This is a genomic window from Blastococcus jejuensis (genome assembly GCF_039534705.1).
In the GTDB taxonomy this organism is placed as follows: Bacteria; Actinomycetota; Actinomycetes; order Mycobacteriales; family Geodermatophilaceae; genus Blastococcus_B; species Blastococcus_B jejuensis.
The window spans coordinates 1-57229 of the sequence record NZ_BAAAVV010000017.1 but is presented as its reverse complement, the minus strand read 5'-3'; the positions used below and the strand labels follow the sequence as shown (position 1 = coordinate 57229).

The 57229-nt window shown below is 74.2% G+C and carries 53 protein-coding genes, 1 tRNA gene and 2 pseudogenes (1 of these 56 cut by a window edge); 43 read left to right on the top strand and 13 right to left on the bottom strand.

Annotated features, from left to right (window positions below; translation table 11 throughout):
* The 4 genes and pseudogenes from ABD644_RS21225 to ABD644_RS22770 form a co-directional block, all read left to right on the top strand.
* A protein-coding gene (locus tag ABD644_RS21225) for a type II secretion system F family protein (protein WP_344691069.1) crosses the window boundary here: on the top strand, positions 1-100 show its final stretch. The gene continues 632 nt to the left of window position 1, outside the view; the window shows 100 of its 732 coding nt (coding positions 633-732); its start codon lies off the left edge, out of view; the stop codon is at positions 98-100.
* Between the two features lie 123 nt (positions 101-223).
* Complete coding sequence (locus tag ABD644_RS21220) at positions 224-484, top strand: DUF4244 domain-containing protein (protein ID WP_344691067.1); 261 nt, start codon at positions 224-226, stop codon at positions 482-484.
* Between the two features lie 28 nt (positions 485-512).
* Complete coding sequence (locus ABD644_RS21215) at positions 513-854, top strand: TadE family type IV pilus minor pilin (RefSeq protein WP_344691065.1); 342 nt, start codon at positions 513-515, stop codon at positions 852-854.
* Positions 851-1189, top strand: a pseudogene (locus tag ABD644_RS22770) (Rv3654c family TadE-like protein); the annotation flags it as partial. The gene ABD644_RS21215 and the pseudogene ABD644_RS22770, both read left to right, overlap by 4 nt.
* Positions 1190-1216: 27 nt before the next feature.
* Here ABD644_RS22770 and ABD644_RS21210 read toward each other — a convergent pair.
* Positions 1217-3769, bottom strand: coding sequence for a DEAD/DEAH box helicase (locus ABD644_RS21210; RefSeq protein ID WP_344691063.1), 2553 nt, complete (start codon positions 3767-3769; stop codon positions 1217-1219).
* A 221-nt stretch (positions 3770-3990) separates the two neighbouring features.
* Between ABD644_RS21210 and ABD644_RS21205 the strand changes: the two genes are divergently transcribed.
* The 5 genes from ABD644_RS21205 to ABD644_RS21185 all read left to right on the top strand — a co-directional run bounded on the left by ABD644_RS21205 (position 3991) and on the right by ABD644_RS21185 (position 12106).
* Positions 3991-6252, top strand: coding sequence for a sodium-translocating pyrophosphatase (locus tag ABD644_RS21205; RefSeq protein WP_344691061.1), 2262 nt, complete (start codon positions 3991-3993; stop codon positions 6250-6252).
* A gap of 170 nt (positions 6253-6422) precedes the next feature.
* Complete coding sequence (locus tag ABD644_RS21200) at positions 6423-6746, top strand: hypothetical protein (RefSeq protein ID WP_344691059.1); 324 nt, start codon at positions 6423-6425, stop codon at positions 6744-6746.
* Complete coding sequence (locus ABD644_RS21195) at positions 6743-8212, top strand: alpha/beta hydrolase (protein WP_344691057.1); 1470 nt, start codon at positions 6743-6745, stop codon at positions 8210-8212. Before ABD644_RS21200 ends, ABD644_RS21195 begins: the two co-directional genes overlap by 4 nt.
* Positions 8213-8484: 272 nt before the next feature.
* Positions 8485-11325: a type I DNA topoisomerase gene (topA, locus tag ABD644_RS21190; RefSeq protein ID WP_344691055.1), complete on the top strand. Its 2841-nt coding sequence runs from the start codon at positions 8485-8487 to the stop codon at positions 11323-11325.
* Between the two features lie 10 nt (positions 11326-11335).
* Positions 11336-12106: a class I SAM-dependent methyltransferase gene (locus ABD644_RS21185; RefSeq protein ID WP_344691053.1), complete on the top strand. Its 771-nt coding sequence runs from the start codon at positions 11336-11338 to the stop codon at positions 12104-12106.
* 3 nt (positions 12107-12109) lie between these two features.
* Here the strand turns inward: ABD644_RS21185 and ABD644_RS21180 are convergent, their stop codons facing one another.
* Positions 12110-12934, bottom strand: coding sequence for a trans-aconitate 2-methyltransferase (locus ABD644_RS21180; protein ID WP_344691051.1), 825 nt, complete (start codon positions 12932-12934; stop codon positions 12110-12112).
* Between the two features lie 358 nt (positions 12935-13292).
* On the opposite strand from ABD644_RS21180, the gene tmk reads away from it, so the two are divergent.
* The 3 genes from tmk to ABD644_RS21165 all read left to right on the top strand — a co-directional run bounded on the left by tmk (position 13293) and on the right by ABD644_RS21165 (position 16745).
* Entirely contained in the window at positions 13293-15425 is a 2133-nt protein-coding gene (gene tmk / locus ABD644_RS21175; RefSeq protein ID WP_344691049.1) for a dTMP kinase, read from the top strand.
* Complete coding sequence (locus tag ABD644_RS21170) at positions 15422-16615, top strand: DNA polymerase III subunit delta' (protein ID WP_344691047.1); 1194 nt, start codon at positions 15422-15424, stop codon at positions 16613-16615. Before tmk ends, ABD644_RS21170 begins: the two co-directional genes overlap by 4 nt.
* A 57-nt stretch (positions 16616-16672) precedes the next feature.
* A tRNA-Thr gene (locus tag ABD644_RS21165) sits at positions 16673-16745 on the top strand.
* Positions 16746-16804: 59 nt separating this feature from the next.
* Here the strand turns inward: ABD644_RS21165 and ABD644_RS21160 are convergent.
* Positions 16805-17200: a hypothetical protein gene (locus ABD644_RS21160; RefSeq protein ID WP_344691045.1), complete on the bottom strand. Its 396-nt coding sequence runs from the start codon at positions 17198-17200 to the stop codon at positions 16805-16807.
* A 244-nt stretch (positions 17201-17444) separates the two neighbouring features.
* On the opposite strand from ABD644_RS21160, the gene ABD644_RS21155 reads away from it, so the two are divergent.
* Positions 17445-19082 carry a peptide ABC transporter substrate-binding protein gene (locus tag ABD644_RS21155; protein WP_344691044.1) on the top strand — a complete coding sequence of 546 codons (1638 nt, stop codon included), beginning with the start codon at positions 17445-17447 and terminating at the stop codon, positions 19080-19082.
* 120 nt (positions 19083-19202) lie between these two features.
* Entirely contained in the window at positions 19203-19955 is a 753-nt protein-coding gene (locus tag ABD644_RS21150) for an SAM-dependent methyltransferase (RefSeq protein WP_344691043.1), read from the top strand.
* Between the two features lie 64 nt (positions 19956-20019).
* Here ABD644_RS21150 and ABD644_RS21145 read toward each other — a convergent pair whose 3' ends face one another.
* The gene (locus tag ABD644_RS21145) at positions 20020-20514 is read right to left on the bottom strand and encodes an inorganic diphosphatase (protein WP_344691042.1); all 495 of its coding nucleotides are present in this window, start codon (positions 20512-20514) and stop codon (positions 20020-20022) included.
* Positions 20515-20573: 59 nt separating this feature from the next.
* Between ABD644_RS21145 and dacB the strand changes: the two genes are divergently transcribed.
* From dacB to ABD644_RS21095, 10 genes are all read left to right on the top strand, one after another.
* On the top strand, positions 20574-21998 hold the full coding sequence (gene dacB, locus ABD644_RS21140) for a D-alanyl-D-alanine carboxypeptidase/D-alanyl-D-alanine endopeptidase (RefSeq protein ID WP_344691041.1): 1425 nt from the start codon (positions 20574-20576) through the stop codon (positions 21996-21998).
* Positions 21999-22085: 87 nt separating this feature from the next.
* Entirely contained in the window at positions 22086-23168 is a 1083-nt protein-coding gene (locus tag ABD644_RS21135; protein WP_344691040.1) for a zinc-dependent metalloprotease, read from the top strand.
* Positions 23169-23184: 16 nt separating this feature from the next.
* Positions 23185-24186, top strand: coding sequence for a tRNA lysidine(34) synthetase TilS (gene tilS / locus ABD644_RS21130; protein WP_344691039.1), 1002 nt, complete (start codon positions 23185-23187; stop codon positions 24184-24186).
* Complete coding sequence (hpt, locus tag ABD644_RS21125) at positions 24183-24767, top strand: hypoxanthine phosphoribosyltransferase (RefSeq protein WP_344691038.1); 585 nt, start codon at positions 24183-24185, stop codon at positions 24765-24767. Before tilS ends, hpt begins: the two co-directional genes overlap by 4 nt.
* A gap of 399 nt (positions 24768-25166) precedes the next feature.
* Positions 25167-27155, top strand: a complete 1989-nt coding sequence (gene ftsH, locus ABD644_RS21120) for an ATP-dependent zinc metalloprotease FtsH (protein ID WP_344691037.1) — start codon at positions 25167-25169, stop codon at positions 27153-27155.
* Positions 27152-27769 carry a GTP cyclohydrolase I FolE gene (gene folE / locus ABD644_RS21115; RefSeq protein ID WP_344691036.1) on the top strand — a complete coding sequence of 206 codons (618 nt, stop codon included), beginning with the start codon at positions 27152-27154 and terminating at the stop codon, positions 27767-27769. The genes ftsH and folE overlap by 4 nt, the downstream gene beginning before the upstream one ends.
* Complete coding sequence (gene folP, locus ABD644_RS21110) at positions 27766-28617, top strand: dihydropteroate synthase (RefSeq protein WP_344691035.1); 852 nt, start codon at positions 27766-27768, stop codon at positions 28615-28617. The genes folE and folP overlap by 4 nt, the downstream gene beginning before the upstream one ends.
* A complete protein-coding gene (folB, locus tag ABD644_RS21105) occupies positions 28610-28984 on the top strand; it encodes a dihydroneopterin aldolase (RefSeq protein ID WP_344691034.1) in 375 nt (124 codons plus the stop codon). The genes folP and folB overlap by 8 nt, the downstream gene beginning before the upstream one ends.
* Before the next feature lie 61 nt (positions 28985-29045).
* Complete coding sequence (folK, locus tag ABD644_RS21100; RefSeq protein ID WP_344691033.1) at positions 29046-29573, top strand: 2-amino-4-hydroxy-6-hydroxymethyldihydropteridine diphosphokinase; 528 nt, start codon at positions 29046-29048, stop codon at positions 29571-29573.
* Positions 29570-30088, top strand: a complete 519-nt coding sequence (locus ABD644_RS21095) for a DUF3180 domain-containing protein (RefSeq protein WP_344691032.1) — start codon at positions 29570-29572, stop codon at positions 30086-30088. The genes folK and ABD644_RS21095 overlap by 4 nt, the downstream gene beginning before the upstream one ends.
* A 135-nt stretch (positions 30089-30223) precedes the next feature.
* Here ABD644_RS21095 and ABD644_RS21090 read toward each other — a convergent pair whose 3' ends face one another.
* Entirely contained in the window at positions 30224-31423 is a 1200-nt protein-coding gene (locus tag ABD644_RS21090) for an ABC transporter ATP-binding protein (protein ID WP_344691031.1), read from the bottom strand.
* A 29-nt stretch (positions 31424-31452) separates the two neighbouring features.
* Between ABD644_RS21090 and ABD644_RS21085 the strand changes: the two genes are divergently transcribed.
* The 3 genes from ABD644_RS21085 (at position 31453) to ABD644_RS21075 (ending at position 34030) form a co-directional block, all read left to right on the top strand.
* Positions 31453-32154 (top strand): ABC transporter permease, encoded by a 702-nt coding sequence (locus tag ABD644_RS21085; RefSeq protein ID WP_344691030.1) that lies wholly within the window; start codon positions 31453-31455, stop codon positions 32152-32154.
* Positions 32151-32882 carry an ABC transporter permease gene (locus ABD644_RS21080; RefSeq protein ID WP_344691029.1) on the top strand — a complete coding sequence of 244 codons (732 nt, stop codon included), beginning with the start codon at positions 32151-32153 and terminating at the stop codon, positions 32880-32882. The genes ABD644_RS21085 and ABD644_RS21080 overlap by 4 nt, the downstream gene beginning before the upstream one ends.
* 146 nt (positions 32883-33028) lie before the next feature.
* Positions 33029-34030, top strand: a complete 1002-nt coding sequence (locus tag ABD644_RS21075) for a glycine betaine ABC transporter substrate-binding protein (protein WP_344691028.1) — start codon at positions 33029-33031, stop codon at positions 34028-34030.
* A gap of 22 nt (positions 34031-34052) precedes the next feature.
* Here the strand turns inward: ABD644_RS21075 and ABD644_RS21070 are convergent, their stop codons facing one another.
* Positions 34053-34658, bottom strand: coding sequence for a DUF1684 domain-containing protein (locus ABD644_RS21070; protein ID WP_344691027.1), 606 nt, complete (start codon positions 34656-34658; stop codon positions 34053-34055).
* A 91-nt stretch (positions 34659-34749) separates the two neighbouring features.
* On the opposite strand from ABD644_RS21070, the gene ABD644_RS21065 reads away from it, so the two are divergent.
* Positions 34750-36432, top strand: coding sequence for a DUF6779 domain-containing protein (locus tag ABD644_RS21065; protein ID WP_344691026.1), 1683 nt, complete (start codon positions 34750-34752; stop codon positions 36430-36432).
* Between the two features lie 21 nt (positions 36433-36453).
* Here ABD644_RS21065 and ABD644_RS21060 read toward each other — a convergent pair whose 3' ends face one another.
* Entirely contained in the window at positions 36454-37194 is a 741-nt protein-coding gene (locus ABD644_RS21060; protein ID WP_344691025.1) for an SDR family oxidoreductase, read from the bottom strand.
* 369 nt (positions 37195-37563) lie between these two features.
* On the opposite strand from ABD644_RS21060, the gene ABD644_RS21055 reads away from it, so the two are divergent.
* The 7 genes from ABD644_RS21055 (at position 37564) to ABD644_RS21025 (ending at position 45613) form a co-directional block, all read left to right on the top strand.
* Positions 37564-38451: a Rossmann-like and DUF2520 domain-containing protein gene (locus tag ABD644_RS21055; protein ID WP_425547490.1), complete on the top strand. Its 888-nt coding sequence runs from the start codon at positions 37564-37566 to the stop codon at positions 38449-38451.
* Between the two features lie 5 nt (positions 38452-38456).
* Complete coding sequence (gene panC, locus ABD644_RS21050; protein ID WP_344691023.1) at positions 38457-39305, top strand: pantoate--beta-alanine ligase; 849 nt, start codon at positions 38457-38459, stop codon at positions 39303-39305.
* 8 nt (positions 39306-39313) lie between these two features.
* A complete protein-coding gene (gene panD / locus ABD644_RS21045; RefSeq protein ID WP_425547489.1) occupies positions 39314-39727 on the top strand; it encodes an aspartate 1-decarboxylase in 414 nt (137 codons plus the stop codon).
* A gap of 37 nt (positions 39728-39764) precedes the next feature.
* Positions 39765-40601, top strand: coding sequence for a type III pantothenate kinase (locus ABD644_RS21040; protein WP_344691021.1), 837 nt, complete (start codon positions 39765-39767; stop codon positions 40599-40601).
* An 11-nt stretch (positions 40602-40612) separates the two neighbouring features.
* Positions 40613-42124 (top strand): lysine--tRNA ligase, encoded by a 1512-nt coding sequence (gene lysS / locus ABD644_RS21035; protein WP_344691020.1) that lies wholly within the window; start codon positions 40613-40615, stop codon positions 42122-42124.
* A gap of 154 nt (positions 42125-42278) precedes the next feature.
* Complete coding sequence (locus ABD644_RS21030) at positions 42279-42623, top strand: histone-like nucleoid-structuring protein Lsr2 (RefSeq protein ID WP_344691019.1); 345 nt, start codon at positions 42279-42281, stop codon at positions 42621-42623.
* A gap of 443 nt (positions 42624-43066) precedes the next feature.
* Positions 43067-45613 (top strand): ATP-dependent Clp protease ATP-binding subunit, encoded by a 2547-nt coding sequence (locus tag ABD644_RS21025; RefSeq protein ID WP_344691018.1) that lies wholly within the window; start codon positions 43067-43069, stop codon positions 45611-45613.
* A 178-nt stretch (positions 45614-45791) separates the two neighbouring features.
* On the opposite strand, the gene ABD644_RS21020 is transcribed toward ABD644_RS21025, so the two are convergent.
* Positions 45792-46706: an HhH-GPD family protein gene (locus tag ABD644_RS21020; RefSeq protein ID WP_344691017.1), complete on the bottom strand. Its 915-nt coding sequence runs from the start codon at positions 46704-46706 to the stop codon at positions 45792-45794.
* A 77-nt stretch (positions 46707-46783) separates the two neighbouring features.
* Between ABD644_RS21020 and ABD644_RS21015 the strand changes: the two genes are divergently transcribed.
* Positions 46784-47467 carry a MucR family transcriptional regulator gene (locus ABD644_RS21015; RefSeq protein ID WP_344691016.1) on the top strand — a complete coding sequence of 228 codons (684 nt, stop codon included), beginning with the start codon at positions 46784-46786 and terminating at the stop codon, positions 47465-47467.
* 4 nt (positions 47468-47471) lie between these two features.
* Here ABD644_RS21015 and ABD644_RS21010 read toward each other — a convergent pair whose 3' ends face one another.
* The 4 genes from ABD644_RS21010 to ABD644_RS20995 form a co-directional block, all read right to left on the bottom strand.
* Positions 47472-47915 (bottom strand): hypothetical protein, encoded by a 444-nt coding sequence (locus tag ABD644_RS21010; RefSeq protein WP_344691015.1) that lies wholly within the window; start codon positions 47913-47915, stop codon positions 47472-47474.
* 83 nt (positions 47916-47998) lie between these two features.
* Positions 47999-49084: a DNA integrity scanning diadenylate cyclase DisA gene (disA, locus tag ABD644_RS21005; RefSeq protein WP_344691014.1), complete on the bottom strand. Its 1086-nt coding sequence runs from the start codon at positions 49082-49084 to the stop codon at positions 47999-48001.
* Between the two features lie 129 nt (positions 49085-49213).
* Entirely contained in the window at positions 49214-50581 is a 1368-nt protein-coding gene (gene radA / locus ABD644_RS21000) for a DNA repair protein RadA (protein ID WP_344691013.1), read from the bottom strand.
* Positions 50582-50674: 93 nt separating this feature from the next.
* Positions 50675-51235: a copper chaperone PCu(A)C gene (locus ABD644_RS20995; protein ID WP_344691012.1), complete on the bottom strand. Its 561-nt coding sequence runs from the start codon at positions 51233-51235 to the stop codon at positions 50675-50677.
* Positions 51236-51442: 207 nt separating this feature from the next.
* Between ABD644_RS20995 and ABD644_RS20990 the strand changes: the two genes are divergently transcribed.
* Together ABD644_RS20990 and ABD644_RS20985 are read left to right on the top strand one after the other, a co-directional pair.
* Positions 51443-52033 carry an RNA polymerase sigma factor gene (locus tag ABD644_RS20990; RefSeq protein WP_344691011.1) on the top strand — a complete coding sequence of 197 codons (591 nt, stop codon included), beginning with the start codon at positions 51443-51445 and terminating at the stop codon, positions 52031-52033.
* Positions 52034-52043: 10 nt separating this feature from the next.
* The gene (locus tag ABD644_RS20985) at positions 52044-52910 is read left to right on the top strand and encodes a hypothetical protein (protein WP_344691010.1); all 867 of its coding nucleotides are present in this window, start codon (positions 52044-52046) and stop codon (positions 52908-52910) included.
* Positions 52911-52934: 24 nt separating this feature from the next.
* On the opposite strand, the gene ABD644_RS20980 is transcribed toward ABD644_RS20985, so the two are convergent.
* Positions 52935-53789, bottom strand: coding sequence for a UbiA family prenyltransferase (locus tag ABD644_RS20980; RefSeq protein ID WP_344691009.1), 855 nt, complete (start codon positions 53787-53789; stop codon positions 52935-52937).
* Positions 53790-53911: 122 nt separating this feature from the next.
* Between ABD644_RS20980 and ABD644_RS20975 the strand changes: the two genes are divergently transcribed.
* From ABD644_RS20975 to ABD644_RS20955, 5 genes and pseudogenes are all read left to right on the top strand, one after another.
* Entirely contained in the window at positions 53912-54394 is a 483-nt protein-coding gene (locus tag ABD644_RS20975; RefSeq protein ID WP_344691008.1) for a CarD family transcriptional regulator, read from the top strand.
* Positions 54395-54429: 35 nt separating this feature from the next.
* The gene (gene ispD / locus ABD644_RS20970; protein WP_344691007.1) at positions 54430-55104 is read left to right on the top strand and encodes a 2-C-methyl-D-erythritol 4-phosphate cytidylyltransferase; all 675 of its coding nucleotides are present in this window, start codon (positions 54430-54432) and stop codon (positions 55102-55104) included.
* Positions 55101-55598: a 2-C-methyl-D-erythritol 2,4-cyclodiphosphate synthase gene (ispF, locus tag ABD644_RS20965; protein WP_344691006.1), complete on the top strand. Its 498-nt coding sequence runs from the start codon at positions 55101-55103 to the stop codon at positions 55596-55598. Before ispD ends, ispF begins: the two co-directional genes overlap by 4 nt.
* 42 nt (positions 55599-55640) lie before the next feature.
* Complete coding sequence (cysS, locus tag ABD644_RS20960) at positions 55641-57041, top strand: cysteine--tRNA ligase (protein ID WP_344691005.1); 1401 nt, start codon at positions 55641-55643, stop codon at positions 57039-57041.
* Positions 57023-57229 (top strand): annotated as a pseudogene (locus ABD644_RS20955) (23S rRNA (guanosine(2251)-2'-O)-methyltransferase RlmB); the annotation flags it as partial. The gene cysS and the pseudogene ABD644_RS20955, both read left to right, overlap by 19 nt.

Sequence of the window (57229 nt, the reverse complement as noted above, 5' to 3'; positions counted from 1 at the left end):
CTGGATCCTGGCGCCGCTCGGACTGTGCTTCCTGCCGGCGTTCGTCTGCCTCGGCGTCGTCCCGCTGGTGCTCGGCGTCGCGGCGGGCGTCTTCGGCTGACGGCGGCTGTCCACAGCTCACTCGGCCCTCCACAGATCCTCGTCCCGCCTGGGCCGGCGTCGCCGTCGGCGCGAGGGTCGTGATGCGGCCCGGGCTCCCGGGCCCCCGACAGGAGGAGGTCCGATGACCGGGAAGTCCGAGGAAGCGGCAGAGGACGCGGCGGGTGCCGGCGAGCCACGAACGCGGCGGAGCGGCGGTGCGCTCGCCCGGCGGTGGGCGCTGGTCCGGGCGACGGCGGAGGCCGGCATGAGCACCGCCGAGTACGCGGTCGGCACCGTGGCGGCCTGCGCCTTCGCCGCCGTGCTCTACCGGGTGGTGAGCGGGGAGTCGATCGTCACCGGGCTCACCGACCTGGTCGAGTCCGCGCTCGCCACCCTCTCCTGACGCCGTGCGCCCCCGGGGGGAGGACGGCATGGTGACCGCGGAGACGGCGGTGGTCCTGCCGGTGCTGCTGCTGGTGCTGGCCGGCGCCGTGGCGGCCGTGACCGTGGTCGGTGCGCAACTCCGCTGCGTGGACGCCGCCCGGGAGGGGGCGCGGGCAGCCGCGCGCGGTGATGACGCCGCCGCCGTCGCGCGGATCGTGCAGCAGGCGGCGCCGGACGGCGCGGACGTCAGGTCCGTCCGCACCGGGGAGGACGTCCGGGTGGCCGTGACCGTACAGGTCGCCCCGCTCGGGCCGGTGCCGCTGCAGGTCGAGGTCTCCGCCGAGGCGGTCGCGCGTCTCGAGCCCGGCGTCGCCGACGGCCCCGGATGAGCGGGCGGCCGTCGGGGGAACGTGGGTCGGCCACGGTGTGGGTGCTGGCCCTGAGCGCGGTGCTGGGCGTCATCGGCGTCGCGACGGTGCTCGTGGGTGCGGCGATGGTCGCCCGGGCCGCCGAGGCGGCCGCCGCCGACCTCGCAGTCCTCGCGGCGGCCGGCCGGGCCGTCGTCGGCGACCCGGCGGCGTGCGACTCGGCGGCCGAGGTGGCAGCGGCGAACTCGGCGACGGTCACGGCCTGCCGGGCCGGCGCCGACGCCGTCGTCGAGATCTCGGTCAGCGTCCCCGTGGACCTCGGGCCGCTCGGTGTCCGCACGGCGACCGCCCGCGCCCGCGCCGGGCCCGTTCCCCCGGGAGGGTCAGCGGAGGTCGGTGCCGTGCCTGCCCGCGGAGGAGTGCCGGGCGGCGGCCCGGCGGGTCGCGACCGGGTCGGCGGCCGGGCCGCCGCTGGGCTCGTCGGTGGACGCGTCGTCCTCGTCGTCGCCCCAGGTCGAGGGCCCCTCGGCGGCGGCGAGTTCGTCGAGGACCACGTCGAGCACCCGTACGGCCCCGGCCTTGTCGAGGGGGTCGTTGCCGTTGCCGCACTTGGGCGACTGCACGCACGACGGGCAGCCGTTCTCGCACTCGCAGCTCGCCACGGTGGCCCGGGTGGCCTGCAGCCACCGCCGCAGCACGGCGAAGCCGCGTTCGCTGAAACCGGCCCCGCCCGGGTGCCCGTCGTAGACGAAGATCGAGGCCGCCCCGGTGTCGGGGTGCAGGGCTGTCGAGAGCCCGCCCAGATCCCAGCGGTCGCAGGTCGCCAGCAGCGGGAGGATGCCGATGGCGGCGTGCTCGGCAGCGTGCAGCGAACCGGGCAGCTGCACCTCGTCGACCTCGGCGCGCTCCACCGCCCGGTCGTCGACGGTGACCCAGACCGCGCGGGTCCGCAGCTGCCGCGGAGGCAGGTCCAGCGGGAACTCGGCGAGCACCTCGCCGGTCCCCAGCCGCCGCCGCTGGTAGGCGACGACCTGGTTGGTCACGTCGACCACACCGGTGTGCGCGGTGACGGTCCCCAGGGTGCGCGTCCGGTCGGTGGACACGATGCCGAGGTCGGTCACGTCACGGGCGACCGTCGTCCACTCCGGGCTCTCGGCGTGCACGACCGCACAGGCGTCGTCGATGTCGAACTCGTCGACGACGAACGTGTCACCGCGGTGCACGTAGAGCGCCCCGTCGTGGACGGTCGAGTGCGCGGCGTCGGCGTCGACGGTGCCGAGCAGCCGGCCGGTGCCGGCCTCGATGATCGCCACCGGCTCGCCGCCGCTGCCGCGGATGTCGACGTCGGGGCGGCCCCGCCCGGCCCAGTACCAGCCGGCCGGCCGGCGCCGGAGCTGACCGGCGGCCACCAGCTCGTCGAGCTGCGCCGCGGCGACCGGGCCGCCGAAGTCGTCGAGGTCCTCCGGCCGGAGCGGCAGTTCGGCGGCGGCGCAGCACAGCTGCGGCCCGAGCACGTACGGGTTGGCCGGGTCGGTGACGGTCGCCTCCACCGGCCGGCCGAACACCGCGCGCGGATGGTGGGCGAGGTAGTGGTCCAGCGGGTCGTCGCGGGCCACGAAGACGACCAGCGACTCCTTCTGCGCCCGTCCGGCCCGGCCGGCCTGCTGCCACAGCGACGCGAGCGTCCCCGGGTACCCGGCGAGGACCACGGCGTCGAGCCCGGCGATGTCGATGCCCAGCTCGAGGGCGTTCGTGGTCGCCACGCCCAGCAGGTCCCCCGACGAGAGGGCCCGCTCCAGCTCGCGTCGTTCCTCGGGCAGGTAGCCACCCCGGTAGGAGTCGACGCGGCGCACGAGGTCGTCCCGGCCGCGGTCGTGCAGCAGCCGGCGGGTCTGGTCGGCCACCGACTCCGCGCTGCGCCGCGACCGGACGAACGCCAGCGTCCGGGCGCCACGCTGCACCAGGTCGGCCAGCAGCGTCGCGGCGTCCGCGGCCGCCGAGCGGCGCAGCGGGGCGCCGTGCTCGCCGGTCCGCTCGGTCAGCGGGGGCTCCCACAGCGCGAACGTGGCACCCGGGCGGGGGGAGCCGTCGTCGGTCACGGACTCGACCGGTGCGCCCACCAGCCGGGTGGCGGCCGCGGCCGGGTCGGCGACGGTCGCCGACGCCAGCACGAAGACGGGCTCGGCGCCGTACCGGCGGCAGATCCGGCGCAGCCTCCGCAGCACGTGGCCCACGTGCGAGCCGAACACCCCCCGGTAGGCGTGGCACTCGTCGATCACGACGTAGGCGACGCGGCGCAGCGTGCTCGACCACTTCTGGTGCGCGGGCAGGATGCCGCGGTGGAGCATGTCGGGGTTGGTGACGATCCAGCGCGAGTGCCGGCGCACCCAGTCCCGCTCCTCGCCGGGGGTGTCGCCGTCGTAGGCCGCCGGGCGCACCGACGGGTCGGCGAGCGCGGCGACCGCGGCGAGCTGGTCGCGGGCCAGGGCCTTGGTCGGGGCCAGGTAGAGGACGCAGGCGCGGGGATCGGCGGCCAGGCGGGTCAGCGCCGGCAGCTGGTAGGCCAGTGACTTGCCCGACGCCGTCCCAGTGGCGACCACGACGTGCCGACCGTCCCACGCCAGCTGGGCGGCGTCGACCTGGTGCTGCCACGGCGCGGTGACATCGCGCTCGGCGAGCCGGCGCACCAGGTCGGGGTCGGCCCACTGCGGCCAGGGCCTGGTCCGGCTCTCGCGCACCGGCACGTGGTGGACGTGGGTGACCGGCTGTTCGTCCTCGTCGGTGCCGGCGAGGACGGCGGCCAGGAGCTCGGCGCCGGGAGGGGCGCCTGCGGCGTCCCCGGCACGGTCACCGGCGGGGGCTCCGGTGAGCTCTCCCCCGGGGAAGGGGCCCGCCCCGGCGGTAGCGGCCGGGCGGACCGGGTGGAGCGACGTCACCACCCCACTGTCACACCCGCGAGCCCTTCCGCACAGGTGTACGAGGGACCGTTCTTCGCACACCCGGTGGAACACAGCGTCCCGAGAGCTGCACAGCTTGTGATCTCACTTACACTGCGCGCGTTCCGGTCCGCGTGGTTCCTGCACGGGCGGGGACGGAACCTCCGCCGACCCGGGGAGCACCGACGCATCCCGGCGGCCGTCGACGCTTGGAGGAATACATGCCCGACAGTTCGCTGTCCGGCGGGGACGTGACGCTGGTCGTCGTCGTCCTCGCCATCGCGCTGGCCGCCCTCGGGTTCGCCGCCTACCTGGTCAAGGCCGTCCTGGCCGCCGATCAGGGGACGACGAAGATGCGCGAGATCGCGCAGGCGGTGCAGGAGGGCGCGGCGGCCTATCTGAGACGGCAGTTCCGCACCCTCGGCGTCTTCGCCGTCATCGTGTTCATCCTGCTGCTCCTGCTGCCGGTGCACGACGGCGGCTGGGGCACGCGGCTCGGCCGGGCGATCTTCTTCCTCGTCGGCGCCGCGTTCTCGGCCGCGGTCGGGTTCATCGGCATGACGCTGGCCACCCGCGGCAACGTCCGCGTCGCGCAGGCGGCTCGCGCCGGCGGCTACCGCCCGGCCTTCCGCATCGCGTACCGCACCGGCGGCGTCGTCGGCATGATCACCGTCGGCCTCGGGCTCTTCGGGGCGGCCCTCGTGCTGCTGCTGTTCGACGAGACCGCGCCGATCGTCCTCGAGGGCTTCGGCTTCGGTGGCGCGCTGCTGGCCATGTTCATGCGCGTCGGCGGTGGCATCTTCACCAAGGCCGCTGACGTCGGCGCCGACCTGGTCGGCAAGGTCGAGGCGGGCATCCCCGAGGACGACCCGCGCAACGCCGCGACGATCGCCGACAACGTGGGCGACAACGTCGGCGACTGCGCCGGCATGGCCGCCGACCTCTTCGAGTCCTACGCCGTCACCCTCGTGGCCGCGCTGATCCTCGGCCAGGTCTTCTTCGGCGCCGTCGGCATGGTCTTCCCCCTGCTGATCGCCGCGATCGGCGTCATCGCCTCGCTCGTCGGCATCCTCGCCAGCAACCCCGGCAAGAACGACTCCAGCGGCCTGGCGCCCATCAACCGGGGCTTCTTCACCTCGGCGGCGGTCTCCCTGGTCCTCGTGGCCGCCGCGGCCTTCACCTACCTGCCCAGCGTGGGCGAGGTCGACAACCTGTCGGTCAGCCCGCAGGTGCTCGGCTTCGTGTCGGTCCTCGTGGGTGTCGTCCTGGCCGCGGCCATCCAGCAGCTGACCGGCTACTTCACCGAGACCAGCCGCAAGCCGGTCAAGGACGTCGGCCGCAGCTCGCTGACCGGCCCGGCGACGGTGATCCTCTCCGGCATGTCGCTGGGCCTCGAGTCGGCCGTCTACGCGGCTCTGCTCATCGGCGGCGCGGTCTACGGGGCCTTCCTCATCGGTGGCGGCGCGGCGCTCTACGCCGTCGCTCTCGCCGGCTGCGGTCTGCTCACCACCGCCGGCGTCATCGTCTCGATGGACACCTTCGGCCCGGTCAGCGACAACGCCCAGGGCATCGCCGAGATGTCCGGCGACCTCGACGACGAGGCCGCCCGGGTGCTCACCGACCTCGACGCCGTCGGCAACACGACGAAGGCCATCACCAAGGGCATCGCGATCGCCACGGCGGTGCTCGCGGCCACCGCGCTCTTCGGCTCCTACAACGCGCAGATCGGCGTGGCGCTCGAGGATGCCGGCGACACGCTCGGGGACGCCTTCAGCCTGGTGAACCCGAACAACATCGTCGGCGCGCTGATCGGCGCCGCGGTCGTGTTCTTCTTCTCGGGGCTGGCGATCAGCGCCGTCTCGCGGGCCGCCGGCCGGGTGGTCTTCGAGGTGCGGGAGCAGTTCCGCACCAAGCCCGGGATCATGGACTACACCGAGCGGCCGGACTACAGCAAGGTCGTCGACATCTGCACCAAGGACTCGCTGCGCGAGCTGGCCACCCCGGGTCTGCTCGCCGTCCTGGCGCCGGTCGCGGTCGGGTTCGGGCTCGGCTTCGGGCCGCTGGCCGCCTACCTGGTGGGCGCGATCGCCGCCGGCACGCTCATGGCCGTCTTCCTCGCCAACTCCGGTGGCGCCTGGGACAACGCGAAGAAGATGGTCGAGGACGGCGCCTACGGCGGCAAGGGCAGCGAGGCGCACGCGGCGACCGTCATCGGTGACACCGTCGGTGACCCGTTCAAGGACACCGCCGGGCCCGCGATCAACCCGCTGATCAAGGTGATGAACCTGGTCGCGCTGCTGATCGCGCCGGCAGTCGTCGGGCTCACCGTCGGGGACGACTCGAACACGACCATCCGGGTGGCCATCGCGCTCGCGGCCGTCGTGATCATCGTCGTTTCCGTGCTCGTCTCCAAGCGCCGCTCCGTCGTGGTCGGCGGCACGGCCACCGACTCGTCCGGGGCGCTCACCGCCAGCGCTCCCTGAGTTCGTCGGCACACCGGGGATCCTCCGGCCGGGCAACCCGGTCGGAGGGTCCCCGGTCGCATGTGTGGACGGGGCCCGCCGTTGTGGACGACGGCCGGCAGGACGTCAGCTCGCCGACCTAGCGTCCGCGCCCTCGGTCCGCTCCGGACCGGGACGACGCGGGAGCGCTCATGTCCTCGACCATCACCGCCCGGCTCGATCTGCTGGACGCGCTGGCACGCGAGCTGGCCGGCCTGGCCGACGAGCTGGCCGACGACGCCGACCGTTGCGCCCGGGCGGCCGGTGCCCTGTCGGCCGGGCTGGGCCGCGACGAGGGGCTCACCGCCGGCGCTGCGGCCCGGGCCTGGGCGACCCTCGCCCGCGCCCTGTCCGACGGCACCCGCTCGGTGGCCGCTGCCCTGGCTGCCGCGGTCGCCGCCTACCGCCTCGCGGAACAGGACCGCGCGGAGCAGCTCCGGCCCGGCGGTCGCGGGTTCAGGGCGGTGCCCGCGTGACGTCCCCGGCATCGCTCGATCGCCTGCGGGTCGTCGCCGCCTGGGACCCCGTGCTCGTCCGCGGTGCCCGGGGCGTCCTGGCCGCCGTCGCCGAGCGGCTGCCCGCCTGGCGTGCCCGCCTGGACGTGCTGGGCCGGGAGCTGGTCGCGGGCGACAGCTGGGCCGGGCCGGCCGCCGAGGCCCTCGCCGGCACCGTCGAGGAGCTGTCCGGGCTGGCCGCTGCCGTCCAGGGGGCGTTCGACCGGTCGCAGGACGGGTGGGACGCGCTCGCCGCCGCCACCGAGGCCGCCCAGGGGCTCGCCGCCCGGGCGCTCGCCGTCGCCTGGCCGACGACGGAGGCGGCGGCACTCGCACCGCCCGGCCTGTTCCCCGAGCCGGTGGCCGAGCAGGCCCTCGCCCGGGCCGCCGCGGCCGGGGCCGCCGCGCGAGCAGCCGGCGAGGCGCTGACCGGCCTGACAGCGCTGTCCCCCCGCTCGGCCCCCCGGCTCCCCGAGCTCCTCGCCCGGGCCGAGGTGCTCCTCTTCCCGCCCGTCGTCCCCGTCGGGCGTCCCGCCGGTGACGTCGCGGAGTGGTGGGCGGGGCTGCCCGCTGCCGCACAGCGGTCGCTCGTCGAGACGGCGCCCGGGCAGCTCGGCTCGCTCGACGGCGTCCCCGCCTGGGCCCGCGACCGGGCGAACCGCCTGCTGCTGGACCGGGCCCTCGACGACCCGGGTCTGCCCGAGGACGCCGGGCGCACCGGCCGGGTCGTGGCGGCGCGGATCGCGGCGGAGGAGGCGGCCGGGCGCACCGTCCAGCTGCACCTGCTCGATCTGGACGGCGACCGCGTGGTGCTGGCCCTCGGCGACCTCGACTCCGCCGACGCCGTCGCCGTCCTGGTCCCCGGCGCGGGCACCACCCCCGCCGACGACCTCGACGCCCGGGTCGGCGACGCGCGCGACCTCGCCACCGCCTCGGCCGCCGCCGCACCCGCGGCGGCGGTCGCCGTCGTCGTCTGGCTCGGATACCGGACGCCCTCGACGCTGCCCGCGGTCATCACGCGGGGTGCCGCAGAGCGGGGCGGGGCCGCTCTGGCGGCGGCGCTCGACGGGCTGGCCGCCGCGCGCACGGCCACCGGTTCCCCGGGGCCGCGCACCACCGTGGTCGCCCACAGCTACGGCACCGTGGTCGTCGACGAGGCCGCCGACCGCCCGGGCCGGCTGGCCGCGGACGCCGTCGTGCTCCTGGGCAGTCCGGGCATGGAGGAGGACGCCGACGCGCTGGAGGCCACCGAGGTCTTCGACGCCGGTTCCGCCGGCGACCCGGTCTCCTGGTCGGGCTGGTTCGGGCTGCCCCCCGGTTTCCCGCCGTACGGGTCCACCGGGCTGCCGGCCGCCTCGTGGACCGGGCACTCGGGCTACTTCGACCCCGGCGGGCCGACGCTGCACGCACTGGGGGAGGTGGTGGCCGGTGTCCGCGAGCCCGGCTGACCCCTCCGTGGGACACCTCTTTCCTCCCGGGGAACACCCCCGCACCCTCGACGTTGGTTCCGGTGACGGCACGCCCACGACGGGTCGCGCTCGGTCGCTTTCCGTCGCCGTGGCTTACCGTGGCCCGCCAAAGGGGCGTTCCGCGGCGGCGCCACCGTCCCGGGGCACCCGGAGACGGCGGGGCGCACAGATCAGCCGCGCCGTCCGAGCGCACCGTCCGACCGCAAGGCCAGCCGCACCCGCAGTACCGCAGCACCACCGACAGGAGCACCGTGCCCACGAAGACCACGCAGCCCGAGAACACCGACGCGACCGCCGGCGGCAGCAAGCCGCCCGCCCGTCGGCGGTCCGGGGCGCCCGGGGGCAAGCCGCTGGTGATCGTGGAGTCCCCGACCAAGGCCAACAAGATCGCCGGGTACCTGGGCAGCGGCTACGTGGTGGAGGCCAGCGTCGGGCACATCCGCGACCTGCCGCGCAACGCCGCCGACGTGCCGGCCGAGCACAAGGGCGCCGCGTGGGCCCGCCTCGGCGTCGACGTCGACAACTCCTTCGAGCCGCTCTACGTCGTGAGCCCCGACCGCAAGCAGCAGGTGAACCGGCTCAAGCAGCTGGTGAAGGACGCCAGCGAGGTCTACCTCGCCACAGATGAGGACCGCGAGGGCGAGGCCATCGCCTGGCACCTGGTGGACACCCTCAAGCCCCGGGTGCCCGTGCGCCGGATGGTCTTCCACGAGATCACGCCCGAGGCGATCGCCCGCGCCGTCGCCAACCCGCGCGAGCTCGACACGGCCCTGGTCGACGCGCAGGAGACCCGCCGCATCCTCGACCGTCTCTACGGCTACGAGGTCAGCCCGGTGCTCTGGAAGAAGGTGCTGCCGAAGCTCTCGGCCGGCCGCGTCCAGTCCGTGGCCACGCGGATCGTCGTCGAGCGCGAGCGGGAGCGGATGGCCTTCCACGCCGCCGACTACTGGTCCCTGGAGGGCACCTTCGCCGTCCCGCGCCCCGCTGCCGCCACCGACGCCGGGGAGCCGACGACGGTCAAGGCCAAGCTGGTCAGCGTCGACGACAGCCGGGTGGCCACCGGCCGCGACTTCGACCCGGCCACCGGGCGGGTCAGCGGCGACGTCGTCCACCTCGACGAGGCCGGCGCCCGCGGCCTGGCCGCGCGTCTCGAGGGTCGCCAGGTCAGCGTCAGCCGGGTCGACGAGAAGCCCTACCGCCGCCGCCCGTACGCGCCGTTCACCACCTCCACGCTGCAGATGGAGGCCGGCCGCAAGATGGGCTGGTCGTCGGCGCAGACGATGCGGGTGGCGCAGCGGCTGTACGAGAACGGCCACATCACCTACATGCGTACCGACTCCACGAACCTGTCCGACGAGGCGATCAACGCCGCGCGGCAGCAGGCCCGGGAGCTCTACGGCGACGCCTACGTCCCGGCCGAGGCGCGCCGGTACAAGACCAAGAACAAGGGCGCGCAGGAGGCGCACGAGGCGATCCGGCCCGCCGGTGACAGCTTCCGGACCCCGGGCCAGCTGGCGTCCCAGCTCGCCCGCGACGAGTTCCGGCTCTACGAGCTGGTCTGGCAGCGGACGGTCGCCTCGCAGATGGCCGACGCGGTGGGGCAGACCGTGAGCATCCGGCTCGCCGGCCGCACCTCGATCGACGAGTCCGTCGAGTTCACCGCCAGCGGCCGGACGATCACCTTCCCGGGCTTCCTCAAGGCCTACGTCGAGTCCCGCGACGAGGGTGCCTCGACCGGCGACGACGACCAGGGCAGCGACGACGCCGAGCGCCGGCTGCCGCGCCTGGAGCGCGGCCAGCAGCTCGACACCCAGTCGCTCGAGGCCAAGGGCCACACCACGACCCCGCCGGCCCGCTACACCGAGCCGAGCCTGGTCGCCCGCCTCGAGGAGCTCCGCATCGGCCGCCCGTCGACCTATGCGTCGATCATGCAGACGATCCAGGACCGCGGGTACGTCTGGAAGAAGGGCAACGCCCTCGTCCCGTCCTTCATCGCCTTCGCCGTGGTGAACCTGCTCGAGCAGCACTTCGCCCAGCTGGTCGACTACGACTTCACGGCCTCGCTGGAGGAGGAGCTCGACGAGATCGCCGAGGGCAACCTGCAGCGCGTCGACTGGCTCACCGAGTTCTACTTCGGCGGCGAGGGGCGGCACAGCGGTGGCATCGCCGAATCCGGCGGGCTCAAGCAGATCGTCGGCCAGCGGCTCGAGGAGATCGACGCCCGGGGTGTGAACTCCATCCCGCTGCGCGGCACCGGCCCGAACGGCGAGCCTGTCGTCGCCCGCGTCGGCCGCTACGGCCCGTACCTGCAGGCCGGCGGCGACGACGGTGCGCGGGTGAGCATCCCCGAGGACCTCCCGCCCGACGAGCTGACCAGCGGGAAGATCGCCGAGCTGCTGGAGGCGCCGTCGGGTGACCGCGAGCTGGGCAGCGACCCGGAGTCCGGGCTGCCCGTCGTGGTCAAGGCCGGGCGGTACGGCCCGTACGTGACCATGGTCGTACCGGAGGACAGCAAGGAGTCGCCGCGGACGGCGAGCCTGTTCGCGTCCATGTCGCCGGAGACCGTGACGCTCGAGGACGCGCTCAAGCTGCTGACGCTGCCGCGCACCGTCGGGAACGCGCCCGACGGCGAGGAGATCCAGGCGCTCAACGGCCGCTACGGGCCCTACATCAAGAAGGGCACCGACTCCCGCTCGCTGTCCAGCGAGGACGAGCTGTTCAGCGTCACCCTCGAACAGGCGCTGGCGATCTTCGCCCAGCCCAAGCAGCGGGGACGCCGGGCCGCGGCCGCGCCGCTGAAGGAGCTCGGCGCGGACCCGGTGACCGAGGGCCAGGTCACGGTCCGCGAGGGCCGGTTCGGGCCCTACGTCACCGACGGCGAGACCAACGCGAGCCTGCGCAAGGGTGACGACGTCGAGTCGATCACCCTGGAGCGGGCGGCCGAGCTGCTGGCCGACCGCCGGGCCCGGGGGCCGGCGACGAAGAAGAAGACCGCGAAGAAGACGACTGCCAAGAAGACGACTGCGAAGAAGACGACCGCGAAGAAGACGGCTGCCACGAAGGCCGCCGCGCCGGTCACCTCCGGCACCTGACGCGACGGTCGTGGGTGCCGGGGGCCGGTCGGCGGCCTGGGAGGAGCGCGCTCGGTCGTTCGGTGCGGCCGCGGCGCAGTACGCCGTGCTGCGGCCGACCTACCCGGCCGACGCCGTCGCTGCCGCCGTCGAGGGGGGAGTGCCCGGCCCGCGCCGGGTGCTCGACCTCGGCGCCGGCACCGGCCTGCTCACCGGGGTCCTCGTGGCCGCCGGGCACGAGGTGGTGGCCGTCGACCCGGCACCAGAGATGCTCGCCCAGCTGGCCGACCGCTTCCCCGGTGTGACGACGGCGGTCGGCTCCGCCGAGACGATCCCGGTGCCGGACGCCGCCGTCGACGTGGTGGTCGCCGGCCAGGCCGCGCACTGGTTCGACCCGGTTCCGGCCGCGACCGAGATGCGGCGGGTCCTGCGGCCCGGCGGCACGGTCGCCCTGGTGTGGAACCAGCGCGACGTCCGCGAACCCTGGGTCGCCGTCCTCGACGACCTGCTCACCGCCGAGAACAGCGAACGCCCCGACGACCGGCAGGTGGTCGCGGCCTTCGCGGCCGCGCTCGACGCGGACGTGACGGTCGCCGAGTCGCGCATCGTGCAGCGGTCCACGCCCGAGGAGTTCGTGGCCAGCTTCGAGACCCGCAGCTTCGTGATCACGATGGCCGAACAGCAGCGCGCGGAGTTCCTCGGGCAGTTGCGCGCCCTGGTCGCCACGCACCCCGGCACCCGCGGCCGGGATGTGGTCGAGCTGCCCTACGTGACGTTCGCCTACCGGCTCACCCCGCGCTGAGACTCAGGCCGGGCGGGAACCGACCGCGAAGACCCGGCGGAACGGCAGCACGGTCGTGCCGTCCGGCCGCGGGGGATAGGCGGTGCGCAGCGCCGCGGCGTACTCCGCGGTGAACGCCTCGGCGTCGTCGTCGGCGAGCCGCGCCAGCACCGGGCGCAGCACCGTGCTGCGCACCCAGGTCAGCACGGGGTCCTCGCCGCGCAGGACGTGCAGGTACGTCGTCTCCCAGACGTCGGGCGCCAGTCCCGCGGCGGCCAGCACGTCGAGGTAGCCGGCCGGCTCCAGGACGGCGTCCGGCCGCGGTCCGCTGTCGGCGAGCTCGTCGGCCCAGCGGGGCGAGCGGCAGAGGTCGGCCAGCAGGGCGTGCGTCGGGGCGCGGAAGTTGCCCGGCACCTGCACGGCGAGCCACCCGCCGGGGGTGAGCCACCCCGCCCACCGGTCGAGCAGCGTCTCGTGGCCCGGCAGCCAGTGGAGCACCGCGTTGCTGACGACGACGTCGACCCGGCCGGGCGGCTGCCACTCCTGCACGTCGCCGGCGGCGAAGTCCAGGCGGCCGGGCACCGGCACCGCCTTCGCCAGCATCTCGGGGGAGGAGTCCACCCCGGTGACGTGCGCCCCGGGCCACCGGTCGGCGAGCGCACCGGTCATCGTCCCCTCGCCGCACCCCATGTCCACGACCTCGCGAGGCGACTCGGCACGGACCCGGCCGAGGAGGTCGACGAAGGGCCGCGACCGCTCACCGGAGAAGCGCGTGTAGACGGCGGGATCCCAGGCCGCGGTCGGAGCCCGCGGCGGCCTGCGGTCCAGCGATTCCCGGGCGTCCGTCACGGAGTCCGACCCTAGCCAGGCACCGTCCCCCGAGGCCGGACGGGACAGCACGGCTCGCTCGACCGGGGGGAAACCTCCCGGAATCGTCACAGGCGCCCGGTACCGTGAGGCCGCCGGGGCCGGCTCAGCCCCGGTTCCCCGAACCCCGGGAGCTCCGATTCCGCCCGACCCGACGCCCCCGGCGCCGCCGCCCGACGACGCGGGCGACGCGCAGCCGGTCGAGCGTGCCGCGCCGCCGGCAGACGGCCTGCCGTCGGCCGGTACGCCGGGGTCCGGCGACGCTCCTGCCCCCGGCAACGAGCCGGCCGGGCTGACCGCCGCCGCCGACGACGACGCCGAGGCACAGCCGGTCGACGGCATGGGCGGGGTGGGCCTGGTCGCCAAGCTGCGGGCGGTGCTGCGCGTCAAGGACTTCCGCAAGCTGTGGCTGTCCATGTCGCTGTCGAGCTTCGGCGACTGGCTGGGCCTGCTGGCGATCACGGCCACCGCGACCTCGCTGGTGGAGGGCTTCGCTGCCGCGAACTTCGCGCTCGGCGGCGTCCTGCTGTTCCGGCTGCTCCCGGCGATCGTCCTGGGCCCGCTGGCCGGTGCGTTCGCCGACCGGTTCGACCGGCGCAAGACCATGGTGATCACCGACATCATCCGGTTCGCGCTGTTCGCCTCGATCCCGCTGGTCGACAACCTGATCTGGCTGTTCGTCGCCCAGTTCCTCATCGAGGCGTTCAGCCTGTTCTGGATACCGGCCAAGGACGCCGCCGTCCCCAACATGCTCCGCAAGGACCAGCTGGAGCCGGCCAACCAGCTCTCCCTCGTCACCACGTACGGGCTCACCCCGGTGCTGGCCGCGATCGTGTTCGCGGTGCTGACCAGCATGGGCAGCGAGCTGATGCGGCTGATCCCGGGCGTCGACGAGGTCGACCTGGCGCTGTTCCTCAACGCGCTCACCTTCCTGGTCGCCGCGTTCGTCATCTGGAACCTGCCGTCGATCAGCGGCCGCCGGGCGGCCGGGGCGATCAAGGCGCAGGAGAGCTTCTTCGGCTCGCTCAAGAAGGGGTTCTCCTTCGCCGGCCACACACCGCTGGTGCGCGGCCTGGTCGTGGGCATCACGGGCGCCTTCGCCGCGGCGGGCGTGATCATCGCGACCGGCCAGGCCTACGCCAGCGCCCTCGGCGGTGGCGACGCGGCCTACGGACTGCTCTTCGGCGCGGTGTTCATCGGGCTCGGGCTGGGCATCGCGATCGGTCCGAGCGTGGCGCGCGACCTCGCGCGCGAGCGCATCTTCGGTGTCGCCATCGTCGGCGCCGGCGGAATGGTCCTGCTCATGTCGCTGACCTTCACGCTGTGGATCGCGCTCCTGCTGGTCGTCTTCATGGGCTTCTTCGCGGGCATCGCCTACCTGGCCGGGTTCACCCTGCTCGGCACCGAGGTCGAGGACGAGATCCGCGGTCGCACCTTCGCGATCGTGCAGTCCCTCGTCCGCGCGGCGCTGATCCTGTCGCTGGCGGTCGTGCCCTTCGGCGTGGGCCTGATCGGCCGGCACGAGCTCGACCTCGGCGTCGTCGCCGTCCCGGTCACCGGCGAGCGGGTCATGCTCCTGGTCGCCGGGCTCATGGCCCTCGGGGTCGGCGTGCTGGCCTACCGGCAGATGGACGACGGCCGGCCGGTACCGCTGCTGGCCGACGTCGTCACCGCGCTGCGCCGCGACACCACCGCCCGTCGCCGCCTGGCCGGAGGGGGCGTGCTCATCGCGTTCGAGGGCGGCGAGGGCGCCGGCAAGTCGACGCAGGTCCGGCGCCTGCAGGAGTGGCTGACCAGCGAGGGCCTGGTCTCCCGGGCGACCTTCGAGCCCGGGGCCACCCCGTCCGGCGCGGGCATCCGGTCGATCGTCCTCGACCGTGCGCACACCGGGATCGCCTCCCGGTCGGAGGCGCTGCTGTACGCCGCCGACCGCGCCCAGCACGTCCACGACGTGCTGCGCCCGGCGCTCGACGCCGGCGAGGTGGTCATCACCGACCGGTTCGTCGACAGCTCGCTGGCCTACCAGGGGGCCGGTCGCACGATCCCGCTCGACGACGTCCGGATGCTCTCCCGGTGGGCCACCGAGGGGCTCGAGCCCGACCTCACCGTGCTGCTCGACCTGCCCCCGGAGGAGGGCCTCTCCCGCGCCCGCGGCCGCGCGGTGGCCGACCGGCTGGAGTCCGAGTCGCTGGAGTTCCACCAGCGGGTGCGCCAGACGTTCCGCGCGCTGGCCGAGGCCGCTCCCGACCGCTACCTGGTGCTCGACGCCCGGCAGACGCCCGAGGAGATCGCTGCGGCGATCCGGGTGCGGGTGGCCGAGCTCCTCTCCGGGCTCCCGCTGCAGACCCTCCCGCAGCCGTCGGCGGCGGGCGCCCGGCCGGCGTCGCCCGACGGGCACGCGGGGCACGACGGCGCACACGGGCGACACCACCCGCACGCCCAGACCGGCGCGACGCCGCAGCTGCACCCGTGAGCGCCCCCGCCGCGGTGTCCGCGGGCGTCTGGTCCCGGGTGGTCGGCCAGTCGGTCGTGGTCGAGGAACTCCAGGCCGCCGTCACCGATCCCTCGGCGATGACGCACGCGTGGCTGTTCACCGGGCCGCCCGGCTCCGGGCGATCGGTGGCCGCCCGCGCGTTCGCCGCCGCGCTGCAGTGCCCCGACGGCGGCCGGCACGCCGACGTGACCGCCTGCCACTCGTGCCGGACGGTCCTCGCCGGTACCCACGCCGACGTGCACGTCGTCGTCCCCGACGGGTTGTCGATCGGCGCCGAGGAGGCCCGCGAGCTGGTGCGGGTCGCCGGCCGGGCGCCGTCCCAGGGGCGCTGGCAGGTGATCCTCGTCGAGGACGCCGACCGCATGACCGAGACCGCCTCCAACGCGGTGCTCAAGATGATCGAGGAACCTCCGCCGCGCACCGTCGTGATGCTGTGCGCGCCGAGCCTGCACCCCGACGACGTCCCGGTGACCATCCGCTCCCGCTGCCGGGTCGTCGGCCTGCGCACGCCACCGGTGGACGCGGTCGCCGAGGTGCTGGTGCAGCGCGACGGCGTCGACCCGGCGCTGGCCGCCTGGTCGGCCGCGGCCAGCGGCGGTCACGTGGGCCGGGCCCGGCGGCTCGCCCGCGACGAGGACGCGCGGCTGGCCCGCAAGGCGGTGCTCGACATCCCGCTGTCGCTGGTCTCGCTGGCCGCCTGCCTCGACGCCGCCGACGACCTCGTCGGCGCCGCCAAGGAGGAGGCCGACGTGGCCACCTCCGCCCTCGACGGGGCCGAGACCGAGGCGGTCAAGAACAGTCTCGGCGTGGGCGCCCGCGGGCCGGGTGTCGCGGCGGCCAGCCGGGGCGCCGGCGTGCTCAAGGAGCTGGAGCGCAAGCAGAAGTCGCGGGCGACGCGGCTGGGACGTGACTCGCTGGACCGGGCGCTGGTCGACCTCGCCGGTCTCTACCGCGACGCGCTGGTGCTGGCCGCCGCGCCGGGCGGGGAGGTCGCGCTCATGCATCCCGACCGCCGTGCCGACGCCGAGGAGCTGGCCCGGCGGATCGGTCCCGAAGGCGCGGTGCGGCGGATCGACGCGATCCTGCGGTGCCGCCAGGCGCTGGAGCAGAACGTGAAGCCGCAGATCGCCCTGGAGGCGCTCACGGTGGCGCTGCGACTGCCGAGCTGAAGCCCCGGCCCTGCGCTGGACGCTGCCGGCGGTGTCGTACGCTGTTCCGGCACGAACGCCGCCTTAGCTCAGTCGGTAGAGCATCTCACTCGTAATGAGAAGGTCGTCGGTTCGATTCCGACAGGCGGCTCGCGTTCGGCCAGGGGCTTCGTCCGACAGGGACGGGGCCCCTGTGTCGTCCTCGGCCGGTCACAGGGGAGCGCTGTCCGGGCATCCCTCACCGCTGTGCAGGTAGGTGACCTCGTCCCGCGCCGGTGGGTGGTAGGGCCCGTCCGTAGGCCCCTCCACCGCGCCCACCTGGACGCCGTCGACGTAAATCTGGATGTCGCCCACCGGCACCTCGGCGGTGAGGGCGAAGCCGGCGGACACCGATCCGGTCGCCACCACCGTGGACCCCTGCCGGAACTCCACGTGGAGGAACCCGGTGTCGTTGTCGCCCGGGGATCCTTGGCAGTAGGCCACGTTCTGCACGCGTGGCTCCTCCGGCGATCCGCATCCGGCCAGGGCGGCCAGGCAGAGCGGGAGCGCGGCGAGCGCCGCCCCGCGCGCGGAACGGTGGAACAGACCCTGGCCACGCGCCGTCATGGTGATCACCTCGGCGCGCAGCGTAGGGGCGCAGGCACGCGACCGCGTGGGTGTCACCCGTCCGAGCGGGCCGTGTCGCCGTCCGGGCGGCGGAAACGGTCGATCGTGATCCAGATCTCCCTTCAGGGAGAACGGACGCGCGCCGACTGTCCTCAGTGGAGAACGGTGAGTACGGCCGCGACCGCGTCCGCGCCGCTCCACGTCCGCGACCCTCCGATCGAGGGCTCGGGAAGGCACGACGCACATGACACGCACCACGCGCCACTCGCGCCTGGCCCTCGCAGCGCTCGCCGGCACCGTCCTGCTCGGCGCCTGCGGCACGCCAGGAAGCGGTGACGACAACGCGCCCGAGTCGGTCAGCATCGCCATCGGCGAGCCGGCCGCCCCCCTCGTCCCGGGCAACACCGTGGAGGAGTACGGCAGCCAGATCCTCGAATCGCTCTGGACCGGCCTGGTCGAGTACGACGCCGACGGCGAGGTCAGCTACACCGGGGTGGCCGACAGCATCGAGTCCGAGGACAGCGTCACCTGGACCGTCGCGCTCCAGGACGGGTGGACCTTCCACGACGGGACGCCGGTGACCGCCGCGTCGTTCGTCGACGCCTGGAACTACACCGCCTACAGCCCGAACGCCCAGGCCGGCTCCTACTTCTTCGCCAACATCGAGGGCTACGGCGATCTGCAGGCCCCGACGGACGACAACGGCGAGCCGACCGGCGAGCCCGCCGCGACGGAGCTGACCGGTCTGCGCGTCGTCGACGACCTGACCTTCACCGTCACCCTGAGCGCGCCCTTCGCGCAGTTCCCGGTGACCGTCGGCTACAACCCCTTCTTCCCCCTGCCGGAATCGTTCTTCGACGACCCGGAGGCGTTCGGCAGCCGCCCGATCGGCAACGGTCCCTTCCGGGCCGCGGGCGACTACGTCCCGGGTTCGGGCATCACGCTCGTGGCCGCCGACGGGTTCGCCGGTGCGCAGGCCCCGGCGGTCGAGGAGCTGGAGTACCGCGTGTACGCCGACCCCAAGACCGCCTACACCGACGCGCTGGCCGGCAACCTGGACATCCTGCCCCGGGTCCCCGCCGAGATGAGCGAGGTCGCGCAGCAGGAGTTCGAGGGCCGCTACGAGGAGACGGCGGCCTCCGGTTTCACGTTCCTCGGCCTGCCCCTGTACGAGGAGCGCTACGCCGACCCCCGGGTGCGCCAGGCCCTGTCCATGGCCATCGACCGCGACGCGATCGCCGAGCACATCTTCGCCGGGACGCGGGAGGCCGCGGACTCCGTCGTGCCGCCGGTCGTCGGCGGTCACCGGGACGGCGCCTGCGGCTACTGCGCCCTCGACGTCGACCGGGCCAACGACCTCCTCGACGAGGCGGGCTTCGACCGGACGCAGCCGATCGAGCTGTGGTTCAACGCCGGTGGCGGCAACGAGGCCTGGGTCGAGGCGCTGGGCAACCAGCTGCGGACCAACCTCGGTGTCGAGTACGTCCTGCGCGGCGACCTCGCCCCGGCGGAGTACGGGCCCCTGCTGTTCACCCAGGGCATGACCGGCCCCTTCCGCATGGGCTGGTCGATGGACTACCCGAGCCCGCACAACTTCCTGGAGCCGCTGTACTCGACCCAGGCGCAGCCGCCCGCGGGCGCGAACACGACCTTCTACAGCAACCCGGAGTTCGACGCGCTCGTCGCGCAGGGCAACGAGGCTGCGAGCAGCGAGGAGGCGATCTCCTTCTACAACCAGGCGGAGGACGTCCTGCTCGAGGACATGCCGATCATCCCGCTGTTCTTCGACGTCACCCAGTCGGTCCACTCCGGCGACGTCGACGACGTGGTGGTCGACCTGTTCGGCCGGGTGGACACCACCGCGGTGACCCTCGCGGGCTGATCCCCGCTGCATGCGACGGCGGCCCCCACCTCACCCGAGGTGGGGGCCGTCGCCGCGTCGTCCCCGGGCTGCCGCGGCAATTCACGTGCCCCGGACCGTCCCGACCAGCACGATGCCCCGGTGGACCGAGCTCAGGCCAGCGCGATCGCGCACCGTTGGCACCCCATCGCCGCCCCCGTCACCGACGACAACCTCCGGCTGCTGATCCAGCGCCTGGGCCTGCCCCCCGACGGCCGGATCCTCGACCTCGGCTGCGGCTTCGGCGAGTGGCTGTTCGCCGCGCTCGAGGCCGCGCCCGGCACCACCGCCGTCGGTGTCGACACCTCCGGGCCGGCGCTGCAGGAGGCCCGCGCCAGGGCGGCCGCCCGGAACCTCGCCGACCGCGCCACCTTCGAGCAGGCCGACGCGTCGGGCTGGAGCGGGGAGGGCTTCGACGCCGTCCTGTGCATCGGGGCGACCCATGCCTTCGGCGGGCTGGCCGCGACGCTCGCCGCCGTCCGCGCGCACCTGCACCCGGGCGGGCGGGTGCTGCTCGGCGAGGGGTACTGGGAGGCGCCGCCGAGCGAGGCGGCCCTCCGGGAGCTCGGCGCCGAGCCGGGGGAGCTGCCCGACATCGCCGGCCTGGTGGCGGAGGCGCAGGAGTCCGGCTTCGAGGCGGGCTACGCCCACCTGAGCACGGCGGCGGAGTGGGACGAGTACGAGTGGTGCTGGACCGGTGCGCTCACCGAGTGGGCGTTGACCGAGGCGCCGGCGGAGGACCGGGTGGCCGCGCTGGAGCTGGCCCGCGAGCACCGGCGGCAGTACCTCGCGGGGTACCGCGGCGAGCTGGGCTTCGCCACCGTGGTGCTGCACGACGCCGCCGGGGGCCACTGAACGCGACGGCGGCACGTCCCGCATGGGACATGCCGCCGTCGGTCGCTCGCGGGAAGCCGCGGCCTCAGTGGTGCGCGGGCTCGTCCTTGGCGCGCTCGATCGAGGCGAGGATCTCCGCCTCGGCGGCCGCGCGGTCGACCCACTCGGCGCCCTCGACCGACTTGCCCGGCTCGAGGTCCTTGTAGGTCTCGAAGAAGTGCTGGATCTCCAGCCGGTCGAACTCCGAGACGTCGGTGATGTCCTGGAAGTGAGCCATGCGGGGGTCGGTGGCCGGAACGGTGAGGACCTTGTCGTCCCCGCCCTTCTCGTCGGTCATCCGGAACATGCCGATGGCCCGGCACGTGATCAGGCAGCCCGGGAACGTCGGCTCCTCGAGCAGGACCAGGGCGTCGAGCGGGTCGCCGTCCATGCCCAGGGTGTTCTCGATGTAGCCGTAGTCCGCCGGGTAGCGGGTGGAGGTGAACAGCATCCGGTCCAAGCGGATGCGTCCGGTGGCATGGTCCAGCTCGTACTTGTTTCGCTGGCCCTTCGGGATTTCTACCGTCACGTCGAACTGCACGCGCCTAGTCTGGCGCACGGTGACCCCGCGCGTTCCGCGGAGGTCACCTTTTGTGGGGGGTGGGCACCATCGCGTCGAGTGGCTCGACGGTCATCACGGCGAACTACGGGCGGTTCCGGCGGCGCATCGCGATGGGCATCGTCGCGCTCGTCCTGCTGGTCGTCGGCGGGATCGTCGGTGTCAACCGGCTCCTCGACGACGCTCCGGCCGCCCCTGACGACGTCGTCGCCGTCCCCGAGGCGCAGCTGCCCGACCTCGGCGACGCCGTGCCGGTGCTCGCCTCGCTGTCCTCCGACGCGCCCGCGCCCGACCCCGCGGCCCTCTCCGAGCAGCTGACCCCGCTGCTGGAGGTGCCCGGGCTGGGCACCGGCGTCTCGGCCGAGGTCGTCGACGTCGCGACCGGTGACGTGCTGCTCGACGCCGACGCCGCCGACCCCGCGACGCCCGCCTCGACCGCGAAGCTGCTCACCGCCGCCGCCGTGCTCGTGACCCTCGATCCCGCCGAGCGCTTCGAGACGACGGTCGTCGCCGGCAGCACCCCCGGCGAGGTCGTGCTCGTCGGCGGCGGGGATCTCACGCTCTCGCGCACCGCGCCCTCGCAGACCTACCCGGGCGCGCCGACGGTCGACGACCTCGCCGCCCAGGTGGTCGCCGCGATGCCGGCCGGGACGCCGGTGACGCGGGTCGTCGTCGACAGCTCGCTGTTCAGCGGCCCCCTCACCGCCAGCGGATGGGGGCCGGCCGACGCCCCGTCCAGCTACGCGGCGCCGGTGACCGCCACGGCGGTCGACGGTGCCCGCGTGGCCCCGGGCTCCACCGCCCGCAGCGGCCAGCCGGGGCTCGATGCCGGGTCCGCGCTCGCCGACGCGCTCGGCGTCCCCGGCGCCACCGTCGTCCTCGGGCAGGCGCCGGCCGGCGCCGAGGTGCTGGGCAGCGTGCTGTCGGCGCCGGTCGCGCGGCAGGTCGAGCAGGCCCTGTCGATGTCGGACAACATGCTCGCCGAGGCGCTGGCCCGGCACGTCGCCATCGCCCGCGGGCTCCCGGCCACCTTCGACGGGGGCGCGCAGGCGGTCATCGACGCCGTCGCCGAGGCCGGCGTCGACACCTCCGGGGTCACCCTCGCCGACGGCAGCGGCCTCTCCCGCGAGGACCGGATCCCCGCCGGGGTGCTGACCGCGGTCGTCCAGGGCGCGGCCGACGGCAGCCTCGGGGGTGCCTCGCTCATGCTCTCCGGGCTCCCGGTGGCCGGCTACGACGGCACGCTCGCCGACCGGGGCGACGACGACCCGGCGACGGCGCCCGGCGCCATCCGCGCCAAGACCGGCACCCTGCTGGGGGTGCACGCCCTCGCCGGCACCGTCGTGACGACCGACGGGCGGCTGCTCGCCTTCGCCGTCGTGGCCGACGGCTCCTCGGACGAGGCCGCCGCCGAGAACGCCCTCGACGACTTCGCCTCCGAGCTGGCTGCCTGCGGCTGCAGGTGACGTGCTGGAACGGCCCCGTCCCGGGTCCCGCCCTGAGCTCGCGAAGGGTGGGGAGGACGGGGTCCTCTTTCCGCGTACGGTGAGGCGATGAGCAGTGCCACCTCGATGGTCGACTGGGACCTCGCCGGACGAACCGCCCGGCGGCTGATGAGTTCCGGCCCGCGGACGACGCGGGAGGACGCCGCCGCCGTCGTCCGGCACCTGCACGAGGCGGCCGCCACGGCCATCGCGCACGTCGAGAAGCTCACCGGCATGACCGCCGCCCCGGGCGGGCCGCTGCCGGAGGTCGCGGTCGTCGACCGGCCCGGCTGGGTGGACGCGAACGCCAGCGGCATGGCGGCGCTGCTCGACCCGCTGGTGAGCAAGCTCGCCGAGAAGCAGGAGACCCGCCCGGGCCCGCTGGCCACGGCCATCGGCTCGCGGGCGACCGGTGTGCAGGCCGGCGGCATCCTCGCGTTCCTGTCCTCGCGGGTCCTGGGCCAGTACGAGGTCTTCGGCACCGGCGGCCGGCTGCTCCTGGTCGCGCCCAACATCGTCGCCACCGAGGAGAAGCTGGGCGTCGACCCGACCGACTTCCGGCTCTGGGTCTGCCTGCACGAGGTCACCCACCAGCTCCAGTTCACCGCCGTGCCGTGGCTGCGGGGGCACCTCGAGAGCGAGATCGCCGAGTTCGTGGCGGCCACCGACCTCTCCGCCGACGTGCTGCGCGAGCGGCTGCAGGACCTGCTGCGCAGCCTCGGTGAGGCGATCCGCGGTGACGACGGCGAGTCCGAGGGGCTCATGGCGCTGATCCGCGACCCGCGCCAGCGCGCCGTCCTCGACCGCGTCACCGCCGTGATGAGCCTGGTCGAGGGGCACGCCGAGTACGTGATGGACGGCGTCGGGCCCGACGTCGTCCCGACGGTGACGACGCTGCGCAAGCGGTTCGCCCAGCGCCGCAAGGGCCGCGGTCCGCTCGACCGCGTGCTGCGCCGGCTGCTGGGGCTCGAGCAGAAGATGAAGCAGTACGCCGACGGGCGGCGCTTCGTCGGCGGCGTCGTCGACCTCGTCGGCATGGAGGGCTTCAACCGGGTCTGGGAGTCGCCGCAGAACCTGCCGCGGATCGAGGAGCTGACCCAGCCGGAGCTGTGGGTGCACCGGGTGCACGGCCGCCCGGCCATCCCTGCCTGACCGACCACCCGATCCGATGGTCGGCCCGCACCCGGCGGTGGCGCAGGTGCGCAGCGCGGTCCGGCCCGCGCTGACCGCCTCCGAGCGGCCGGTGCTCGTGGCCTGCAGCGGGGGAGCGGACTCCCTCGCCCTGGCCGCCGCCGTCGCCTTCGAGGCGCCGCGGGCCGGCGTCCCGGCCGGCGCGGTCACCGTCGATCACGGCCTGCAGCCGGGGTCCGCCGAGCGGGCCGAGGCGACGGCCGGGCTGCTGCGGCGGATCGGGCTGGACCCGGTCGTCGTCGTCCGGGCGGACGTCGGGACCGCGGGTGGGCCCGAGGGCGCGGCCCGGGCCGCCCGCTACGCCGCGCTGGCCGGCGCCGCCCAGGGGGCGCGGGTCGCGCTCGGCCACACCCTCGACGACCAGGCCGAGAGCGTGCTGCTGGGCCTGGGTCGGGGGTCGGGTCCGCGGTCGGTGGCCGGCATGGTCGAGCAGCGGACCGTGGACGGCGTCACCTGGTGGCGGCCGCTGCTGGGCGTCCGGCGGGCCACCACCCGGGCCGCCTGCGCGGCGCTCGAGCTGCCGGTCTGGGACGACCCCTGGAACGCCGACCCGAGCTACACCCGAGCGCGGCTGCGCGGCGAGGTCCTGCCGCTGCTGGAGGACGTGCTCGGCGGCGGCGTCGCCGCGGCCCTCGCGCGCACCGCCGCGCTGCTGCGGGAAGACCTCGACGCCCTCGACGCAATGGCCGATGCCGAGCTCGCTCGTCACGACCGGGCCCTGCCGGCAGCCGAGCTGGCCGCGTTGCCCGACGCGCTGCGCCGGCGGGTGCTGCGCGGCTGGCTGCGGTCGGGCGGCGTGCCCGACGTCCAGGCCGTCCACCTGCACGCCGTCGATGCGCTGCTCGTGCGATGGCACGGGCAGGGCCGGGTGGACCTACCCGGCGGCGTCGGCGTCGTCCGGGCGTCTGGCAGGCTGGTGCTGCAGCCCCCTGACGCGCCCGTCGCGCCACCCCCCGACTCCGAGGAGCTTCACCCGTGAGCGAGCTGGCCAGCACCACCGGAGCGCTCGGCAACGACCACGGCTACGGCCCCGACATCGACCACGTGCTGCTCTCCGAGGAGCAGATCCAGGCGAAGATCGACGAGCTCGCCGCCCAGATCTCCCGCGACTACGCCGGCAAGGAGGTCCTGCTCGTCGGCGTCCTCAAGGGCGCGGTGCTGTTCATGAGCGACTTCGCGCGGGCGCTGCAGCTGCCCACCCAGATGGAGTTCATGGCCGTCTCGTCCTACGGCTCGGCCACCAGCTCGTCGGGTGTCGTGCGCATCCTCAAGGACCTCGACCGGGACATCACCGGCAAGCACGTGCTCGTGCTCGAGGACATCATCGACTCCGGCCTGACCCTGTCGTGGCTGCTGAAGAACCTCGGCAGCCGCTCGCCGGCCTCGCTCGAGGTCTGCGCTCTGCTGCGCAAGCCCGACGCGGTCAAGGTCGAGGTCCCGGTGAAGTACGTCGGCTTCGACATCCCCAACGAGTTCGTCATCGGCTACGGCCTGGACTTCGCCGAGCGGTACCGCGACCTGCCCTACATCGCGACGCTCAAGCCCGAGGTGTACCAGTAACTCTGTCGTCCTCCGGACGACGACCGCGGCCAATTGCCGTCCCCCACTTGCGTGGAGCCCTTTCGTCGCACCGCCCGGGGAGCCTCCGGCCCCGCCGCGCGGCACGACCCTCGCGGGGCGCCTCGCCTCCCATAGCGGCTGCATGCCGTCCCCGGCCGCGCAGGGCGCTCCCTGCCGCGACTCGGGGACCCTTCGGGCCCCGCTCGCCGCGACAGAGCGTTCCCACCCAGCGGGGTGTCGTCGGCTTCGCGCCCGGGGATTCCACAGGTTGCCCGGTGTACCGTCGATTCCCACGACGCTGCACGGCGCCTGGGTCCTCGCCCTGGTCGCAGGCGGCGTCCCCGGACGATCAGGAGGGTCGACGGGCAGGCCGGCCCAGCCGGCGCCCGGCATCGGTGTATGGAACGTAAGAAGATCTTCCGCTCCGTGTGGTTCTGGGTCGTGCTCGTCGTCCTGCTGGCCCTGACGTTCTCCTCGTTCTTCCGCGGCGGCGGCGAGTACACGGAGGTGTCGACCTCCACCGCGCTCGCCCAGCTCGACGAGGGCAACGTCGTCTCGGCGACGATCAACGACAAGGAACAGACCCTCGACCTCGACCTGCGCGACGCGGTCGACGGGAGCTCGAAGGTCACGACGTTCTACCCGCTCGGCGCCGCCGACGACATCTACGACCGGGTCTCGGGCGCCGGTGACGCCACGGGCGTCGACTTCGACACCAACGTCACCCAGGAGAGCCTGTTCGTCAGCCTCCTGGTCAGCTTCGTGCCTTTCCTGCTGCTCCTCCTGCTGCTGTTCTGGCTGTTCAACTCCATGCAGGGCGGCGGCCGGGGCGTCATGCAGTTCGGCAAGTCCAAGGCCAAGCTCGTCAGCAAGGACACCCCGAAGACGACGTTCGCCGACGTCGCCGGCGCCGACGAGGCGATCGAGGAACTGCACGAGATCAAGGACTTCCTGCAGAACCCGGTCAAGTTCCAGGCGGTGGGCGCGAAGATCCCCAAGGGCGTGCTGCTGTTCGGCCCGCCCGGAACCGGCAAGACCCTGCTCGCCCGCGCCGTCGCCGGCGAGGCCGGGGTGCCGTTCTTCTCGATCTCGGGGTCGGACTTCGTCGAGATGTTCGTCGGTGTCGGCGCCAGCCGGGTCCGCGACCTGTTCGAGCAGGCCAAGCAGAACGCCCCGGCGATCATCTTCGTCGACGAGATCGACGCCGTCGGCCGGCACCGCGGCGCCGGCATGGGCGGCGGGCACGACGAGCGCGAGCAGACCCTCAACCAGATGCTGGTCGAGATGGACGGCTTCGACGTCAAGGGCGGCGTCATCATGATCGCCGCCACCAACCGGCCCGACATCCTCGACCCGGCGCTGCTGCGCCCGGGCCGCTTCGACCGGCAGATCGCCGTCGACCGGCCCGACCTCGAGGGCCGCAAGGCGATCCTGGCCGTGCACGCCAAGGGCAAGCCGCTCGCGCCCGACGTCGACCTCGCCACCGTGGCCCGCCGGACGCCGGGCTTCACCGGTGCCGACCTCGCCAACGTGCTCAACGAGGCCGCCCTGCTCACCGCGCGCAACAACCGCTCGCTGGTCGACGACGCCACCCTCGAGGAGGCGATCGACCGGGTCATCGCCGGCCCCGAGCGCAAGACCCGCGCGATGAGCGAGAAGGAGAAGAAGGTCACCGCCTACCACGAGGGCGGGCACGCCCTGGTGGCGCACGCGCTGCCCAACCTGGACCCGGTGCACAAGGTCACGATCCTGCCGCGCGGTCGCTCGCTGGGGCACACGCTGGTCCTCCCGACCGAGGACAAGTACACCCAGACCCGCTCGGAGATGATCGACACCCTCGCCTACGCACTGGGGGGCCGCGCCGCCGAGGAGCTCGTCTTCCACGAGCCGACCACCGGCGCGGGCAACGACATCGAGAAGGCCACCGCGATGGCCCGGGCGATGGTCACCCAGTACGGCATGAGCGCGAAGCTCGGCGCGGTCAAGTACGGCAGCAACGAGGCCGAGCCGTTCCTCGGCCGCGACATGCACACCCGGCCCGACTACTCCGAGGCCGTCGCCGCCGACATCGACTCCGAGATCCGGGCACTGATCGAGGCCGCGCACGACGAGGCGTGGGAGATCCTGGTCGAGTACAGGGCCGTCCTCGACCAGCTCGTCCTCGAGCTGATGGAGAAGGAGACGCTGTCGAAGGAGGACATGGCGCGGATCTGCGCGCCGGTCACGAAGCGGCCCTCCCTCGCGCCCTACAACGGCTTCGGCAAGCGCACGCCGTCCGACCAGCCGCCGGTGCTCACCCCCGCCGAGCAGCAGGCCGCCCAGAACGGCGGCTCGGTCAACGGGCGCACCGCTCCGGTGGGTGACGTCGGGGCCCACGCCCAGCGATGAGCGAGGTCCCGACGGGGCCGGAGGACCGGGCGGCGGCCGCCCCCCACGGCGTCGACCTGGCCCGCGCGGCCGCCGCCGTCCGGGAGCTCCTGCTCGCCGTCGGCGAGGACCCCGACCGGCCCGGTCTCCAGGAGACCCCGGCCCGGGTGGCGCGCGCGTACGCCGAGACGTTCGCCGGCCTCGGCCAGGACCCCTACGACGTCCTGGCCACGACCTTCGACGAGGACCACGACGAGCTGGTCCTGGTGAAGGACATCCCGATGTACTCGACCTGCGAGCACCACCTGGTGCCCTTCCACGGCGTCGCCCACATCGGATACATCCCGGGCAACGACGGCCGGGTCACCGGCCTGTCCAAGCTGGCCCGGCTCGTCGACGTCTTCGCCCGGCGCCCGCAGGTGCAGGAGCGGATGACCAGCCAGATCGCCGACGCGCTCGCCGACGTCCTCAAGCCGCGCGGCGTGCTGGTCGTGATCGAGGCCGAGCACCTGTGCATGGCGATGCGCGGCATCCGCAAGCCCGGCGCCACCACGGTCACCTCCGCGGTGCGCGGGATCTTCCGGGAGAACGCGGCGACCCGCAGCGAGGCGATGAGCCTGGTCCTCGCGCGATGACCGCCGGCCTGCCGCGCCCCGGGCACTGCGTGGTCATGGGCGTCCTCAACGTCACGCCCGACTCGTTCTCCGACGGCGGCTGCTTCGCCGACCCGGCCGACGCCATCGCGCACGGACTGGCGATGCACGCGGCCGGTGCCGACTACGTCGACGTCGGCGGGGAGTCCACCCGCCCGGGCGCCGACCGGGTCGACGCGGACGAGGAGTGCCGCCGGGTGCTGCCGGTCATCGCGGAGCTGTCCGCGGCCGGCGTCCGCACCAGCGTCGACACCACCCGCGCAGAGGTCGCCGAGGCGGCCATCGCGGCCGGGGCGACGCTCGTCAACGACGTCAGCGGCGGCCTCGCCGACAAGAACATGGCCGAGCTGGTGGCCGAGCTCGGCGTCCCGTGGGTGCTCATGCACTGGCGGGGCCACAGCCGGGAGATGTACGCCGCCGCCCGCTACGGCGACGTCGTCACCGAGGTGTGCGCCGAGCTCATGGCCCGCGTGGAGGACGTCGTCGCCGCCGGCGTCGCCCCCGAGCAGCTCGTCCTGGACCCGGGGCTGGGCTTCGCCAAGCGCGCCGAGCACAACTGGGCGCTGCTGGCCGGCCTCGACCGGCTGGTCGGCCTCGGGCTGCCGGTCCTGGTCGGCGCCTCCCGGAAGACGTTCCTCGGCCGGCTGCTGCCCGACGCCGCCGGCAACCCGCGCCCCGCCGAGCAGCGCGACGCCGCCACCCTCGCCACCACGGTGCTGGCCGCGGAGGCCGGTGCCTGGGGCGTGCGCGTGCACGACGCCGCCGCGTCGGTCGACGCTGTCCGGACCGTGGCCGCCGTGCGCGCGGCGAGAGGAGCAAGCCGTGGGTGAGCACAGGCCCGACCGCATCGAGCTGCGCGGGCTGCGCGCCCACGCCCGCCACGGCGTGTACGCCGTCGAGCGCGAGCGCGGCCAGGTGTTCCGCGTCGATGCCGTCCTGGAGCTCGACACCCGGCCGGCGGCGGCCGCCGACGACCTCGACCGCACGGTCAACTACGCGGAGCTCGCCCAGCAGCTGCACGCGGTGCTCGCGGGGGAGCCGGTGGCCCTGCTGGAGACGCTGGCGCAGCAGCTGGCCGACGTCTGCCTCGGCTCGCCGCTGGTGAGTGCCGCCGAGATCACGGTGCACAAGCCGCAGGCCGACCTCGGGGTGCCCTTCGACGACGTCATCGTCGCGATCCGCCGGGAACGCGCATGAGAAAGGACCCGCCTCTCCCCACGCCTCGCACGCTCGCCGCGGGCCCCGGAGGTGGGCCGAGGTGCAGACCGGAACAGCCGTGCAGATGACCAGGGCGGTGCTCTCGCTCGGTGCCAACCTCGGAGACCGTGCCGCCGCGCTGCGCGCAGCCCTGACCGCGCTGAAGGACGACGGACTCGTCGCCCGCTCGACCCTGTACGAGACACCGCCGTGGGGGCCGGTCGAGCAGCCGCCCTACCTCAACGCGATCGCGATCGTGCGCGGCCCCCGGGACGCCCGCGGCTGGCTGGCCCGGGCCTTCGAGCTCGAGCAGGCCGCCGGTCGCACCCGGGACGTGCGCTGGGGACCGCGCACGCTCGACGTCGACGTCATCACCGTCACCGACGACGACGGGACGCCGGTCCGCTCCGACGACCCCGAGCTCACCCTGCCGCATCCGCGGGCCCACGAGCGGGCGTTCGTGCTGGTGCCGTGGGCGGCCCTCGAGCCGGGCGCGGAACTGCCCGGCCGGGGCCGGATCGCCGATCTCATGGCCGCGCTGCCCGCCGACGACCTGCTCGCCGTCACCCGCTGGGACCACCTCCATTGAAGCCCGTCCCGCGGCGCGACCTCGCTGTCCTCGCACTCGGCCTGGGGCTGGCCGCGTGGCTGCTCGTGCGCGCGTACTACGGGCACCTGCCGCCCCTGGACTGGTGGCTGCCGGCCCCGCTGGGTGTGCTGGCCGTCGTCGAGGCCTTCGGCGCCCGCACGCTCGCCCGCCGGCTCGCGCAGCTGCGCGCCGCCCGCGCCGGCAAGGCGGCGCCGGCCACGAAGGGCAGCGCCGCGCCCGTCCGGCCGCTCGAACCGATGCTCGTGGCCCGCACGGCGGTGCTCGCCCAGGCCAGCGCCTACGTCGGCGCGGTCCTGCTCGGTGTGTGGGCCGGTGTCCTGGTGCACGTGGCCCCGGCTGTCGGCCGGCTGCAGGCCGCGGGGGACGACACCGTCACCGCCGTGATCGGCGTCGTGTGCGCCGCAGCCCTCGTCGGGGCCGCCCTCTGGCTGGAGTCGGTCTGCCGCATCCCGCCCGAGGAGCACGAAGCGATGGCATCGCCATCCTCCGGATGACACCGCTATGACCTCGTCATCCTCCGGATGACACCGCGGCCAGGTGCCGTGCCCCAGGATCGTTGAGCCCTTTCGTCGTGGCTGCGCGGAGCCCTCCGGGCCCCACTCGCCGCGACACGGCTCTGCCGGAGACGCTCAGGCCTGGGCGGCGCCGGCCACTTCGGGGGCGACTCCCTCGACGGAGCGGCGGAGCGCGGCGTGCAGCGACTCCGGCGTCAGGACGCCCAGGAAGCGGTCGCCGTCGAGCACGGCCACCCATCCGGCCTCGAGCTGCAGCATGGTCGCGAACGCCGTCTTCAGCGACGAGTGCACCGGCACCCAGGCCTCCATGCGGCGCGCGGCCGAGCCCACCGTCCCGGCCCCGGCGGCGCGCTCGGCGGACAGCCAGCCGTGCAGGTTCTCGTCGTCGTCGAGGACGACGGCCCACCGGGCGCCGTGCCGCTGGAGTGCGGCCCGCGCGTCGGCCAGGCCGTCGGCGACGTGCACCACCGGCGGGTGCTCGAGGTCCGCGGTGTCGACGTCGGTCACGGCCAGCCGCTTGAGCCCGCGGTCGGCGCCGACGAAATCGGCCACGAACTCGTTCGCCGGCCGGCCGAGCAGCTCGGCGGGCGTGGCGTACTGCTCGACGTGCCCACCGGCGCTCATCACCGCGATGCGGTCGCCGATGCGGACGGCCTCCTCGATGTCGTGCGTGACGAAGACGATGGTCTTGCGGACGGACTCCTGCAGGCGCAGGAACTCCGACTGGAGCCGCTCGCGGACCACCGGGTCGACCGCGGAGAAGGGCTCGTCCATGAGCAGCACCGGCGGGTCGGCGGCCAGGGCGCGGGCGACGCCCGCCCGCTGCCGCTGGCCGCCCGAGAGCTGCGCGGGGTAGCGGTCACCGAAGATCTTCGGGTCGAGGCCGACGGTCTCGAGCAGCTCGTCGACGCGCGCCCGGACCCGGTGCCTGTCCCAGCCCAGCAGGCGGGGCACGGTGCCCACGTTGGTGCGCACCGACTGGTGGGGGAACAGGCCGATGCTCTGGATGACGTAGCCGATGCGTCGCCGGAGGCGGTCGGGGTCGACCCGCGTCACGTCCTCGCCGCCGAGCAGGATCCGCCCCGTGGTGGGCTCGATGATCCGGTTGATCATCTTCATCGTCGTCGTCTTGCCGCACCCCGAGGGGCCGACCAGCACCGACAGCTCGCCGGCGGCGAACGTGAGGTCCAGCTCGGCGACGCCCACGGTGCCGTCCGGATAGACCTTGCTGACGCCCTCCAGCACGATCTCCTCGGCGGTTCCCGAGCCGGGCGGAGAGGTCGCCGGGTCGGCGGCCTGCGCAGTAGCGTCCACGGGGTGACCCTCCTGGGAAGCGCCCGCTGGTGAGCGCTGGATCCGGCCCCAGCGGCGGGGTGCTGGCTCTCGACGAGGCACCCAACCCCTGGTTCGACGCCGGCTACGTCGTCGACAACTGGGACACCATTCTGCGGTACACGGGCGAGCACGTCAGGCTCACCGCCGGCGCGGTGCTGCTCGGGGCGCTGATCGCGCTCCCGTTGGCGCTGCTGGCGCGTCGCAGCCGGCTGCTCTCCGGGTCGGTGCTGAGCCTCTCGACGCTGATCTACACGATCCCGTCGCTGGCGATGTTCGCGTTCATCTTCCCGTTCACCGGCCTGTCGTCGACGACGGTGCTGATCGGGTTGGTCGCGTACTCGCTGGTCATCCTCGTGCGCAACTTCCTCGCCGGCCTGCAGGGCGTGCCCGACGACGTGCGCGAGGCCGCCCGCGGCATGGGGTACGGCCCGATGCGCCGCTTCGTCCAGGTCGACCTGCCGCTGGCGCTGCCCGCGTTCATGGCCGGGCTGCGGATCGCCACGGTGTCGACGGTCGCGCTGACCACCGTCGGCGTGCTCGTGGGGCACGGCGGGCTGGGGCAGCTGATCACCGGCGGCTTCAACGCGAACTTCTACCGGGCCGAGATCGTCACCGGCACCGTCGGCTGCGTCCTGCTGGCCCTGGTCGCCGACGTGCTGCTGGCCGGTGTGGAGCGGCTGCTCACGTCGTGGACGCGGGTGCGGACGTGAGCGCCTTCGGCGAGGCCGTCGTCTACCTCAACGACCCGTACAACTGGACCCGCCCGAACGGGATCCTCGACCTGCTCGGCGTGCACCTGGCGATCTCCACCGTGGCGGTGCTGGCGGCGATGGTCGTGGCGCTGCCCATCGGGATCGCGCTGGGCACCAGCGGGCGGGGCGGTGGCGCGATCGTCGTCCTGTCCAACGTGAGCCGCGCCGTCCCGACGCTGGCGCTGCTCACCCTGTTCGCCGTCAGCCCGATCGGCTTCGGCAACCGGGCCACGACCATCGCGCTCGCGGTCTTCGCGATCCCCCCGATCCTGACCAACACCTTCGTCGGCTTCCGCGGGGTGGACGCCGACGTGCGCGAGGCCGCCCGCGCCATGGGGATGCGCCGGGGCCAGATCACCGCGCGGGTGGACCTGCCGCTGGCGCTGCCGCTGGTCATGACCGGCATCCGGACGGCGGCGGTGCAGGTCGTCGCCACCGCGGGGCTGGCCGCCCTGGTGGGTGGGGGAGGCCTGGGCCGGCTGGTCAACCTCGGGTTCGGCCAGCAGAACTACGGGCTGATCATCTCCGGCGCCATCCTGATCGCCGGGCTGGCGCTGCTGACCGAGCTGGTGCTGGTCCTCGTGTCGTGGCTGCTCGCGCCCGGTCCGCGCAGGCTGCCGTTCCTCGCGCCGCGGTCGCGCTCGGTGGCCGCACCCGAACCGACCGCGTCCGGCGTACCGCTCTGATCTCCCCTCCGGTAACGGAAGGACAACGCGTTCGACGATCGATTGCGCGCAAGCGACCAGCGGAGTTGCATGGTCGGCGCGGGAATCCTCCCGACCAGACACGCGTGGCGGTGCAGACCGCCACGGGACACAGAAGGCGGGGCGGCATGCGCACGCGTATCCGGTTCATCGCTCCACTGGCGCTCGCGGTGATCGTGACCGCGGCCTGCGGGGAGTCCGGCTCCTCCGGTACCGGGGGCGACGACGGCGAGGGGTCGCAGGCCTCCGGCGAGGCCTGCGCGCCCGTCCCCGGCGACCAGCTCGTCGTCCTCGAGGACGACCTGGCGCTGCAGAACGCCGACAACGTCATCCCGGCGGTCAACACGGCCGCCTCCGAGGCCAACCCCGCCCTGTTGCCGGCGCTGAACGCGGTCTCCGCGGTGCTGACCACCGAGGACCTCGTCAACATGAACGCGGCCGTCGACGTGGAGCGCCAGAGCGCCGAGGACGTCGCGGCCGCGTGGGTCGAGGAGAGCGGGGTGACCGACGGGCTGGAGCAGGGCAGCGGCCCGATCGCCGTCGGCGGGGCCGGCTTCACCGAGTCGATCGTCCTCGCGAACGTGTACGCGAACGTGCTCACCGCGGCCGGTTTCGACGCCTCGGTCCGCGAGGTCGGCAGCCGCGAGCTGTACCTGGAGGCGCTGAAGCAGGGCACCGAGATCCAGGCGTTCCCGGAGTACCTCGCCACCGCCACCGAGTTCCTCGACGGCGACGAGGCCAACGTGGTGGCCAGCGGCGACGTCCAGGAGACGCTCGACGCGCTGCAGCCGCTGGCGGAGGCGGCCGGCCTGACCTTCGGCGAGCCCGCCGACGCGGTCGACCAGAACGCCTTCGCCGTCACGACGGAGTTCGCCGATCAGCTCGGCGTCACGACGCTGTCGGAGCTCGCCGACGCCTGCAGCGACGGGTCGCTGATCCTCGGCGGGCCCGCCGAGTGCCCGGAGCGGCCGTTCTGCCAGCCGGGTCTCGAGGAGACCTACGGCCTGGAGTTCGCCAGCTTCCAGGAGTACGGCGACACCGGCGGCCCGCTGACCAAGGCCGCCATCCAGCAGGGCGAGGTCTCGATCGGGCTGGTCTTCAGCTCCGACGGCGCCCTGGCCCAGGACTAGGGGCAGGCGCCGGGACCGACCCTCAGTACCAGCCGCCGGGGGGCAACTGCTCCCCGGCGGCGACCGGCGCGGTCAGCCGGTTGCCCTCGGGGGCCAGCGGGCACGACCAGCGCGGGTCGTACGTGCACGACGGGTGGTAGGCGAAGTTGAGGTCGACGACCAGCCGCTCGCCGTCTCCGCCCAGGTCGGCGCCCTTGATGGTGTCGAGCAGGTAGCGGCCGCCGCCGTAGGTGGTCGCACCGGCGGTGCCGTCCTTCAGGGGCAGGAACACCCCGCCGCCGTAGCCGCCGATCCACCAGACGTCGATGCGGCCGAGCTCCCCGAGCGCCACGGTGCCGATCCGGTCCAGCGCGACGACGCCGTCGGCGGCGGTGGGGACGTCGAGGCGCTGGGGGTCCGCCGGCTGGAGGTGGGCCTCGAAGCGCAGCGCCGGGTCGTAGGGGGCGTAGGGGAGCCCCGTGAACGCCGCCCGGGCGGCCTCGTCCAGGGGCGAGTCCGGGTGGGCGGCGAACAGTTCGTCCCGCCCGTCGCGCCACGTCCGCCAGCCGGCCTCGGGGTCGGCCGCGGAGCGGGCCGCGGTCCAGAGTCCGGCGACCCGGCGGCGCCAGTCGAGCAGCGTGAGCGTCATGCCGCCACTCTGGCAGCCTCCCGGCGACCCCCGCCGCGCGAGCTGACGTTCCTGTAACCGTCCCGGCACCGTCCGCCGCTACCCTGGGGCCATGCCCCGCCGCTCGGACGCCGACCGTGGGATGGCTCAGGCTCCGCGGTTCGGCGCGGCCGGCTCCCGGCCCGTGCTCGTCGCGGGCGGGTTCGCCCTCGCGGTCCTCGCCACCCTCGCGGTCTTCCTCACCGACAACCCGCAGTACCTGCGCGTCGCCGTCGTCGCCGTGGCCTGGGCGTTCGTGCTCGCCACCTTCGCCGCCGGCCGCCGCGGCGGTGACCGCGCCGAGGCCGCGGTGCGCGAGGCCGAGCTGCGCCGGGCCTACGAGGTCGAGCTGGAGCGGGAGGTCTCGGCCCGGCGGGAGTACGAGCTGGAGCTCGAGAACGAGCTGCGTCGCGAGACCGAGGACTCGGTGCGCGGCGAGCTCGACGCCCTGCGCGGCGACATCGCGGCCCTGGCCGGCCTGCGGGACGAGGTCGCCCGCGTCTCGGCGCTGCGGGGCGACATCGCGGCGCTCAACGGACTCAAGGACGAGGTCGCCCGGGTCGCTGCCCTCCACGACGACGTGCGGGCCCTGAACTCGCTGCGCCAGGAGCTGGGCCAGCTGGCCGAGCTGCGGGCCGACATGGGCCGCCTGCGGGCCGAGCTCACCGAGCAGCTGTCCAGCGAGATGCTGGTCGAGCGCATCGTCATGCGCACCCAGGCCAGCCGGCTCCCCGGCGAGTCCGACCGCACCGTGACCGGCCGGACGCTGGAGGGGGCAGCCAGCTGGACCGACGACGTCCCGCCCCGGGAGCTGACCGGCGGCTGGCCGGCGATCCGCCTCGACGAGCCGCGCGAGACCCAGCAGTTCGAGCAGGTCCGCATCGACCGCACGGTGGCCCGGCCGCCCGTGCCCGCCGCCGAGCCGGCGCCCACGTGGCAGTTCCGGGAGCCGGCCCCGGCCGAGTCCGCGGCCGAGTCCCCGTCGTGGCACACGCGATCGTCGGAATCGCCGTCCTGGGAGCCGTCGTCCTGGGAGACGCCGCGCACCGGGCTGTGGCCGGCGGCCCCGCTGCCGCCGTCCGCACCCGTCACGTCGGCCCTCCCTGCGCCCGGTGCCCCGCCGGCCGCCGTCCCGCCCCCGGTGTTCTCGCCGCCCCTGCCGGCGCCGCCCGCGGCCGACCGCTGGTCGCCCTCGCCGGAGCCCGACCTGTCGCCGCGGCGGTCCCGCCACTCCGCGGGCGACTCTGCGGCCGACTCCGCGCGCGACATGGTCGCGCCGCCCCCGCCGACGGCCGCCTTCCCGATGTCCCCCCCGGCGCCGAGCGAGCCGCCGCCCTCTCCGCTGGACTGGCTGGCCTCCCGGTCGCTCCTCGACGAACCGGCCGCGGCTCCCGCGCCGTCCCCCGTGGCCCGGCCCGCCGTGCCGCCCCGCCGCCGTCGTTCGGACGACGCGGTCGGCGAGCCGGTCCCGAACGAGTCCGCGCCCACGACGCAGCGGCCGGCCGTCCGGCCGTCGCCGCTGCCGCGGAACACGCCGTCGACGGCCGCCACGCCCCGCCCCGAGTTCGACCGCTCGGCCTTCCGCTTCGCCGTCCGCGACGAGGAGCCGGCCACCGCAGCCGCGCCCAATCCGGCCCTCGCCCGGATCCTGGACGAGAACGGCGTGACCCCGCCCACCGGCGGCCGCCGCCGGCGGCGCTACCGCGACGACGGCGAGTCCGACGACGTTCTGGCCCGGGTGCTGCGCGGGGAGTGACGGGCCCCAGGGGGTCGCCTGTCAGCGGCTCCGCGAGAGGCGGCCGCCGTCGAGCACCAGCGTCTGCCCGGTGACCCACCCCGCGCCGTCGCCGAGCAGGTAGGCGGCGGCCTCGCCCACGTCGGCCGGCTCGCCGAGCCGGCCGACCGGGTACTCGGCCGCGACCTCCGCCTCGCGACCCTCGTACAGCGCCCCGGCGAACCGGGTCTTCACGACGGCGGGCGCGACGGCGTTGACCCGCACCGTCGGGCCCAGCTCGACGGCCAGCTGCGTGGTCAGGTTGATCACCGCCGCCTTGCTGACGCCGTAGCCGCCGATGTTCTCCGACGAGCGCAGGCCCGCCACCGATGCGACGAACAGCACCGAGCCGCCGTGCTCGGCCATCCAGGCTCGCCACGCCTCCTGCACCAGACCCAGCGACGACACCACGTTCGTGTCCAGGATCTTGCGGAAGGCATCGAGGTCGAGGTCGACCATCGGGCCGTAGACCGGGTTGACCCCGACGTTGCCGACCAGCATGTCGAGGCCGCCGAAGCTGTCGATCGCGGTGCGGACCGCCTCGGCCCGGTGCGCGGGGTCCCCGGCGTGGCCGGCCACGGCCACCGCGACCTCCGGGCCGCCGAGGCTCTCGACGGCCTCGGCGAGCGCCTCGGCCTTCCGTGCGGTGACCACGACGCGGGCGCCCCGGTCGACCAGGCTCTGCGCGATCGCGAGCCCGATGCCGCGGCTGGCACCGGTCACCAGAGCGGTGCGTCCCTGCATCGAGCCCACGTGCTACCTCCAGCGGTCGGGGTGTGCCGTCCCTCACGCTAGGGGGCGGTCACGCGGGCCTCACCTGCGCCCCGACGGGGTGAGGTGAGGCAGCACACACCGCCCAGCCGTTGCGAGGTCCTCGGCGCGGTCACACACTCGCCTTCGGCGGCTCACCTGCGTGACACACGAGGTTGCAGCAGGGACGGCGGCCACCGCACGGCCAGCACGACCCCGACGCGACCCACGACGGTGTGGGACGCGACCGACGTCCGGTACCCGCCAGGGACTGGAACGAGAGGTGCACCGATGCCTGCTGCCCGCAGGACCCTTCGCGCTGCCGGACTTGCCCCCGCTTCCGCCGCCCCCGCCCGCCTCCGGGTGGGTGTCATCGGCGCCGGCCGGGTGGGCGCCGTCCTCGGCGCAGCGCTCGCCGCCGCCGGACACGACGTGGTCGCCGCCTCCGGCGTCTCCGCGTCCTCCGCCGAGCGGGCCGCCCGCCTGCTGCCCGGCGTGCCGCTGCTCCCCGCCGACGAGGTCGTGGCCGCGGCCGACCTGGTCGTGCTCGCCGTTCCCGACGACACCCTGGCGGGTCTGGTCGCCGGCCTGGCCGAGACCGGCGCCTGGCGGCGCGGCCAGCTGACCTTCCACACGTCCGGCGCGCACGGCCTGGCCGTGCTCGCCCCCGCCGAGCGCGCCGGCGTCCTCGCCCTGGCGCTGCACCCCGCCATGACCTTCTCCGGCGCCCCGGAGGACGCCGACCGGCTGGCCGGCGCCCCGTTCGGCGTCACCAGCCGCCCCGAGCACCGGCCCGTCGCCGAGACGCTGGTGCTGGAGATGGGGGGCGAGCCCTTCTTCGTCGCCGAGGAGGACCGGCGGCTCTACCACGCCGCCCTCGTCACCGGCGCCAACCACCTGGTCACCCTCGTCGCGGAAGCCGCGGACCTGCTGCGCAGCGCGGGGGTGGGGGAGCCCGCGCGCGTCCTGGGCCCGCTGCTCACCGCTGCCCTGGACAACGGGCTGCGGCGCGGCGACCGCGGCCTCACCGGTCCGGTCGTCCGGGGCGACGTCGGCACCGTGCGCGACCACCTGGAGACCCTCGCGGAGAGGGCCCCGGAGTCCGTCGCCGCCTACGTGGCGATGGCGCAGCGCACCACCGAGCGGGCTCTGGCCGCGGGTCGGCTCAAGCGGCACGAGGGCGCGCCTCTGCTGGACCTGTTGCACGACGCGCGCGACGCCCACGACGCCGACCCGGCGGGCTCGCGGTGAGCGTCGTGACGGCTCCCGGGGTGGCCGAGACGGTCGCCGACCTGCGCCGGTTGCGCGACGCGCTGCCCGGCCCGGTCGCGCTCGTGCCGACGATGGGTGCCCTCCACGAGGGGCACCGGGCACTGGTCCGGGCCGCGCGGGAGCGGGCGGGCAGCGTCGTCGTCTCGGTGTTCGTCAACCCGACGCAGTTCGGTCCAGGCGAGGACTTCGACCGCTACCCGCGCACCTGGGACGCCGACCTCGCCGCGCTCGCCGAGGAGGGCGCCGATCTGGTGTTCCACCCCGGCGTCGACGACGTCTACCCGCCCGGGGCACTCGGCGTCACCGTCGACCCCGGACCGCTCGGGGGCGTGCTCGAAGGTGCGGTCCGGCCCGGCCACTTCGCCGGCGTGCTGACCGTCGTCGCCAAGCTGTTCGGGCTGGTCCGGCCCGACGTCGCGGTCTTCGGCGAGAAGGACTACCAGCAGCTCACGCTGATCCGCGCCATGGCCCGCGAGCTGGCTCTGGGCGTCGAGGTGGTCGGCGTCCCGACCGTCCGTGAGGACGACGGGATGGCGCTCTCCTCGCGCAATCGCTACCTGACGCCGGAACTGCGCGCCGCGGCGGCCACCATCTCGGCCGCCCTGCGCGCCGGTGCCGAGGCCGGCCCGCAGGGCGCTGACGCGGTGCTGACCGCCGCCCGCGCGGTGCTCGCCCGGGCGCCCGAGCTGGCCCCCGACTACCTCGAGCTGACCGACCCCGACCTCGGCCCGGCGCCCGCCGCCGGCCCGGCCCGCCTGCTCGTCGCCGCCCGCGCCGGCACGACCCGACTCCTCGACAACATCCACGTCGACCTGGGAGCTGACCTCCGATGATGCGCACCATGCTCAAGTCCAAGATCCACCGGGCCACCGTCACCCAGGCCGACCTGCACTACGTCGGCTCGGTCACCGTCGACGAGGACCTCCTCGACGCCGCCGACCTGATCCCGGGCGAGCAGGTGGCGATCGTCGACATCACGAACGGCGCCCGCCTGGAGACCTACGTCATCCCGGGCGAGCGCGGCAGCGGGGTGATCGGCATCAACGGCGCCGCGGCGCGCCTCGTGCACCCCGGCGACCTGGTGATCCTGATCAGCTACGGGCTCATGGACGAGTCCGAGGCCAAGAGCTACATCCCGCGCGTCGTGCACGTCGACGGCGACAACCGCGTCGTCGAGCTGGGTGGGGACCCGTCGGCGCCGGTGCCCGGGGCCGACGACCAGCGGCGCAGCGACCTCGGCGTCCCGATCCGGTGACCCCCGCGGGGGCCGAGATGGCCGTTGTGGCCCTGCGATGGCGGGCTGCGCCGTGCTGCTGACCGTCGACGTCGGCAACAGCCAGACCGTCCTCGCCACCTTCGACGGCGACCGCCGGGTCGGCTCCTGGCGGGTGACCACGGCCCCCCGGGCCACCGCCGACGAGCTGCGGATGCTGTGGCGGGGGCTGCTGCGCGACACCGAGATCACCGGCGTCTCCGCGTGCTCGACCGTGCCCGCCCTGCTGCCGTCGCTGCGCCAGCTGCTCGACTCGCTCGAGGTGCCGGTCGTGCTGATCGGCCCCGGGGTGCGCACCGGCGTCCCGCTGCACGTCGACAACCCGCGCGAGGTCGGCGCCGACCGGGTGGTGACCGCGCTGGCCGCGCACGAGATGTTCGGCCGGGGGCCCGGCGGCGCGGGCCGGCCGGTGGTCGTCGTCGACTTCGGCACGTCCACCAACGTCGACGCCGTCGGCCCGGACGGTCAGTTCCTCGGCGGCGCCCTCGCGCCCGGCGTCGAGGTCAGCCTCGACGCGCTGGCCAACCGGGCGGCCCAGCTGCGCTCGGTGGAGCTCACCCGCCCACCGCACGCCATCGGGAAGAACACCGTGGCGGCGCTGCAGTCGGGCCTGGTGCTCGGCTTCGCCGGACTGGTCGACGGGCTGGTGTCGCGGATCGCGGCGGAGATCGTCGCCCAGTTCCGGGCCGCGCCGGTCGTCGTCGCCACCGGCGGGCTGGCCCCCGTCGTCGTGGACAGCTGCCGCTCGATCGGCGAGCGGGAACCCGACCTCACCGTGCACGGGCTCCGGTTGGCTTTCGAGCGCCACCAGGCGGCCGACCGTCACCCGCCGAGCCGCCGTCCGGCGTCCCCGTAGGCTCAAGCCCCGTGAGCGAAGGTCCCCCCGCCGTACCGGACGACGTCGACGAACTCCCCGAGCAGCTCCGGGTCCGCCGGGCCAAGCTGGACCGGCTCCGGGAGGCCGGTGTCGACCCCTACCCGGTGAGCGTCGCGCGGACCACCACGCTCGCCGCCGTCCGCGCCGCGCACCCCGACCTGCCGCCGGACACGATGACCGGCGAGAAGGTGGGGATCACCGGCCGGGTGATCTTCAGCCGCAACACCGGGAAGCTCTGCTTCGCGACCCTGCGCGAGGGCGACGCCGAACTGCAGGTGATGCTCTCCCGCGACCGGGTCGGCGAGGAGTCGCTGGCCGCCTGGAAGGCCGACATCGACCTCGGTGACCACGTCCTCGTCACCGGTGAGGTCGGCACGTCGCGGCGCGGCGAGTTGTCGGTCTTCGCCGATTCCTGGGAACTCGCCGCGAAGGCGCTGCGACCGCTGCCCGTCGCGCACAAGCCGATGAGCGAGGAATTGCGCGTCCGCCGCCGCTATGTCGACCTCATCGTCCGCGACGAGGCGCGGCGGACAGTTCGCCAGCGGGCCGTCGTCAATTCGACGCTGCGCGAGGGGTTGGGAAACCGAGGATTTCTCGAAGTCGAGACGCCGATGCTGCAGACGGTGCACGGTGGGGCCACGGCGCGCCCGTTCCGGACGCACATGAATGCGTTCGACCTTGAACTGTACCTGCGCATCGCGCCGGAGCTGTTCCTCAAGCGCTGCATCGTCGGCGGGCTGGACCGGGTCTTCGAGATCAACCGCAACTTCCGCAACGAGGGTGCCGACAGCACCCACTCGCCGGAGTTCGCGATGCTCGAGACGTACCAGGCCTACGCCGATTACCAGGTGATGGCGACGCTCACCCGCGAACTGACGCAGGAGTGCTGCGCCGCGCTGTTCGGCGACCACGTCGCCCGGCACCACGACGGCACCGAGATCGATCTGTCGGGGGAGTGGCGGCAGGTGCCGCTCTACCAGGTGGTGTCCGAGGCCGTGGACGAGGAGGTCGGCCCGGAGACCCCCGTCGAGAAGCTGCGCGCCCTCGCGGATCGGCACGACGTGGGCGTCGACCCCGCGTGGGTGCCGGGCAAGGTCGTGGAGGAGCTGTTCGAGGCCCTGGTCCAGCCCACGCTGCAGGCGCCGACCTTCGTCATGGACTACCCGCTCGACACGTCCCCGCTCACGCGCGCGCACCGCTCGCAGCCGGGCCTCGCGGAGAAGTGGGACCTCTACATCGGCGGCGTCGAGCGGGCGACGGCCTACTCGGAACTGGTCGACCCGGTGGCCCAGCGCGAGCGCTTCACGGCACAGGCGGCGATGGCGGCGGCCGGCGACCCGGAGGCGATGGTCGTCGACGAGGACTTCCTCGAGGCCCTCGAGTACGGAATGCCTCCGACCGGAGGCATGGGCATGGGCATGGACCGGCTGATGATGACGCTCACCGGGCTGGGCATCCGGGAGACCATCCTCTTTCCGCTCGTACGGCCGATTACCAACTAGCGAAAGAGAACCGGCCTGAATCGTTTGCACGCTGCCAAGAGTCGTGTCGCACAATTGCACAATTGCGTGCAGTCGTGGTGCAATGGAGTGGTCGCCCCGCACGGGCGGCTATTCCGCCCGGCTCCCGGCCGCTGTACAAAGGTGAGGCACATTAATGGCGCGTAAGGTTCAGGTCATCCTCAGCGACGACCTCGACGAGAACCTCTCCGCCGACGAGACCGTCAGTTTCGCACTTGACGGCACGTCCTACGAGATCGATCTGGCTGACAAGAACGCCAAGGAAATGCGCGAGGTCTTCTCGCGCTACGTCTCCGCCGCCCGCAAGGTGGGCCGTGGCACCCGCGCGTCCGGCGGTGGCCGCTCCCGCGCCACCGGTGGTCGCATGGACCGCGAGCAGGCCGGCGCGATCCGCGACTGGGCCCGCAAGAACGGCCACGCCGTCAGCGACCGCGGCCGCATCCCGGCGTCGGTCGTCGAGGCCTACGAGTCCGCCCACTGAAAAACACCCCGTCCTCCTCGCCCTTCGCACGCTCAGGGCGAGCCTCTGGACGGGGCCGCCGCTCCAGCCCGGCACCATTGATGCCCGTGTGACGTCCGCGCGTGTCCACGCGCCGGCCGGCCCGGTTCCCCGTTCGGGGAGCCGGGCCGTCGTCGTCCCGGCGGCGCCTCGCGGTGCCGCGGTGCTCCGACCGCAGGCCATCTGCGGTGAGGGGTCCGTGGTCCCGCGTCCGCTGACGGCGTAACGACGGCGGAATCCGTCACCGGCCCCGGCCGTTGGACCGGACAGCCATCCACCGCCGGCGTCCGCACGACGACGGGACGGCGTGGTCCGCGACTACAGTGGAAAGACCGGTGCCCCAGCGCGCCGACGGATGTCGGGTGCTCCTTCCCCAGCCTCGGGGAGAGCAGTGCCGGACCAGCCGGTCGAAGGAGAATGAGCAGATGTTCGAACGGTTCACCGACCGAGCCCGCCGCGTGGTCGTCCTCGCCCAGGAAGAGGCGCGGATGCTCAACCACAACTACATCGGCACCGAGCACATCCTCCTGGGTCTGATCCACGAGGGTGAGGGTGTCGCCGCGAAGGCGCTCGAGTCCCTCGGCATCTCGCTCGAGGGTGTCCGGCAGCAGGTGGAGGAGATCATCGGCCAGGGCCAGCAGGCCCCGTCCGGGCACATCCCCTTCACCCCGCGGGCGAAGAAGGTGCTCGAGCTGTCCCTGCGCGAGGCGCTGCAGCTCGGCCACAACTACATCGGCACCGAGCACATCCTGCTCGGCCTGATCCGCGAGGGCGAGGGCGTCGCCGCCCAGGTACTCGTGAAGCTCGGCGCCGACCTCAACCGGGTCCGCCAGCAGGTCATCCAGCTGCTCTCGGGCTACCAGGGCAAGGAGCCGGCCGCGGCCGGCGGCCCCGCCGAGGGCACCCCGTCGACCTCCCTGGTCCTCGACCAGTTCGGCCGCAACCTGACCCAGGCCGCGCGCGATTCCAAGCTCGACCCGGTCATCGGGCGGGCCAAGGAGATCGAGCGGGTCATGCAGGTCCTGTCGCGGCGGACCAAGAACAACCCCGTCCTCATCGGTGAGCCCGGCGTCGGCAAGACCGCCGTCGTCGAGGGCCTGGCCCAGGCGATCGTCAAGGGCGAGGTCCCCGAGACGCTGAAGGACAAGCAGCTCTACACCCTCGACCTCGGCGCGCTGGTCGCCGGCTCCCGCTACCGCGGTGACTTCGAGGAGCGGCTGAAGAAGGTCCTCAAGGAGATCCGCACCCGCGGCGACATCATCCTGTTCATCGACGAGATCCACACCCTCGTCGGGGCGGGTGCCGCGGAGGGCGCGATCGACGCCGCCAGCATCCTCAAGCCGATGCTGGCCCGGGGCGAGCTGCAGACCATCGGCGCCACCACGCTCGACGAGTACCGCAAGCACCTGGAGAAGGACGCCGCGCTCGAGCGCCGGTTCCAGCCCATCCAGGTGGGCGAGCCGACGCTGCAGCACACCATCGAGATCCTCAAGGGTCTGCGCGACCGCTACGAGGCGCACCACCGGATCAGCATCACCGACAGCGCGCTCGTGGCTGCCGCGACGCTGGCCGACCGGTACATCTCCGACCGCTTCCTGCCCGACAAGGCGATCGACCTGATCGACGAGGCCGGCGCCCGCATGCGGATCAAGCGGATGACCGCCCCGCCGGACCTGCGCGAGTTCGACGACCGGATCGCGGCCATCCGCCGCGAGAAGGAGTCGGCGATCGACGCGCAGGACTTCGAGAAGGCCGCGTCGCTGCGCGACACCGAGAAGCAGCTCCTGGGCGAGAAGGCCGAGCGCGAGAAGCAGTGGAAGGCCGGCGACATGGACGTCGTCGCCGAGGTCGACGACGAGCAGATCGCCGAGGTGCTGGCCAACTGGACCGGCATCCCCGTCTTCAAGCTGACCGAGGAGGAGACCACCCGTCTCCTGCGCATGGAGGACGAGCTCCACAAGCGCATCATCGGCCAGGAAGAGGCCATCAAGAGCGTCAGCCAGGCCATCCGGCGCACGCGCGCAGGTCTCAAGGACCCGCGCCGTCCCGGCGGCTCGTTCATCTTCGCCGGCCCCTCCGGTGTCGGTAAGACCGAGCTGGCCAAGGCGCTCGCGAGCTTCCTCTTCGGCGAGGACGACGCCCTCATCCAGATCGACATGGGCGAGTTCCACGACCGGTTCACCGTGTCGCGCCTGGTCGGTGCCCCTCCCGGCTACGTCGGCTACGACGAGGGTGGGCAGCTGACCGAGAAGGTGCGCCGCAAGCCGTTCTCGGTGGTGCTCTTCGACGAGATCGAGAAGGCGCACGCGGACGTGTTCAACACGCTCCTGCAGGTGCTGGAGGACGGCCGGCTCACCGACGGTCAGGGCCGGATCGTGGACTTCAAGAACACGATCCTGATCCTCACGACCAACCTCGGGACGCGGGACATCTCGAAGGCGGTCGGCCTCGGCTTCCAGGCCGGGAACGACACCGCGTCGAACTACGAGCGGATGAAGACGAAGGTCCACGACGAGCTCAAGCAGCACTTCCGGCCGGAGTTCCTCAACCGCATCGACGACATCGTCGTGTTCCACCAGCTGACCGAGAACGAGATCATCGAGATCGTCGACCTCATGATCGCCCGCGTCGAGACCCAGCTGTCGAACAAGGACATGGCGCTCGAGATCACGCCCGCGGCCAAGAAGCTGCTGGCGCACCGCGGCTTCGACCCGGTGCTGGGGGCTCGGCCGCTGCGCCGGACCATCCAGCGGGAGATCGAGGACGCGCTGAGCGAGAAGATCCTCTACGGCGAGATCACGGCGGGTCAGATCATCGTGGTCGACGTCGACGAGGCGGAGGGGGCGGCGCAGAAGTTCACCTTCCGCGGCGAGCCCAAGCCGATCGACCTCCCCGACACCCCGCCCGTCGCCCTCTCGGGCGCCGAGGGCGGGTCCGACGAGGAGGGCCCGGCGGCAGCCGACGCCACGTAGTCCGCGCGACCGACAGGGGCCGTTCCCGCCGCGAGGTGGGGGCGGCCCCTGTCGCCGTCCGCACGGGGGGCATCTGCCCAAGGGCCTTGCTGATCCATCGCTGCCGCAGGAGTTGATCATCGGATCAGTGCCCGCCATGGCGGCGCGTCCGACCGTGTCCCGTGCACGCATCCGATGATCAACTCCCCGGGAGCGTGAAGAGGCCGTCGGCGGTCTGCTCGACCAGGCCGTCGGTGAGCAGGGAGTCGAGGCATCGGGACCGCTGGACGGCGTCGTCCCAGACGGCGTCGAGCCCCGCGGCCTCCACCGGATGGTGGGCGGCCCGGAGGACGTCGAGCAGCCGCCCGCGCACCTGCCGGTCGGTGCCGGCGAACTTCTGCACCCGCCTCGGCGGGCCGTCGTCGGGCGGGGAGCCGGCCAGTCGCCAGGCGCAGAGGTCGCGGACCGGGCAGACGCCGCAGCGCGGGGTGCCGGCCACGCACACCAGCGCACCGAGCTCCATCGCCGCCACCGAGAATCGGACGGCCCGGTCGGGATCGGTCGGGGTGAGCGCCAGGACGTCGTCCAGGTCGGCTGCCCGCGCGGTGCCGGCCTCGGCGCGACCGTGCAGCACCCGGGCCACCACTCGCCGGACGTTGGTGTCGACGACGGGGTGGGCCTGGCCGTACCCGAAGCACGCAACGGCCCGCGCGGTGTACGTGCCGACGCCCGGCAGGGCCTCGAGCGCGGCCACCTCGGCGGGGACCACACCGCCGTGCCGCTCGACGACGGCGACGGCTGCCTCGCGCAGCCGCAGCGCCCGTCGCGGGTAGCCGAGCTTCCCCCAGGCGCGGATGACCTCGGCGGGAGTGGCCTCCGCGAGGTCGGCGGGCGTGGGCCAGCGCTCCAGCCACGCCCGCCAGACCGGCTCGACCCGAGCGACCGGGGTCTGCTGCAGCATCACCTCGCTGACCAGGACCGCCCACGCGTCCACCCCGGGCCGGCGCCACGGCAGGTCCCGCGCGGCGGTCGCGTACCAGTCCACGACGACGTCGCCGATCTCCGGCCGCGAGAGACCTGAGGGGCTGGTGCGCGGGACGGGTGAGCTGGCCACGGGAAGCCAGTCTGCCCGGCCACGGGGGCGGCGTGCCGACCGACCGCTGGCGCACGAGGCCTACTAGCGTTCCCGGCGTGTTGCACCCGGTCGGCCCCCTCCCCGCGGCCGTCTACTGGCGGCGACGCCTGGTGTTGCTGGTCGTGCTGCTGGCGCTCCTGGGCGGTGGCGGCTGGCTGGGCTGGACGCTGTGGACCGACGGGGACGGCTCGTCGCCCGGCGGGGTCACCGGCCAGGCTTCCCGCAGCACCGAGATCCCGGCGCTGGACCGCGTCGTCCCCTCGCTGGCCAGCGTGCGCACCCCCACGCCGCCGACGTCGACCGTCGCCGCGGAAGCATCCTCGCCGGCGACGCCCGCCGGCCCCGCCCCCGGTTCGCCGTGCACCGACGAGATGATCGGCCTCGCGGTCCGGGCTCCGGCCTCGGCGGTCGCCGGCAGCAAGCCGACCTTCGAGCTGGTCGTGACGAACACGTCGGCCGTGCCGTGCCTGCGCGCGCTCGACAAGGGCCTGCAGGAACTCGTGCTGCTCGACGGCGCCGGCACCCGCGTCTGGGGCAGCAACGACTGCTTCCCCGAGGCCAGCGACGACACCCGCACGCTGGCGCCCGGAGAAGTGGTGGCCTTCCCCATCGTCTGGGGCGGGCTGACCAGCGAACCGACGTGCACCGCGGCGCGCGTGACCCCGCCGCCGGGGAACTACGTCCTGCGCGGCCGGCTGGACACCAAGGTCTCGCCCGACGCGCCCTTCACCCTCGGCTGACCGGTCACCCGGCCGGCCGGGCGGGAGTCGACGTGCTGGAGCGGGCCGACGTGCCGATCAGGTAGCCGAGCAGCCCGAGCAGGACGACCTGCGCACCGGTGATCACCGCGGCCCACACCGCCATGTGCAGGCCGCTGAGCGCCTCGTACTCGAAGACGCCCGGGCGGGACCCGCCCACCGCGAACAGCACGAACAGCACGAGCACGACGATCTGCAGCACGGCGGTCGAAACCCACAGTCCCCGCCGGGCGACAGTGGCGAGCAGCACCCCGCCGGCGAGGTACGGGACGGCCAGGAGCAGGTACGCCCCGTAGGTGTTCTCGCTCGCCCCTGCCTCGGCGTCGGCCACCAGGAAGAACAGGACGGCGTAGAGCACCCCCACGCCGAGGCAGACCGCCGCCGCAGCCAGACGGGCGGCGCGCCGGGAGCTCACGGGCGACGTGTTCACGCCTGCAGCGTGCTCGGCTCGGGCCGGACCCGGTCAGGGGCGCACGACGGTCGAGGACGGGCCGAACGGCCCGCGCCTGCCGATCAGCTGTAGCGGTCGAGGATCGACGTCTCGGCCAGGCGGGAGAGGCCCTCGCGGATGCCGCGCGCACGCGCCTCGCCGACCCCCTCGACGGCCAGCAGGTCCTCGATCGTGGCGGCGAGCAGCTTCTGCAGCCCGCCGAAGTGGTCGACGAGCCGGTCGATGATGCCCGCGGGCAGCCGCGGGACGCGGTTGAGCAGCCGGTAGCCGCGCGGGCTGACGGGAGAGTCCAGCGCGTCGGGCGAAGTGGGCAGGCCGTAGCAGCGGGCCACCGCCGACAGGTCGAGCAGCTCGGTGGCCGACAATGCCCGCAGGTCCGTGAGGACCTGGTCGATGGTCTTCGGACGACGGCCGCCGCCGGGCAGGTAGTCGCGGACCAGCAGCCCGCGGTCCTCCTCGACACCGGCCAGCATCTCGTCGAGCTGCAGGGCCAGCAGGCGCCCGTCGGTGCCGAGCTCGACGACGAAGCCCTCGATCTCGTCGGCGATCCGGCGGACCATCTCCAGCCGCTGGCTCACGCTCATCGCGTCGCGGACGGTGACGAGGTCCTCGATCTCCAGCGCCGACAGCGTGCTGGCCACCTCGTCGAGCCGCAGCTTGTAGCGCTCGAGCGCGGCCAGCGCCTGGTTGGCCCGCGCGAGGATCGTCGTCGGGTGCTCGAGGGTGTACCGGCGCCCCGCCACGTACACGCTGATGATGTGCATCGACTGGCTGACCGAGATGACCGGGAAGCCGGTCTGCAGGGCCACCCGCTCGGCCGTGCGGTGCCGGGTGCCCGACTCCTCGGTGGGGATGGTGGGGTCGGGCATCAGGTGCACGCCGGCCCGCACGATGCGCGTGCCGTCGTAGGACACGATCACCGCGCCGTCCATCTTGGCCAGTTCCCGCAACCGGGTGGCCGAGAGGGCGACGTCGAGGGCGAAGCCGCCGGTGCACAGCGACTCGACGACCCGGTCGTAGCCGAGGACGATCAGCGCGCCCGTCCGGCCGGCCAGGATCCGCTCCAGACCGTCGCGCAGAGCAGTGCCCGGGGCGATGCGGCCGAGGAGCTCGCGCAGGGCGACCTCGGAATCCACAACGGGTGGCACGAGCGCTCCTGACGGTCGAGAGGGTGCGGCGGCTGAGTCTACGTGGCCGGACCCGTCAGGGGCCGGGCTCGGGTCCTCGCAGGTGCGGCTCGACTCACCGCCACGCCTGCATAACGAGACTCTAGCGATCTAGAACAGGCCGGTGAAGGCGGCGCCCAGGTCGGGTACCTCGATCAGGCGCATCCCCGACGGCCCGGCACCGGCGTCGGGCGGCACCAGGGCCACCTTGTAGCCCTGGCGGGCGGCCTCGGCCAGCCGGCGCCCGGTGCCCCCGACGCGGCGGATCTCACCGGAGAGGCCCACCTCGCCCAGCGCGATCAGCCCGGCCGGGAGCGGGGTGTCCTTGGCCGCGGAGGCGATGGCCAGGGCCAGCGCGAGATCGGCGGCCGGCTCGGCGATCCGGACGCCGCCGACGGAGGCGGCGAAGACGTCGGACTCGGCCAGCTTCACGCGGCCGCGGCGCTCGACGACGGCGTTGACCATGGCGACCCGCTGCGCGTCCAGCCCGCTCACCGCCCGGCGCGGGTTGCCGCCCCCGCCCGTGCTGGCCACGAGGGCCTGAACCTCGGCCAGCAGCGGCCGGCTGCCCTCGAGGGTGACCGTGACGCAGCTGCCCGGCACCGGGGCGGAGCGGCGGGAGACGAACAGCGCCGAGGGGTCGGGGACGCCGACGACGCCGCTGTCACCGATCTCGAAGCACCCGATCTCGTCGGCGGGGCCGAACCGGTTCTTGGTGGCGCGGACCAGGCGGAGCGTCGAGTGCCGTTCGCCGTCGAAGGAGACGACGACGTCGACCAGGTGCTCCAGCGTGCGCGGTCCGGCGATCGCGCCGTCCTTGGTGACGTGGCCGACCAGGATCGTGGTCATCCCGCGGCTCTTGGCGACGGCGGTCAGCGCCCCCGCGACGGCACGGACCTGGCTCGCCCCGCCGTCGGTTCCGTCGACCGCGGGGGACCGGACGGTCTGGACGCTGTCGAGGACCAGCAGCGAGGGGTTGACCGCCTCGACGTGCGCGAGGACGGCGGACAGCTCGGTCTCCGCGGCGAGGAACAGCTGCTCGTGCAGGGCGCCGATGCGCTCGGCGCGCAGCCGCACCTGACCGGCCGACTCCTCGCCGGACACCACCAGCGCGGGGCCGTTCGTGGCGGCGACCCGGTGCGCCACCTCGAGCAGCAGCGTCGACTTGCCCACGCCGGGCTCACCGGCGACGAGCAGGACGGCGCCCGGAACGAGCCCGCCGCCCAGGACGCGGTCGAACTCCGGGATGCCGGTGGGGACGGCGCGAGCGCCGGCGAGTTCCACCTGGGCGATCGGCCGGGCCGGTGCGCTGACCGGGCCGGCCGCGACGGCGCGCAGGCCGGTCGCGGGGGCGCCGGCCTCCTGCAGGCTGCCCCATGCCTGGCACTCGGGGCACCGTCCGACCCACTTGGCCGAGGCGTAGCCGCACTCGGTGCAGCGGTGCGCGGGGCGGGCGGACTTCACTCCTGGGGCGGCCACACGGTCGACGCTAACCGGCGGCACCGACACTTCGCCGCAGGCGCGGTCCCTCTGCAGGGCCCGCGGCGAGCGTGCGAGCCGTGGGGCCTTCTGCTACTCCTCGCCGCCCTCCGAGTGGTGGAAGTCGAAGCCCTCGCCGCGGGGGATGTCCCGCTCGGGCGTCGCGGGCGTCACGGGGATCGTGACCTCGCCGGCGTTCTCGAACGTGAGCGTGATCTCGAGGGTCTGCCCGGTGGTCAGCGACTCGTCGAGGTCGGTGAGCGTCACGGTCACGTCCTCGCCGTCGACGTGGACGAGCGCGCCGGCGGGGATGTCGAGCTCGGTGGCGCCGCGGCTGCCGCTCTCGGCGGTGCTGTCGTCGACCTCGTAGTCGCCGAACCCGTCGCCGCTGATGTCGACGAGCGTGTCGTCCTCGGTGCCCTGGTTCGAGATCGACATCAGCAGATCTGCGTCGTCGCCCGCGTCGTAGCTGCCGCCGCGCGGGTAGGCCAGGTCGACCGCGCGCAGGGCGATGTCGCCGACCTCGGCCATGGCGCCGACCTTGTCCCGCTCCTGACCGGCGGTCTGGTTCACCTGACCCGCGCTGCACGCGGACAGCGCGACGGGGGACAGGAGCAGAACGCCCATGGTGGCGGCGCGCAGCGCGCGGTTCACAGCCGTCGACCTCCATACAGCTTCGGGGCCGCCCCACCGCGTGATCGGTGGCGCGGGATCGGGGCGAGCGTATCGGTCCCCCCGGCAGGTTCGCCCGGAGGGAAGCGCGAACGCCCGCGCGTCCCCCGTCCGGGCGGCACCGGTGCAGCTCTCGCCGCCGCCCGCCGATGAAGGAAGGACGGGGACAGGTCGAGCGACGGAGGTGCCATGCGGACGGGTCTGCCGTTCGACGACGTCCTCACCGCAGCCCAGGCGGGTGCGGCGTGGGCCTTCGAGGTCCTCTACCGGGATCTCGCCCCTGCGGTCACGGGCTACCTGCGGCTGCACGGCGCGGCCGAGCCCGACGACCTCGCCAGCGAGACCTTCCTCGGGGTGTTCACCGGCCTGGCCGGGTTCAGCGGCGACGAAGGCGCCCTGCGCGCCTGGGTCTTCACCATCGCCCACCGCCGTCTCGTCGACGACTGGCGGCGCCGCAGCCGTCGTCCGCAGGTGGCCGGTGAGGTCGACGACCTCACCGGTCTGGTCGGGGGGGACGTCGAGGACGACGTGCTCGTGCGGTTCGGTGCGGCCGACGTCCACCGGATGTGCGCCGGGCTCCCCGACGACCAGCGGGCGGTGCTGCTCCTCCGGATCCTGGCCGACCTCACCGTCGACCAGGTCGCGCAGGTCATGGGCCGGTCGACGGCGTCGGTCAAGGCGCTCCAGCGGCGCGGGCTGCGCACCCTGCGGGACCGGCTCGAGAACTCCCCCGAAAAGGTGGGCGCCCCCGCGCACCCCTTTCCGGCCCTCCGGCGATGACAGGGATGAGATGACCACAGCAGCCGACGACTCCGCCGTCGAGGACGCCTTCGAGGCGCTCCTCGCCGGTCGGCCCGTCCCGGAGCGGGCGGCCGGTCTGGCCGCCTTCACCGAGGCGGTCCGGGGGACGGCGACCGCGCCGGGACGGCCCAGCGCCGCCCTCGCCGAGCTGCTGGCCACGGGTCTTCTCGACCAGTCGAGTCCGTCCACCCGGACGGCCAGATCGGCCGGGGCCTCGCCGTCGCGCAGGTCCCGGGTCCGGAAGCGGAGCCGTTACGCCATGTTCTTCCCCGCCCTGCTCGCCAAGATCCTCTCCGCCGGAGCCGTGGCCCAGGCCGCGACCGGCGCCGGCATCGTCCTGGTGGCCGTCACCGGCGCCGGTGTCGCCGGCGTCCTGCCCGGACCGGTGCAGGACACCTTCACCTCGATCGTCTCCGACGAGACGACCGTCGAGGAGCCGCCCGCGGACGAGACGCCCGTCGAGGAGGCGCCGGTCGAGGAGGCGCCGGTCGAGGAGGCGCCGGTCGCCGAGACCCCGGCCGACGACGCCACCGAGCTCACGCAGGACGAGTGGCTGGAGGGCCCGGCCGAGGGGCAGTCCTTCGGTGAGTGGGTCAGCTACGGCGCCAACCACGGCTGGGCGACCGGCCAGGCGGTCAGCTCCGCCGCGCACGAGCGCAACGACGACCGCAAGGGTCGTGGCGACGACGACGGCACAGAGGCCGAGGACGCCGCCGACGCTCCCGAGGCCGAGGAGACCGCCGACGCTCCCGAGGTCGAGGACGACGAGGACGCCAGCGAGGTCGAGGAGTCGTCGGAGGACGACCGCGACCGCGGCAACGGCAACGGCCGCGGGAACGGCAACGGGCGCGACTGACGCGGAGGAGCGGCGGGGCCGCGGTCAGGTGACCGTGGCCCCGCCGATCAGCAGCAGCAGCACGTCGAGCACCGTCAGCAGCATGACCGCCGGGAAGGCCGCCCGGCGGAACCGCGCCGCACCGGCCAGCGCCGCGAGGACCACGGCGGGCACCGCCAGGGCGAGTGCGCCCCAGCCCGTGGCCGTCGGCGGACCGTCCGGACCGAGGACCAGCGCCAGGGTCGCCCCGCCGAGCAGGAGCGCGGCGGTCAGTGCGGAGACGCGTGGCCCCAGCCGGTGGGGGAGGCCGCGGACGCCCGTCGCCAGGTCGTCCTCCAGGTCGGGGGCGACGTTGGCCAGGTGCGCGGCCCCGCCGAGCGCCGCCCCCGCGGCGACGAGCCACCACGGCGCCGACGGCGTCCCGGGTGCCGCGGCGACGACCCCGGCCGGCAGCGCGCCGAAGCCGACCACGTACCCCACCCACGACGCCCACGTGCGTTTGAGTCCGGCGTTGTAGGCCCACCCACTGCCCACGAGGGTGAGCAGCAGCAAGCCGGGCACGACGCCGAGCAGGAGCGAGAGGACGACGGCGACCCCGGCGGCCGCGAGGGCCGCCGAGCGGAGCAGTCCGGGGGTCACCCCGCCCTGCACGACCGGCTTGTCCGTCCGCCCGACGGCACGGTCGCGGTCGGCGTCCAGCCAGTCGTTGCTCCACCCGATGGACGCCTGACCTGCGAGGACGGCGATGCCGAGCAGCGCCACGCGCCCTGGGGGGAGGTCGGCGGCGACCGCCAGCAGGGTCGACACGAGCGTGACCGCGACCGTCGGACCGGCGTGCGTGGCGAGGACGAGGGCGCGCAAGAGGGCCGGCCCACCGGGCCGCGCAGGCACATCGACCATGCCTCTGTCAACCCCTCCGACGTCGTGTATCAAGGCGCTGACCTGCATATTTACTGCTCGATCCCGATCCGTTCGTCAGTCTGCCGTGGTAACCTGGGGACAGCGAAAGGGGTCACATCCACATGGGCTTCACTGTCGGCGAGACTGTCGTCTACCCGCACCACGGTGCCGCACTGATCGAGGCGATCGAGCAGCGGACCATCAAGGGCGTCGAGAGGGCCTACCTCGTACTGAAGGTCGCCCAGGGCGACCTGACCGTCCGGGTTCCGGCCGATAACGCAGAGATCGTCGGCGTCCGTGACGTCGTCGGTCAGGAGGGGCTCAACCGAGTGTTCGAGGTGCTCCGCGCCCCGCACACCGAGGAGCCGACGAACTGGTCGCGTCGCTACAAGGCGAACCTCGAGAAGCTCGCCTCGGGTGACGTGAACAAGGTGGCCGAGGTCGTCCGCGACCTGTGGCGCCGCGACAAGGACCGCGGTCTGTCGGCGGGGGAGAAGCGCATGCTCTCCAAGGCCCGTCAGATCCTGGTCAGCGAGCTCGCGCTCGCCGAGGGCACCAACGAGGACAAGGCCGAGATCCTGCTCGACGAGGTGCTCGCCAGCTGAGCCCCGCGCTCTCCCGCTCCACCCAGACCACTCCCGTGCACGCTGTCGGCATCGTCGCAGCGGCCGGGAGTGGTCTGCGTCTGGGGGCGGACCTCCCGAAGGCGCTGGTCCCGCTCGCCGGCCGGCCGCTGGTCGCCTGGGCGGTGGACACGCTGCGCGCGGGCGGTGCTGCCGAGGTCGTCGTGGCCGTCCCGCCGGAGCGGCGCACGGAGTTCGCCGCGGCTCTGCCCGGTGTCCGGCTGGTCGACGGCGGCGCGACCCGGACCGCGTCGGTGAGGGCGGCGCTGGCCGCCGTGACCGGCCCCGGTTGCCCCCCGGTCGACGCCGTCCTCGTGCACGACGCCGCCCGCCCGCTGACGCCCCCCGACGTCGTCGCCCGGGTGCTCCGGGCCCTCGCCGCGGGTGCCCGCGCCGTCGTGCCCGTGCTCCCCGTCGTCGACACCACCGTGGTCGTCGACGGCCAGGGCATCGTCACCGACGCCGTCCCGCGTGCGACGCTGCGTCGGGTGCAGACCCCGCAGGGCTTCGACCGCCGCACCCTCGAGGATGCCTACGACGCACTTCCCGATGGCGTCGAGCTCACCGATGACGCCGCCGTGGTCCGCGCGGCGGGGGTGCCGGTGCAGACCGTCAAGGGCGACGAGCGGGCCGCGAAGATCACCGTGGCGCACGATCTCGCGCTGGCCGAACTGCAGGCGGTGAGGGCATGACAGAGGTCCCACGGGTGGGCATCGGCACCGACGTGCACCCGATCGAGGCCGGTCGACCGTGCGCGATCGCCGGGCTGGACTGGCCCGGTGCCGACGGCTGTGCCGGGCACTCGGACGGCGACGTCGTCGCGCACGCGCTCGTCGACGCGGTGCTGTCGGCGGCCGGGCTCGGCGACATCGGCGGACTGCTGGGCACCGACGACCCGCGCTGGGCCGGCGCCCGCGGGGTGGCGGTGCTCGAGCACGTCCAGGAGGTGCTCCGAACGTCCGGCTGGCGGGTCGGCAACGCGTCGGTGCAACTGATCGCGACCAGCCCGAAGCTGGGGCCGCGGCGGGCCGAGGCCGAGGCCGTCCTGTCCGCTGCGCTCGGTGCGCCGGTGAGCGTCAGCGCCACCACCACCGACGGGCTGGGGCTGACCGGCCGCGACGAGGGGCGGGCCGCGATCGCGACCGCGCTGGTCCTCCGGGAGAGGCGCCTGCGCCGGCGTTCCTAGACTCCGCGCAGTGCCGAACCCGCGCTCCGTAGACTTCGCGCGGTGAGCCTCCGCCTGTACGACACGGCCGCCCGTGCGGTCCGCGACTTCACGCCCCTGCGTGCCGGTCAGGCGTCCGTCTACGTGTGCGGGCTCACCGTCCAGGGTCCGCCGCACATCGGGCACGTCCGGGCCGCGCTGAACTTCGACGTGCTCCGCCGGTGGCTGACCGTCGGCGGCCTCGAGGTCACCTACATCCGCAACGTCACCGACATCGAGGACAAGATCCTGGCCAAGGGCGCCGAGCACGGCGTCCCGTGGTGGGCCTGGGCCTACGAGTACGAGCGCGCCTGCACGCGGGCCTACGACGTCCTCGGCGTCCTCCCGCCGACGTACGAGCCCCGCGCGACCGGGCACGTGCCGGACATGGTGGCGCTCATGGAGCGGCTGATCGAGCGCGGGCACGCGTACGCCGTCGACGGTGACGTGTACTTCGACGTCCGCTCGTTCCCCGAGTACGGGGCGCTCACCGGCCAGAAGGTCGAGGACCTGCAGCCGGCCGCCGACACCGAGACCGACGCGCGCAAGCGCGACCCCCGTGACTTCGCCCTCTGGAAGGCGCACAAGGACGGCGAGCCCGAGACGGCGTCCTGGCCCACCCCGTGGGGCCGCGGCCGGCCGGGCTGGCACCTTGAGTGCTCGGCGATGGCCGGGCGGTACCTGGGCGCGGAGTTCGACATCCACGGCGGCGGGCTGGACCTGCGCTTCCCGCACCACGAGAACGAGCAGGCCCAGTCGCGCGCTGCCGGTGACGGGTTCGCGCAGTACTGGCTGCACAACGGCTGGGTGACCCTCGGCGGCGAGAAGATGAGCAAGTCGCTGGGCAACACGGCACTCGTCGACGAGGTCGTGAAGCGGGTCCGCCCGGTGGAGCTGCGCTACTACCTGGTCGCACCGCACTACCGCTCGACCATCGAGTTCACCGACGACGCGCTGGCCGAGGCGGGTGTCGCCTACCAGCGCCTGGAGTCCTTCGTGCGGCGAGCGGCCGAGCGGGTGGGTGCCGACGCCGGTACGCGCGTGCTGTGCGCCGACTTCGCCACCGCGATGGACGACGACCTGAGCACCCCGGCAGCCGTGGCGGCGATCCACGAGGCCGTGCGACACGGCAACACGGCCCTCGCCGCCGGCGACGAGGCCGCGGCCGCCGGCGCGCTCGGCTCGGTGCGGGCCATGCTCGGCGTGCTGGGCCTGGACCCGCTGGACCCGCAGTGGGCGGCCGGCTCCGACGACCGGCTGGCGCAGGCCACCGACGGCCTGGTCGCGCTGGCCCTCGAGCAGCGCCAGGCCGCCCGCGCCCGCAAGGACTTCGCGGCGGCCGACGCCATCCGGGACCAGCTCACCGCCCTCGGCGTCTCCGTCGAGGACACCCCCCAGGGACCCCGATGGGAGCTGACCCGCTGATGGCCGGCAACAGCCAGCGCCGCGGCCGCACGACCGGTGCGGGCAAGAAGGGCGCGACCGCCGGTACCGGCGGCAAGAACCGCCGGTCGCTGGCCGGCCGCGGAGCGACGCCGCCGGCGGAGGCGCGCCCCGGCCACCCGGCGCAGCGGCGGGCCGCCGCCGACGCCCGGGCCCGCGCCGACCGCGCC

Coding starts and splice junctions, on each gene's coding strand:
- ABD644_RS21220 (WP_344691067.1), top strand. CDS start 224: ATGACCGGGAAGTCCGAGGAAGCGGCAGAGGACGCGGCGGGTGCCGGC.
- ABD644_RS21215 (WP_344691065.1), top strand. CDS start 513: ATGGTGACCGCGGAGACGGCGGTGGTCCTGCCGGTGCTGCTGCTGGTG.
- ABD644_RS21205 (WP_344691061.1), top strand. CDS start 3,991: ATGCCCGACAGTTCGCTGTCCGGCGGGGACGTGACGCTGGTCGTCGTC.
- ABD644_RS21200 (WP_344691059.1), top strand. CDS start 6,423: ATGTCCTCGACCATCACCGCCCGGCTCGATCTGCTGGACGCGCTGGCA.
- tmk (WP_344691049.1), top strand. CDS start 13,293: ATGGGCGGGGTGGGCCTGGTCGCCAAGCTGCGGGCGGTGCTGCGCGTC.
- ABD644_RS21160 (WP_344691045.1), bottom strand. CDS start 17,200: ATGACGGCGCGTGGCCAGGGTCTGTTCCACCGTTCCGCGCGCGGGGCG.
- ABD644_RS21155 (WP_344691044.1), top strand. CDS start 17,445: ATGACACGCACCACGCGCCACTCGCGCCTGGCCCTCGCAGCGCTCGCC.
- ABD644_RS21135 (WP_344691040.1), top strand. CDS start 22,086: ATGAGCAGTGCCACCTCGATGGTCGACTGGGACCTCGCCGGACGAACC.
- tilS (WP_344691039.1), top strand. CDS start 23,185: ATGGTCGGCCCGCACCCGGCGGTGGCGCAGGTGCGCAGCGCGGTCCGG.
- ftsH (WP_344691037.1), top strand. CDS start 25,167: ATGGAACGTAAGAAGATCTTCCGCTCCGTGTGGTTCTGGGTCGTGCTC.
- folE (WP_344691036.1), top strand. CDS start 27,152: ATGAGCGAGGTCCCGACGGGGCCGGAGGACCGGGCGGCGGCCGCCCCC.
- folP (WP_344691035.1), top strand. CDS start 27,766: ATGACCGCCGGCCTGCCGCGCCCCGGGCACTGCGTGGTCATGGGCGTC.
- ABD644_RS21075 (WP_344691028.1), top strand. CDS start 33,029: ATGCGCACGCGTATCCGGTTCATCGCTCCACTGGCGCTCGCGGTGATC.
- ABD644_RS21070 (WP_344691027.1), bottom strand. CDS start 34,658: ATGACGCTCACGCTGCTCGACTGGCGCCGCCGGGTCGCCGGACTCTGG.
- ABD644_RS21065 (WP_344691026.1), top strand. CDS start 34,750: ATGCCCCGCCGCTCGGACGCCGACCGTGGGATGGCTCAGGCTCCGCGG.
- ABD644_RS21060 (WP_344691025.1), bottom strand. CDS start 37,194: ATGCAGGGACGCACCGCTCTGGTGACCGGTGCCAGCCGCGGCATCGGG.
- panD (WP_425547489.1), top strand. CDS start 39,314: ATGCTCAAGTCCAAGATCCACCGGGCCACCGTCACCCAGGCCGACCTG.
- ABD644_RS21040 (WP_344691021.1), top strand. CDS start 39,765: ATGGCGGGCTGCGCCGTGCTGCTGACCGTCGACGTCGGCAACAGCCAG.
- ABD644_RS21030 (WP_344691019.1), top strand. CDS start 42,279: ATGGCGCGTAAGGTTCAGGTCATCCTCAGCGACGACCTCGACGAGAAC.
- ABD644_RS21025 (WP_344691018.1), top strand. CDS start 43,067: ATGTTCGAACGGTTCACCGACCGAGCCCGCCGCGTGGTCGTCCTCGCC.
- ABD644_RS20990 (WP_344691011.1), top strand. CDS start 51,443: ATGCGGACGGGTCTGCCGTTCGACGACGTCCTCACCGCAGCCCAGGCG.
- ABD644_RS20985 (WP_344691010.1), top strand. CDS start 52,044: ATGACCACAGCAGCCGACGACTCCGCCGTCGAGGACGCCTTCGAGGCG.
- ABD644_RS20980 (WP_344691009.1), bottom strand. CDS start 53,789: ATGGTCGATGTGCCTGCGCGGCCCGGTGGGCCGGCCCTCTTGCGCGCC.
- ABD644_RS20975 (WP_344691008.1), top strand. CDS start 53,912: ATGGGCTTCACTGTCGGCGAGACTGTCGTCTACCCGCACCACGGTGCC.
- ispF (WP_344691006.1), top strand. CDS start 55,101: ATGACAGAGGTCCCACGGGTGGGCATCGGCACCGACGTGCACCCGATC.